The organism is Chloroflexota bacterium (genome assembly GCA_026710945.1).
Classification (GTDB): domain Bacteria; phylum Chloroflexota; class UBA11872; order VXOZ01; family VXOZ01; genus VXOZ01.
This window is the reverse complement of sequence record JAPOQA010000016.1, coordinates 57672-115342: the sequence shown is the minus strand read 5'-3', so window position 1 is coordinate 115342 and position 57671 is coordinate 57672. Positions and strand designations below refer to the sequence as shown.

Below are 57671 nucleotides of genomic sequence, written 5' to 3'. Positions count from 1 at the left end.
CGACGCTGCGTGGTGGGCTAGTGATGGCCGCCAGTTGTTTGTGCCACCTGGGAAACCGTAGTTTGCCATTGTCGCTTGACGATTTAGCGCCGGCCACGTTGCCACCAGTTCGAGGAAACCAAGTAAAGACGGGTCTGAGCCTGCACTCACTGCCCATTCGACATGAAGGGCAGTGAGTGCACTTCACTTTCTTGCCCTAAGTGCTGGATTTGCAATCAGACTTTCCGATCAGTCCAATCTTCGTTGCGGTTCCAGCTTGCCGATCCCTGCAGGCCAATGCAGGGAAGAGCCCGCGATGGTAGCATGAGAGTATGATCGTGTCACACGACTGTGTGACACAACTTTGACTCTTCCTCTGTTCGCTGCCTGCGCTCAAAGGGACACTTGCTTGAAGTGAATCCCATGTGCGGTGTAGCGTTAATCAAAGAAGCATAAACTTCAAGAAAGCAACGTAGCGCATGGCAACAGATAACCCAGGGGTTTCGGACGAAACTCAAGAGGTGCTGCCGGATGGAAGACATCCTGATGACGTAGCCGACCTCGATATGGAAATGACGCTCGGGGAGCACCTCACCGAGTTGAGGCGTCGCCTGCTCATTGCGGTGCTTTCCGTGCTCTTCTTTACCGTGATTGGCTTTATCTTCATCAGGCCAATCATGGACCTTCTCATTGCTCCGGCGCCGGATAACGTGACGACGCTCTACCAATTCTCCCCGACGGAGGGTATTTTCACGTTCATGCGCGTCGCAATCATGGTGGGCGTCGCATGTGCGATGCCGATGCTCATCTACCAGATCGGCGCCTACGTCTTGCCCGGTCTGACCCGACGCGAGCGCCGGTATCTTTATATGCTTGTTCCGACGTCATCATTTGCATTTCTGGTGGGACTGGCATTCTGCTACTTCGTGGTACTGCGGTTTGCGTTGGGATTCTTGCTTGGGACGAATAGCTGGATATCCGATCAGGTGGAAAGTTTCCCATCAGTCTCGCTGTATGTGAATTTCGTAACGCGCATGTTGCTTGCGCTGGGGATAGTCTTCCAGACACCTATATTCATCTACTTTCTGTCGGCAATAGGCATAGTCGATACACGGAAGCTCTCACGCTGGCGGCCATTTGTTGTCGTAATAGTTGCCATAGTAGCTGCCGTTATTACGCCGACGCCGGACCCCTTTAATCAAGCGCTCGTTGCCGTTCCAATGTATCTTCTGTACGAAGTTGGCATCCTTTTGTCCCGCATCACCGGTCCGGTGACCCGACGCCGCTCACAGAGTGAAGATTAGGCCGATTAGGGCGCAGCTCCAAGAGACTGTGTGAACGCAAGGATGTCCCGGACTTCCTGGTCTGTGATCTGTTCTGGTAGATAGGGCGGCATGACGTCTGATGGCTCACGCACTGCATTGAGAAACTCAGCAAAGTCGAGACGCGTGCCGGCGAGAGTCGGGCCGATGCCGCCATCAGCTTGGAGTCCGTGACAGAGAACGCACCCAGCGGTACGGTATACGGATTCTCCCTCCACCGGACTTCCGTATCCAAACGGAGGTACCGGAGCCTGCACCGGCGCTTGGGCGGGTGCAGGAATGAGATTCAGTTCTTTCGCCAAATCGCCCCCGTTGACGACTACCACTTCCCCTTCGCTCGCCCACGGTTGTTCGGTCTTCCAAAGTTGAAACGCCCGCCGTTGCGCGCGGAGGACTAGCACGAATCCATAGTCCCGGATGCTCATCGGTAATCCATTGAACGTGATTGGGTCCAGTCCCTGTTGGCGTACTGCGTAGTATGCGGCCTTGATGGCTGCGTTTTCATCAAGCAGGGCGAGGTGATTGGTAGCGATCACGGGCCAGGGTTGTCCAAAGTCCTCTGCCCAGGTGTTAGATCTCGGGATAAACCGGCGGGTCTCTAAGAACGTGTCTGCCCCGGCGGCAGATAGTTCGTCGAAGAGATTCATCAGGCTCACGCTCTGGGTAGTCTCATCCCAAAGCAGTATGCCTTTCTGAAATGCCTGTGCCACCAGGCCCTTGTAGGGGAATCGCTGTGAGACCGGGTAGCCAAGGGCCTGGAAGCCACCGAGTCTGCGATACGACAACCAGAAGGGCGCTTCTTCATCATCGATGACTGTGTAGCCGAGCTCTTGGCTGTCATCAGTGCCGTTGGTCTGAGTGTAGAAGTGACCCTTGGGAATCGCCCAATCGCGAACATCCTTCACGTCTGCTTGCACTCTTGCTGGAGCGGACATGGTAAACAGAGCTACGATTGCGAGATGTAAAAGCAGTTGGGTGAGTCTCTTGAGGATCATTGGGAACAAGGGGTGAGGTTAGGCTTGAGGTCGGGCGAGTAGATGCAGGTAGCGAGCGAGATACTTGTGCGGTGTGCGTGTTATAAGTGTTTGCTCCAAGGCAAAGGCGGCATCCCATCCCTCCTGCTGTTCGAGACAATCTTGAGATAGGTAGTCACAAGCTACGCGCACACCTCGAACTGCCACACTGTGAAGACCTGCCTTGTCGAGCATCGCCACCAGCTCTTGCAACGAGTACACGCGACGATAGCCGCCAAAGAGTGTCGCCGGGTGAACTGTCTTGTCGAGCATTTGCAGCGCCGCTTGTGGGTTCTGTTGGTTCACTACCGTGCGCAGCGGCTCTGCGTCACGGTTTGCTACAGCCACGGAAACAACCCCATCGTCTTGGATGAGTTGGCGAATGCGCAGCAGGATTTCTTGCGGCCCAACAGCGTATTCCAAAATATTGTGGCAAAGAACAGCGGAAAACTTGCTCTTTAGGTGTCGGGCCCGGAAATCCAAAACTGTGCCTTGCTGTACGCGCAGATTCTTGCGCATGTCCTTCGCGAGGTCACGCTTTGCCTTTGCAGTTGCCAGGTCTAGCATGCCCTGGGCCGGGTCTAGCAAGACCACGCGATGTCCTTGGGCAGCGAGACGAAGGGCGAATGCACCTGTGCCTCCACCTACGTCGAGCACGTAGTGGGGTGTGTCTGCCTGCTGCAAGAGATGTGAAAGCCCGGACCAGACCAGTTCGGTTCGCAGTCGTCCGAGGGGACTCTGCAGATATTCTTCGAAGTTGGCCGCGTCGCGATCGAAGTGTTCGACCTCTCGGGCCGGCGGGGCTTTCACCTAAGACGCCTTTCTCGCTTGAGCATCTGTCCTTACCAGCTTACCTACACCACGTAGATTCTGCTAGTGCACTACAGAGAGATTTCCTCCTGCATTTCAGGGCGAGTGGGGTAGCCCGCTTCGCCCCATCGAGCGGTAGGCACCTTTCGTTGCATGTAGACTTTCGCATCGTTTACCAGGCAATCCTGTAACCCTCTGTCACTGTTGAGACTTTGTGGCTTGGAATAGGACTTGCTAGACTGTGGACAAGACAAAGACCAGCTCGTATTTGAGATGAAGCGAAGGGAGCATTGGAGAGAGGAATGCTACCGATGGCAGTGTTTCAGCCGGTAATTGGGATCTTGGGGCTCATCGCGCTGGCGTGGGCAATCAGCGAAAACCGCCGGGTCTTTCCATGGCGAACGGCTGTGGCTGGGCTGGTCGTGCAATTCGGGCTCGCCCTATTACTTTTGAAGGTCCCTAACTCACAAATTGTATTTGTCTGGATTGGCAACGGTGTGAGCGCGCTGGTCAGGGCGACTGAGGCCGGCACATTGTTCGTGTTCGGATTCCTAGGCGGCGGGCCGCCGCCATTTGAGGAGACTTTTCCGGGCGCGTCGTTCGCGTTTGCCTTTCGCTCGCTGCCGCTCGTCGTTGTAATTGGCGCGCTTTCGGCGATCCTGTACCACTATCGGATTCTGCCCTGGGTGGTGAAAGGGTTTGCTTGGGTCCTCAGAAAGACATTGAACATTGGCGGGGCGACAAGCTTTGCCACCGCCGCCAATATCTTTATAGGCATGGTTGAAGCACCCTTGCTCGTGCGACCGTACCTTGAACGCATGAGCCGCTCGGAACTCTTCATCGTGATGACGGGTGGCATGGCCACCGTCGCGGGGACTGTGTTCGCCCTCTACGTTACCCTTTTGGATGGCATCATTCCCGATCCGGCAGGCCACGTACTCACTGCGTCCATCATCAGTGCCCCTGCAGCCATCATGATTGCGCTCATACTCGTTCCGCGGACGGGCGAGGAAGTTGACGACTCTAAGGTTGAGTTTGAACGCATCTACGAAAACGGCGCTGATGCCCTGACCCGCGGCACTATTGACGGCCTGCGGCTGTTCGCTTACATCATCGGCATGTTGATTGTGCTGGTGGCGTTTGTTGAATTGGCGAACATCATTTTGGAACTTGCGCCGCTGATCGCAGGCGAACCGCTGACTCTACAGAGAATTCTCGGCTGGACTCTCTCGCCGGTAGTGTGGGCGCTGGGCGTCCCCTGGGCAGAATCATTTACTGCCGGGCAACTGCTTGGCACGAAAGTGATCCTCAACGAGCTTTTAGCTTACGTCCAGATGTCGCAACTTCCCCCCGGCAGCTTGAGTGAGCGCAGCGCGTTGATCATGGCTTACAGCATCTGCGGTTTCGCAAACTTCGCCAGCCTGGGCATCATGATTGGCGGCATAGGCGCCATCGTCCCGGAGCGACGGCTGGAGATAGCAAACCTCGGTCTCAAGTCCATCCTGGCCGGCACAATGGCAACGTGCATGACGGGCGCAATTGCGGGACTGCTGTACTGGTAGAGTCCTGGGCTAGGGAAGAACGAGACGGCGAGGCAGCGATACCTGGAGCAAGAACGAACGCAAGTGCCCCGGGCGGTAGCGGCAAGACGCCAAGAACATTGAGGTCATCCGGCAGGGTTTGCTAGACTGAGTAAACGACCCGGTAGCTCAGTTGGCAGAGCACCTGACTTTTAATCAGGGTGTCCTGGGTTCGAGCCCCAGCCGGGTCACCAAGATCAGCGCTTGCTGTTGCCAGACCCCCATTGGATTTCCCACGCACACGCATGCCCTGCCGCGTAGTCGGCAGATAGGAGTACTTGGGGTCTGCCCTCCAGGGCGGATGCTTGTACTGGAACGTGCTCCCCATTTACCTTTGCGCTTTGCATTGGCGCGCCTCGATACGCGTAGGGCAACGCGAGAGAAAGGGCATGCGCCGGATGCGCCGCTTCTAGACTGAATCGCAGTGTAAGTGTCTCCGGCTGAAATTCATAGGCGGTAATCTGAAGCGAGCGCCTGGCATCGTTGAAATTCACCCAGTCCACCCCGCTAACAAAGTGAAATTCGCGATCGCGACAGTAGCCTAACACTGCCTCCAACCAGTGCTGGGACGAGGTTGGGCCCGCGCGGGTACGGAGCGGGTGGAAATACGGGTGGTAGACCGTGTGGAATTGATCGATGGCCGCGTCCGCCTGTTCCTTGGAGAGCGCGATACACTCCTCAGAACTTAGTGGCGTGCCGAAGATTTTATCCGCGGTCCAACCGTCGTCGGTGGACATCGTCGTTTGCTCATAGATGTCGAGCAGCCTGCCTTCTTCATCCATGAACTTGACCGGCAGACCGCTCCCATTGACGTATCCGGCAAAGTGAAAGCGGCCGGGGGCAAAGTTGGTATCGAGCCGCACATTGTTCTCGCGCAGGTACTTTGCCGTTTCGGTCCAGCCGGCCCAGATGACACTGTGTCCACGGTAGGTAACGGACTCATGGCCGTACCGGGTGCGGAAGGCGTCCATTTCCGCCCGCAGGCCGCTGCGCATTTCCTCCAGTGAAGGTCTGCCACCGGCAAACGCATGTTGACCGAAGTCGTGCCCCTGCTGACGCAGGGCACTCTCATGGGCCGGTGCAACTTTTGGATGGTCTTGCATCATGAGATACGTGGTGTACGGCACCTGGAAGCGGTCCGCGGTTGCGATCGTATTCATCAGGTCTTCTAATGCCATACTGTCGCCGTCGCCGTTGATGAATGCTGCGGCATGCGCCGCTTCGGGAAAGTGCCATAGACGCGGCAGCGGCTGGGCGAAGGCCGCCATCCACTCGAGGATTCGCACCAGAATGTCTTGCTGGAGATCAGCTTGGGGCAGAGGGCAAAGCGCGGGATCAAGGTAGCCGACGAAGAAATCATTGGGCTTGTACATGCGGTCACCGTCAAGATCGGGATTGGACCCGGTACTCGCCTGGTCGGCACGTCCCTGGTGGAGGAGTACTGTGCTCTCGGCAAGGTCATAGGCAAAAACCGCCCATGTGCCCCGGCCCCGGCTGCCAACCGCAATTGCGGGGTGATTAGTTACGTAGTCAGGATGTGCGGCAAAGTATGCCAGCACGTTTGAGGGATTACCATGCCAGGTATAGAGTTCGGCGCGGCCGTGAAACTGCATGGGAGGCAAGCTAATGCCGTCATTCAGGGTGCAGAGCTTATTTAGCGCGATGTAGCGATCCGCGAGGTCACGACCGAACGGAGCGAGACCCAGCGCGGACGCCAGTTGTTCAGGTGGTCGCAGCGCAATCAAAGCGCCGCCTTGCTCGACATAAGTCAGCAACGTGCCCGATGATTCAGCAGGTATATCGACATGGGTCTGCACCACAACAGGATGCTGAGCAAGCTGTTCGGGGGTGATGCTCGCGACAGCGAGATCGTGAACTGTAAACCAATTGAAGCCTTCAATATGCAGAATCTCTGTAATGTACCCTGCAAGACGCGCATTGGTCTGGCTATCCCAAATGACTAGAATTGGCGAGACGTTTTGTGACATAGTGCAGAAGCCTTCTGTGGTCGGTGCAAACGCTGACGGTAGACTGTCAGATCGGAAGCTCTGCTTGGCGGCAAGGCCTTTCGTCGATGAGTTCACGCTGCCGGCATGCTGGAAGGTCGCGCCAAGTCAAGCCCACTCACGCTTAGTTCGCTACAGCATACAGTGGCCGGCAGCGTGTGTCCACATGTGCTCCGTCTCATTGGAGATTGTAAAAAGGGTTTGCACCACCTGCTGCCCTTCCCAACGGAGGTAGGCACGCGAATTCCCCTACCGGTGAGTACAGACACAATCGTTGACGGCTCATTAGCCTTCCAGTAGCATAGAATTACGGTGCAATTGCGCCATTCGACGAAGGAGCGTAGCTCAGCTGGAAGAGCACTGGTCTCCAAAACCAGCGGTCGGGGGTTCGAATCCCTCCGCTCCTGCCAAGCGCCAGCCAGGGGCCCTCTGCGGCAGAATCATGGGCCTCATTTGGGTTGGCAAACTCTTACTACCTGAGCGGACTGTGATCAGCCTCGTCGCGCTTGCTTGGAATTGTCCTTGGCGATTCAAGCTAGGCGCATCACTCGGCAGTGCAGGTAGGGTCTTCTGCTCTGCAGACCGGCCTAGCTCCGGTCATTGGCGCACTCACTGGCTTTGGTTACAGGTGGAGCAAAGGCCGCCACGGGGCAAGCTCACATCCCAATTGGAGACTCTTGCGTAGCTTAGCCTGGCCTAGCTATTGGGATTTGAGTCTGGTCGGTGACCATTCCCCCTTTCCCGGCCCCCTCCCAGGGCAAGGAAGCTCCCTCGCCAGCCGGCTCGGACGGTGCAAAGTCTCAATCGTGTGTGAAATTGGGCTGGAAAGACAGAAGAAAGAGCAGACTTTAGGCTGTCACGTGTCATACACTCTTGAGTGGGTCTCTTCGGCTGGTTATAGCACGTTAGCCATGGGTCAATGTAGTGGATCTGAGGTTCACACGCGATGAAACTGGCACTCTATGGAGGTATTGGCTGGCAACACCCGTTTGGGCTGGCGAAAGTCCTCGCGTGGGCTGGGAAGTATGGATATCACGGCATAAGTCTGCGGGGCTATACACTCGACGTTCCACAGCGATTGGAACGCCACTACAACGCTGTGGGCTACGATATGATCAGTCCGCGGCTCGTAAATGAGGCAGGGAGAAACGAGTTTCGCCGCGTTCTCAAGGCCAAGAAGCTCGAAATCGCCTGTCTTTCCTGCTATTGCCCGTTGACCTATCCCCCGGGAGAACTCCGCGCGCAGAGTCTGTCACTCAACCGGGCCTACATCGACTTGGCCGCCGCTCTTGACGTGTATTGGCTCCGCAGCATCGGCAACGTCCTTGACCCCGTGCCGGGAGTAGCGCTTTCGTTCGAAGAAGCCCAGGACCATCACGTGGCTGCGCTCAGAGAGCTCATGCCGTATGCCAAAGAGCGTGGCATTCGTCTGATCGTAGAAACCAATGAGAATACGACCACGTCCAATGCCGATGAACTCTTGGCCGTGCGCGATGCAGTAGGGCCCGATCTTGATATCGTGATGGACGGCGCCAATCTTTACATGGAGGGCATGGACGTGCTGGGTGCAGCGCGTCAGTTAGCGCCGCACATTGCTATGCTCCATGTGAAGAACGTTCGCCGCCGCCGGCCGGGGGAGCTAGACTATCTGCCAAAGAACGTGTACGGCTACGAGTGGACGAAACTCCCGGATGGAGATGTCGATTGGAAGGCAGTGCTCGCTGAACTGCGACAGGGAGGCTTCGACGGCTACGTGCTGTATGAATACGTTAATCCGTTCAAAGGCATGCCGCGAGCCTATTGGCACCTCTTGCCTGACCCGGAAGAGGCTGCAAAGTCAGCAGCGGAATACTTGCGAGACATTGCCGGACTCTAACGGATCTGCGCTTGCGCAACCCTCGCACAACACAAGGACCAGCCTCAGCAAGACACCTGGAAGTCATGCCAACTACGCTCCACCAGCTAGCTTGGCAACAGGTCGTTTCTTGCCGTTCCTTGCGCTACCGCTTTCCTCTCTCCTATGCGATCGAGACGCCAGGCTTCTCCCGGTGTGAGATGAGAAGGGGGTGATTGACCGGGAAACCTAGTTCCAATACGCTAGAGGCACTCCCGATCATCTGGCAGAGGAAGCTCCCGTATGATGAAAGTGGGTTTCGGACCCATAGCCTCTTTGACGGTTGCGGGAGAAAGTCAATGGCGAAGAACTCTGACAAACAACATCGAGCCATTGGGAAGGTAATGTTGTTGCGCTTGCAGTCACGCTGGCGACCTGGACGCTTGCGCGCGTTCCAGGCAATAGCAGGCATTGTTATCAGTATAGTTCTCCTGTGGTTGGTGCTGCGGGGGCTTGACCTAAGGCAGACTTGGGCTGCGCTCAGCAACACCAACTATTGGTACCTGGCGCCCGCAGTGTTTGTCTACTTTCTTGGTGTGGCGATTCGGGGCCTCCGCTGGCAGCGACTCTTGTTGCCGGTTGAGCGCATTCCTGCCCGGCAGGCGATTGCACTCCTAATCGTCGGTTACACCGTGAACAACATTGTGCCGGCGCGTATGGGGGACGTCATGCGCGTCTTCTTGCTTGCACGGGAGACGGGGATTCGCAAGAGCGCTTCTCTGGCAACTGTTGTCCTGGAGCGCCTCTTGGACCTGTTGGCCATACTTGCCATAATTGTGGCGTGCACGCTTGTGCTCCCCTGGCCGTCGCCGATTCTTACGGCCCTACGTGTTGCCGCAGTACTGGCGATTGTAGCGGCTGGAGTTTTAATTCTTGTCGCCACCCACCAGTCTCAGCGCTTGCAGGATGGCGTCGGCCCGGCTCGAACAGTGTGGAGAGCCCTTGCGCTCTCGGCACTGCTGGCTGTCTTGCTCGGGACGGCCTTTGCTGAGCTTGGACAGTGGATCCCCGAAACACTTTTGCTGCCTTTAGCCGGCGCAGGCATTGTATTCTTACTCGCAACGTTCGTTGCCGCTACCGTCGCCCGCGGCTATTTGATTTCCCTGCCCTTGCGTCTCTCACTCTTACTGCCTGGCAGGCTGGGCTATCGGATAATCTCTATGGCGAGGTCATTTGTTGAAGGTCTTCAGAGCCTCCGTTCGCCCCAGCGACTGGCGGAAATGGCTGGACTGAGCATGGCGTCTTGGATTGTCGAAGGGCTATCGTATTATGTGATCGCGCGCAGCATGGGCATTGACGAATCGGTCCTGGTGTTTCTCTTGACGATGGGTGTCATCAATATCTTCTCCGCGATTCCGTCTTCTCCCGGGTATATTGGACCGTTCGAGTTTGCGGGAAAGCTCGTGCTAACGCAGTTTGGCATTGCGGCTGAAATGGCAGTTGCCTACCTTCTCCTGATGCACGTACTCCTCCTGCTGCCTGTGGTAGTGCTTGGTGGCGCGCTCGCTTGGAGGCGCCGCGAGCGCTGGTGGCCAACTTCGGTGGATTCGCCGCAGTCTCCGCTGGGCCAAACTACAACGTAAAGCCAACCTGGAAAATTATATGGATGCTATGCCGAAAAACGCCGATCCGGATGCTCCGTTGCGTATAGCCGTCGTTGGCGGTGGCTTTAGTGGTCTGGCTGCCGCCGAAGCTTTGCTGGCTCAAGGCGCCCAGGTCCACATCTTCGAGAAACAGTCGCAGCTTGGAGGCGAGGTCGCCACACGCGCGATTGGAAGCACATTTGTCGAGTATTACTACCACCATTGCTTTAGCAGCGACCATCACCTTCTCGCCTCGGCCGACCGCCTCGGCGTAAAAGACCAGCTAACCTGGGTCGATTCCACAATGGGATTCTATTGGAAGGGCCGGTTGCTCCCCTTTAATGGTCCGGCTGACGTCCTGAGATTTGAGCCGCTTAGTCCGCTGCAGCGCTTTCGGCTCGGTCTGTCAGTGCTCTACTTGCAAAGACGAAAACATTGGCAGCCATACCAGGACATAAGCGCTGCAGACTGGATGCGACGCTTCTGTGGCGACCGTGTATTTGACACGGTGTGGGGCGGCTTGCTCAAGGCAAAGTTTGGCGAAGACTGGCACCGTGTGAGCATGTCTTGGCTCTGGGCCCGCATCCACGTGCGGGCGGCCTCGCGTTCGAAGGGCATGGCAAAAGAGCAATTGGGCTACTTCAACAACTCGTTTCGCACACTGGTGGATGCTTTTGGGCGCCGCATTGAAGAACTGGGAGGTCACATTCACCTAGAAGCGGCCGCCGAGCGGATAGTCATTGAAGACGGACAGGCGCGCGGCATTGTGACTGGCGGTGAGCGGCACGATTTCGATCTTGTGCTGGCGGCTGTGCACACGCCCATCTTTCTCTTTCTCACGCCCGATCTTCCGGCAGAATATCGTGAAAGACTGGGCAGTATCGAGTATAAGGGAGCGTCTTGCCTGCTTCTGGAACTCGACCGCCGGATGTCGCCGTTCTATTGGCTCAATATCAGCGCGGCAGAGCTGCCGTTTACGGCTTTGGTGGAGCAAACGAATCTCGTGTCGCCGGAGGCCTATGGTGGGAGCCACTTACTTTACGTAGCGCGCTACATGTCGCCGGGAGACCCGTTGATGCGTATGGAAACCACGGCGCTATTTGAACACTACTTGCCGTTCCTGCAGCAAGTGTATCCAGATTTTTCTAGGGAGATGGTCAAGAATATGTGGTCGGGCGGCGATCCGTTCGCCCAGCCCCTCGTCGAAGTTGGCTACCAGCGCAAGAAGCCGGAATTACGCACACCGATCCCGCGGCTCTATCTGGCAAACACAACACTCATCTATCCCGAAGATCGGGGCATAAACTATAGCATCCGCCTGGGACAGGAAGTCGCTCAGCGGATCTTCGCCGATGCACCAAAACTCAAGCAGCAGCGGAATTGACATAAGTTTTGCCGCTTGACCGCTGCGATCACTATTCCCTAGAATCATTCTAGACTTGCCGAAGTGGCGGAACGGAAGACGCGCTGGTCTCAAAAACCAGTGGGGTAACACCCGTGCGGGTTCGAATCCCGCCTTCGGCACCAAGCCAACTGCGCCAGCATTTGCATTGGTGGGATTAGTACCTCCCGTCGCTCTTGATTCGCTCACTTTTCCTGCGCGCAAAGCGCAAGATCTGTCTGGGAGATCGCCATGACCAGATTGCATATTGCTGTGCTGGGTGGTTCTCATTCCCAATTGCAGGTAGGTCCCCACTTCTTGGCGTGAGTTGTCCGGCCCAAGCTGATGTCGTGGCCGTTGAGTCTGTGCGAAAGTCACGATTAAAATCCTGGGGGAGCTAATGACGAGCGTGCTATTTGTAGCCTTAGGCGGCGCCTTCGGCGCGACCCTGCGCTACTTGCTCTCAGGAGTCATCAATCGCTACTTCGAGACCTCATTCCCAGCGGGAACTCTGGGGGTCAATCTCATCGGCTGCTTCGCGGTGGGACTGTTGTGGGAACCACTCGCTAATACAGCACTTTCTCCACAGATTCGCACCTTTTTCCTGATTGGCGTACTCGGCGCATTTACGACGTTTTCAACCTACGGCATCGAAAGCGTGAATCTCGTGCGCGCCGGCGAACTGCGCTTGGCGCTCCTCAATCTCATCCTCAGCAATGTGCTGGGAATTGCATTCGTCCTGCTGGGCCTCGGTATCAGCCGACTCGCGAGTAGCGCTGTATAGCTGAGATCGTCTCGACTAGATTGAATGTAGAGAGCTCGGGCATAGCGCCAACGTGGCGATTGCATCTGAAGGTTCTTGAACCGCGATTAATAGGGTGTGGACTTGCCATTGCGGATCGATTGATCAGGTCGTCAGGCGTTGCAGTTGTCGAATACAATCCTCTAGCTCAGGCGCGTCCAATCGAATTGCACGCCTATGGCTTGGGAACGGTCTTGCGTGAGCATGGAATACGCATCGGGGGCTTCGCGTGGGTCATAGTGGTGCGTAATGAGGTCCTCAACCTGCATTTGGCCGCGTTCCACATAGGTGAAGAAGAGTTCCGTCATGTGCTTGTGGGTCCAGTGGGCGTAGTCGGTTGCGGTGGGAGGCGGGTTGGAGCTGTGGGCACCTACGAGCGTCACGCCGCGGCGGATGATGTCGCCGGTGAGCCGTTGATTTGAAGGCGTGCCGGTGTCACCGAGCAGCAGGACTTTCCCGAAGCGCCGCGCCAGTGGCAGTGCCGTGGGCAATACCGCCGCGTTGCCGGTAATGTCGTAGACGACGTCGGCCAGCTTCCCATGCGTAAGCGACGCGATTGTCTCCTCAGCATCAGCAGATGAGATCGGCAAAGTGTGGGTCGCACCGTGGGATGCTGCCAGTGCTAGACGCGCCGGTGCCGGATCGATGACTATCACCCGATTGGCTCCGAGCAAACGCACGAATTGCACCACTAGCTGACCCAATATGCCGGCGCCTATCACCACCACGTCGTCGCCCAGCCGGTGCTCCGCGCGCCGGACAGCATTCTGCGCAATGCACGCCAAGTAGAACCAGGCGGCAGCCTGATCAGTAACGCCCTCCGGAATCTTTATGGCGCGCCCCGCGTCGCTGATGGCGTACTGCCCGTGCTTCGCGGGCATTGCAACGCGGTCTCCTGAAACTACACTGGTAACCCCGGCGGCGGTCTCAAGCACCTCCCCAACCGCGCTGTACCCAGGCCGGAAGGGATACTTCACCCACTCGTCCCAGTGCGTGCCTGGCGCAAAGTTGCGTTGCAAGCAGATGCATTCTGTACCAGTGCTGATGAGGGAGCGCCGCAGACGCACCAGAATTTGACCCGACTGGACATCCGGTACGGGATGCCGCTGAACAGCAACAGAGTCTTTGGCAAGAAAGACAATATCTAGGGAGTCCATGGTTTTATCACCTATTGTAGTGGAAACGGTTTACTTCGCTACGGGGCGAATGCCAGCTCTCGCATACGATGGAATGTACCAGGCCTGAATACTATAAAGCACCCCATCGTTTCGCATTGCATCACCACGTGTCTCGGAAGAGACGGCAGATTGACTCTGTGAATAACTCGACCGCAAATACGTTGACTTGGTGATATTATGGCAGTCTTGGATTAGCAATTCGAATGCTTGCCGCCGCATGATGACAAGCGTACGATATCGCTAGTAGCGCAGACTGCCAAGACCGCCCTGGAAGGCGCACTTATCTTTACATAACAGAGGGAGTAGGCCGGTGACGCAAAGCCAATCCTATCCGTTCTTTGACGTACGTGGCGCGCCGTATGAGTTGGGTCGCCAGCACGGAGAGGCGTGCCGCGAGCAAATTCGCAGTTTCCTGGAGCATTCGTATCGGTCGATTGGAGAGTACAAACAGCAAGATCCCGCAACGTTGCGAGCGCGGGCGGAGTCGTTTGTGCCTTCCATCCAAGGGTTCATTCCCGATGCAATAGCAGAGATGCAAGGCATCGCGGCAGGCGCAAATGTCTCCCTGTCTGAGGTCGTGTTGTTGAATGTGCGCACTGAGCTCACATTGGGCGACGCCGGGTTGAGCGACGGATGCAGTTCGCTCGGCTTCCTGACGAGCCGTACGGACAACGAGAGTACAATCATTGCCCAAAATCAGGACGTAGGGGAGTGGATGAAGGAAGTGGGCGTGGTGTTGAAGGTGTCGCCAGACGAGAAACCGGCATTCATCATGTTTACGTGGGCGGGTGTGATTGGGTACCCGGGTTTCAATGAGCACGGTGTTGCATTCGTGCAAAACCAACTCTATACGGAAGGCTGGCGGGTCGGGGTCTCACACTACCCTCTCAAGCGGCGGATCTTGGAGTGCCGCAATCTTGCGGAGGTTCTTGACATAATGAGTAAGACGACATTCTCTTCTGCTGGCAATTACCTGATGGTGGACGGAGAGAACCGCTTGGTGGATGCTGAGATTGCCGCTCCGCACGGCGTTGGCGTACTCGAAGCCAGCGATGACACCCTGGCACACACGAACAACATTCGTTCGCCTGAACTTGAGCAGTTCGACACGTTTCGCAGCCAATTGCCCGACTCAGAGCCGCGCTGTGCCCGGGCAGACCAGTTGGTCTCAAGTGTAGACCGTGTGTCGGCAAACGACGTGATGCAGATGATGTCTGACCATGCCGGCCATCCTCACAGTATTTGTAGACATAACGATGGCACGCCGGAGAGCATCGAAACCGTGGCCTCTTACGTGATGGAGCCGCTCCAGGGACGACTCCACGTCAGCTACGGCAATCCGTGCGCGAACGGCTATACGGCTTACACGCTCTAGAACGATACAGAGACATTGAGTTCGGATTTCGTAGTCCCAGTTGCAAGGGGATTTTTGCGTAAGCCCGTTGGGCGCGGCTCTGGGCACAGTTTTCAGATTCATTGACTTGGTGGGCGCGGCCCCAATTGCACATGCCTTGTAGGCTGGAGTCACGTGCAAATCATGCTGAGGCTGATCGCAGCCATTGTGCTCCTTCAGTGACAGCCAATTTAAATGAGACAAGCGCTGCCCATCTCTGAGCCCATGAGTCGGCTGACGACCAGATATAGGCTACTGAAACATCAAACCAAGATTGGTTCCGAAATCCAAGATAAGTTCCGAGAATGTATCTTCTCGGAACTTATTTCCAGTTTTCATTCAGCAAGATAGCTCTGGCACACATTGACCGCCTGATCAATCGCTTGCCCGATGACAATCTCGCCACGCGCCAGGGGCAGCGTGACTTGGTAAAAGAGTTGATACGAGATTGCCGAGCTACTGGCCGCGTGGGAGGCTTTAGCATTGGGTAAACTCTGCAGCGCGGTTTCTCGCATCGATTCTGGGAGTATCAAGTCGAAGTGGCCGGTATCCGGTTTTTCAAGGTATTGCCAGCCGGCCGTCACGGCGGGCAATACCCGGCGTTCGCCAATCCAGTGAGCGAGAGGAATGAGCGCTTCATACGCGCTCTCCGCGTCCGCAGTGGCCGGCGCCGCCAGCACTTCCTCCAGCAACAGCGGCGTCGCTCTCTTTGGTCCCTGCGGCATTGGCGTGTAGCTTGGCCAGTAGCCCCATGGAGTCTTCATGAAACGCGAAAAGCGCATGGCGCTTGGAACAGTGTCCTCGTAACCCCGCAAATCAGAGTCTGCGATGTCGGGCCCATAGGGAAGGATGCCATGCACTCTCCCCAGTTCATCCCAGGCCGTGAGCGCGCGCTCGGCGGCCGGTCCTTCCAGATGTATGACGCCTGTATCCAAGTCTACGATTTCACCGCCCTCCTACAGCAGGAAGGGTAGCCAGTCCGGGAAGTCCCAGTTCGCCGAAAGGCCCCACTGTTCGGGCTTGCCGTCTTCATTGGCGTCCAGAGTCAGGTGCTGGCCTGCCTCGATGAAGTCCGACCAGGTCCATTCGGCATCCGGCGGGGCCACATTGGCACGCTGAAAGCGGTCTGCGGCGTAGCCGAGCACGCCTGGCGCCACCGCGATAGGCAAGCCGAGGGTCTGGCCTTTATACCGCACGAGGCGCATGGCCTCATCCGAAAACGCGTCCAGCGGACTCTGCGTATCCTCCTGCAACCAGCGATCAAGTGGAAGGAAAAACCTGGCTCTAAGGATATCCATGATTTGCGCATAGGAAGGAAGCCAAACTACATCCCCTGCGGAAACCCCGCCTGCCGCCGCCGTGTTCAGGTAGTCAAGTACTGACTCGGCACCCAGAAAACGGTTGTTATCGTCGGTCTTCCTCGGCATGGCGACGAACTCGAGCGTTGCGCCCTCAGGCGTGCCCGGCACCTCGCCACTATTCCACCCTGTGACTACTTCCCGGCCGAGAATGCTTGGCTTAGGCGGGTTTTGAATGAACTGATGTTCCAGGTACGCCAACGTATACTGCCGCGGCTCCTTGGCGGGCTTTTCAATGTCTGCCGCGCTGGAACTCGGTTCCATCCGCGACGATTGCTCGTCATCTTCATCACCACCACAACTTGCCAGCAGCGCTACTGCACCGCTGAACACTGCAATTCCCATCCAATCGCGTCGCGTCACGGTCCTTGCTCCTTCCATGCCTGCAAATGGAGGCTTCTTGTATTCGAGACCCCATAAGCGTCCCCTCAGTCGCTCGCGCAAGCGCGCTGCAGTGGCGAAAAGTGTCTCGACCGTCTGGCTGCGTAACCACAGTGAAATTATATGTCAAGAATGTCACTTCCAGTATAATCTGTAATTATGTACAGTGCAACTCAAGCTCGCGCATGCTCTCCTGAGTATCTCTCAAAGTACAATTGACGGGAATTGCACTGCCATTTAGAGTTGTTTGACCAAGCCGTATTCCTGTGGGATACTTGAGAAAGTGTCAAGTACGGTTGAAGGAGACCCCAGCGGTCACCGAACCGGAGGAGTGCGAATGGGAGCCTTTTCGCGGATGGGCGCTGTGCTCAGCGCCAAAATCAATGCGCTGTTAGACCGAAGCGAGGACCCGGCTGAGACGCTTGACTACGCTTACGAACGACAGCTTGAACAACTGCACAAGGTCAAGCGCGGTATTGTTGAAGTTGTAACATCCAAGCGGCGCCTCGAAATGCAGGCCGCAAAGTTGGAAGGCAACGAAGCAAAACTTTCAGACCAGGCTCAGCGTGCCATCCAGGCGGGCCGCGAAGACCTTGCCCGCATCGCGCTGCAACGCAAGCAACTCATAGTGACCCAGGCAGATGGGCTCCGACAGCAGATCCAAGCTCTGGAGCAGGATCAGGAGCGGCTGGCGCTCACCGAGCAAAAGCTTGTGGCGAAAGTAGAAAACTTCCGCACACGTAAGGAAGTTATCAAGGCCCAATACAGCGCGGCTGAGGCGCAGACACGAATTAGCGAATCGGTATCGGGACTTTCTGAGGAAATGGCGGACGTCTCGTTGCTCGTCGAGCGAGCTGAAGAACGCACGGAGTCCTTGCAGGCCCGGGCATTGGCGATTGATGAACTAGTGGATACCGGGGTGCTGGAGGATTCCACAGGATCACGCTCTGACTTTGTGGATAGAGAGTTGAATAAGCTCAGTACCGAAAGCGGCGTGGATGAAGAGTTGGAAATGCTCAAGCGACAGCTAGAGGACAAAGGCAAGAAGCAGTTGGAGGACCACGCATGATAGTTCGCATCGCCACTGTGGGTCAATACCGCCTTGACGACGCTATCATATCCGATTTGCAGCGCTTTGATGATGCCATCGAGCAGGCTGTAACAGGTACCGATGACGGGTCTTTTCGTGAGTTGCTCCAGCAGATGCACGACTTGATTACCCAAAAGGGCACGCCGCTGCCGGATGACGAGATAGTGCCCTCAGACGTAATTCTACCGCCGCCGGATGAGACACTGGAAGAAGCTCAGAAGCTACTTGGCGCTGAAGGGTTTGTTCCAGGCCGCTCGGAGTAAACCCGGTGGAGTAGATTGGCCTCAATTGGCAAAGCAAGGGAAAAGCGCCTGTCGCCTGAGCGACAGGCGCTTTTATGTAAAGTATAGTCACTTGCATTGCACGAGTGTGGCGGTGGGCGCGCTTCGAAGGGGGCTATACGTCCCAGTTGGACAACTGTAGAGGTGCAACCATCCGGACTCTCCCGAGTTCAGTACAACCGTACACTCGCACTTTGATGGCCTACCGCCTCTTCTCTATGTGGTGAACTGGGTGAACCGGGAAAAAAGTCAGGCTGGATAACTCTCACCTTTTTTCTGCAATTGCGCGTACGTTTAGTAGCGGTCTTCACGAGACGAAGCTATTCGTTGACGTAGTTGGTGAGCCAGTCTGTTGCCTGCGTGGCCGCTTGCTCGACTCCCACCTCATCCCGAGCCAGACGATACGTAATGATATTGAACAGGGCGTTGGTCATGGCTGGGCTGCTCGCAACGTGGGAAGCCTTGGCATTAGCCAGGGCTTGCAATACAGTGTCTTGCGTCGACTCAGAAAACACCAGGTCAAAGTGGTCACGATCGGGACGCTTGATGAATTGCCAGCCTGCCGTAACTGACGGCAAAACGCGGCGTTCGCCAAGCCAACTCGCTAATGGCACGAGTATCTCGTAGGCGCGCTCTCCCTGTGCTGCATCCGGAATAGCCAGCGCTTCCGTGAGAACGAGGGGGGTCGTATTACTGGCACCAGCGGGCATTGGAGTAACGAGCCGCCAATGCTCGGGCAAGTATTGAAAGAAAATTGAGAAAAACATCCCTCTTTGAAAGAGGTCGTGGTAGCCCTGAAGCGCTCTTGTGGTGACCTCAGGTCCATAGGGTAGTATGCCGTGCACTCTTCCCAGCTCATCCCAAGCGCTTAGCGCGCGTAGGCTCGCCGGTTCATCCATTCCAATCTTCCCCATGTCTAGGTCGGCAACCGTGCCGCCTTCCTGCAGCAGGAGCGGCAGCCAATCCGGAAAGTACGCCGCAGCGACAAAGCCCCAGCGGTCAGGAGAACCATCGCCGTCTAAATCCTCCGTTAAGCGTTTGGCCGCCTCTATGAAGTCTTCCCACGTCCACTCGTGCGTGGGTGCTGCCACAGCGGCGCGCTCAAATCGGAGTGAATTGTGAGCCAGCACACCCGGGGCGACTGCAATCGGCAACGCCAAGGTCTGCGCCCGAAATCGCACCAGACGGCGGGCTTCTTCGGCAAAGACCTCGAGGGGCCTCTGGTCGTCCGCTTGCAGCCAGCGGTCGAGCGGCGCGAGCAGCCCGGTCTTGTATATGTCCGGGACATCCTCCTGATGCGGCAGCCAAATGAAGTCTGCAGAGACTCCTCCTGCCGACTGCGTGGCAAGAAAATCTCTAGCCCCTCCCTCCGTTGGAACCAACACTAGTTGCAGCGACGTCCCCGGGGGTGCGCCGGGTACATTACCCCTTGTCCACTCCTGTATGGCTTTCTGACCGGGCGTAACCATGAGGGGATGGTCCAGGACAGCCAGCGCAAACTGCTGTACCTCCTTTGCCGCATCAACGCCGACTCCAACCCGGGAGCCAGGCTCATCTTGTGGCGGTCGATCTTCCTCGTCACCACCGCCACAACTCAGTAGCAATGAGACACTTGTTCCAAGCAGCGCGCCACCGAGAAGTTTGCGTCGGGTCATGCTGCAATGTCTCCTCTCGGTCTGGGGGCTTGGATCAATTAAAGCAGTACGCAAGATCGAAACGGCTACCGGCTAGTCTGGGCATTCTCAGTGTAGCGGGTAGGCAGTGCTGATGCCTCCACCTCTTTGACACCGATCACTCGTAGGCCAATATCCCGTACACGTCGCAGATGGTCCGGCGTGCGAAAGTCGCCTTGAACGTGGGCCACACCGGTCTCTGCATCTATGCGCACGGCATCCAGGCGGCATTCAAAGAGGTAGGAATCATCCTTCAACAAGCGAAAAAGCGCGGCCTCACGCATCAGCCACCGCATAGGTTCTGCGGCATTTGAGCGCAACATGGGTAAGACAAGGGCTTCCCACGCCGATTCGAACATCAATCCTGAGAGTAGCCAGGCGGGTGGGAAAACGATAAAGAATATCGGCGCAAAGCTTAGCCTATAGCCCGCAGCGACACCCACTGCGTGCAGGGTGGCTGCAGCCAGAATGGGTACTACCGCAAGAGCAATGACCGATTGCGGGCCCGGATGCGACGAAAAATAGGAGCCGACCAGCAAACTCCAGGAGATCCCTCGACGCACGCTCCAACGGCGTACCGCACCCATGACGGCGCCCAAAACTCCGCCGGCGAGGACAACAAGCAAGAGCGTGAATACGGCCAAAGGCGTAACGCTGCTTGCAAACGTAGTGACGGCTGTGAAGCCTATCGTGCCACGATTGAAGAGAAGAGTAGCGACTACGCCAACAGCACCAAGGAGCACCAGGGGAATGCACGGTAACAGCGCGCCGGCAGCAAAGCCGGCCGCCATTACGGTGCGCACGCTGACGACCGTGAGAACAGTGTCTGCGTCAAGCGCATCAGGCACATCGCTGGGCAATGTCTCCATCAGCGGAATCCTGTCCGGTTTATGAGGATCCGCGTTTATCACGGTCTATTGCTCCATGAGACTAAAGCTACCAAAGCGGGGTGCTTGGAAAGCGACAGAGACCAGCGCCGGCAAGGACACTCGTGCCGCCCATAGCACTCGGAAGTGCGAGAACTCACAATGACTTTCCGTTCTCCGTTTTCTGCTCTCCGCATATTCCATGCAAAGGAAGGTCACTACCGACAGCCTGGTTGTCCGGCATTGAGGTAGGTCTATCGACTTGCTTTTCAAGGATGGTCAGACCTTCTGCCTCAACTGCGCGTACACCGATTACGCGCATGCCGACTTCTCGTGCCCGGCGAAAGTGATCGGGCGTGCGAAAGTCGCCGCGAATGTGCGCCACACCGGTCTCGGAATCAATCCGGACCGCATGGAGGCGGCAACCGTACAACTCGGAATCATCTTTCAACAGGCGTACGAGCGCTGCTTCTCGTCTGAGCCAGGTCAATGGCTCGCCTACGGCGACGCGCAGGATGAGGAAGACAATTGGTTCCCACAACGCCTCGTATACAAAGCCGCTAAGTGACCAGAGAGGAAACATGAATACAAGCACGGGCGCAATGCTTACGAGAAAGCCAACTTCGAGGCTGATGTTGTGCAGAGCGGCAGCTATGAGCAAGGGCACCATAAAGGCTGCTATGGCCGTTTGCGGTCCCGGATGGGACGAAAAGTGGTGCCCCACGAGCAACGACCAGGAAATATACCGCCGGACGCACCAGCGCCGTACCGCTCCCATGACGGCTCCCAGGACAATGCTCCCGAGGAGCACCAGCACGTAGGTCTCTGCCGCAATCTGGAGGTTTGCCGGTGATATTGCAAGTGACATGGTCGTGTAGACCGTGCCACGATTGAAGAGTAACGTGCCAAATAGGCCGACCAGAACGAGAAGTGCAAGGGGAATTAACGGAACAAATGCACCGGCCGCCAGGCCGGTCACAGCCGCCGTGCGCAGGGTGACGACGGTGAAAACTGCGTCCGCGTAACTGGCATCCGGTAGTTCATCTGTCGGCGGTGGCATCCCCATCGAAGCTTCTCCGGAGCGAGCCACAGAATTGCCTCTACGGCCATCATACCCGACCAATAAGTACCGGTCAAGCCTTCAATTTCTGCCGACAGCGATTGCTAGCGTAAGGGAACCACCAAAAGCTGCAGCTAGTTCTCCGGCCAAGCGCCGAGTTTCGCGGTGAATTCCAAGTTCTCACCGTTGCGGTGTGTCGTAATCGTGATTTCGTCACCAACACTCTTTGATTGGATATAGGCGATGAGGTCGTCTACAGTTTTCATCGGAACGCCGTCGATGGCTGTGATGATATCCGCATTGCGGGGATTCCCCACCGCGCCACGCATACCTGCCTCTTGTGCCGGTCCGCCCGGCGTTACACCTCGAACCCAAACGCCGTTTAGGATGTCGAGATTTCTGTCGCGAGCGACCTGCGGCGTAATTGTGGCCATGCTTACGCCCAAGAATGCGCGACGGATCACCTCACCGCGTATCAGTCGTGGCAAGAGCTGCTGCACCAAATTCGACGGAATGCTCAAGCCGATTCCCTGAAAGCGCTCATTGTTCGTTTGAATGGCTGTCGTAATGCCGATCACCTCGCCATTGACATTGAGGAGCGGTCCGCCGGAATTGCCGGGGTTGATTTCAGTGTCGCTCTGTATGAGACCGCCGAGTTGGCGTCCCCTTTCGGGGTAGGTTCTTCCCACTGCGCTCACGATTCCCGCCGTGATGCTGTGGCCGAATCCATATGGCGCACCGATTGCGAAGACTGGGTCCCCCGGCTTTACCGCCCGTGAATCACCGAACCGTGCAATCGGCAGGGCTCCTGGCGGAAACTCTGCCTGAATGATGGCGAGGTCCGTCCCTGGATCACTGCCAACGACTTCTGCAAATAGGGTGCTCCCGTCGAGTAACTGCACCCGCACTCTATCGGCCTCGCTGATGACGTGATTGTTCGTGAGGATGTGGCCTTCTCCATCCACGATGATGCCGGTTCCTCCGCCAAACCTGCGGGATCCGTCTTCATTCTCATCCAAGATCAAAACGGTAACTACACTCGGAGCAACCGCCTGATAGACTGCGGCAGCGTTTGCCTCTGCCCCTTCTACGTAAGTGATTTGCGGTGTCTGTGAAACCGGTGCTAGGTCAGATTGCGCATTGCGCAAGATTAGCCAAGCCGTGAGACCTCCGGCAACTATTCCCGTTAGCATGGAGACTACCGCACAAAAGATGACAACGCCAGCCAGTCCTCTCGGACCCCGCGTGCCATCGTCATGAGCCTCGTCTCTCGAATCATCGGGGAACGAAGACATAGCCATCGCCGTGCCTCCTTGGCATAATGCATCTTCTCACTCAATTATATCGGAGCTAGTTAAGTATTTCCTGATAGGCTAACTGTTGAAAGTGGAATGCAAACAGCTCGCTGGGGAGTTACTTCGTTGGTTCGCGGCGTGGCGAATGCTCACTGTGCGCACCGTTCTTATCGTCTGCTTCCGTTTCAGCCTTCATCGGCGCGGATACTTCCCCACCCAAGACCGACATGTTGCGAGGCAATCTGACCGTTACGGTAGTTCCCTGATCCGGCGCACTCTTTATGTCAAGTCTAGCACCATGGGCCTCCACAATCCATTTTGCGATAGAGAGTCCCAGTCCAAACCCGCCTGAGTGGCGGGTACTGTCCGCCTGGAAAAAGCGGTCGAATGCGCTGGCGATGTCCGACTCTCGCATGCCGATGCCGGTGTCTTTCACAATTAGACGCACCGCGTGCAATTCGCTCGCTGTGTCGATGGTGACCGTGCCTCCTGCCGGTGTGTACTTTAGTGCATTATCAAGCAAGATGAGCACCAATTGGCGGAGCAAGTCCGGGTCACCCATTATGCAGACATCTTCACCGGTCGCGTTCAATCGAACTGCTACCATGGCGTTGAAGTACGGCGCCTGACGACAAACGTCCGCAGCAATCTCATTTATGTCCACCCGTTCGCGCCGCACGGTCTGTCCGGCATCGGCCCGTGCCAAGGCCAGCATGTCTGAAACCAGACGGCTCATGCGTTCCGACTCTACCGCTATGTCGTTGAGCGCGGCCGTGCGTTCCTCATCCGAGAGATCTGGTATATCCCGCAGCAGCGCCACATTGCCGCGAATCACCGTCAAAGGAGTCCGGAGTTCGTGCGAGGCGTCGGCCACGAGGCGCCGCTGGGCCGCAAGCGCCTCAGCTACCCGAGCGTAGCTGCTCTGAAGTCGGTCAAGCATGGTGTTGAAGGTTTCCGCAAGTCGGCCTACTTCATCACGTGCGCCGGCTTGCGGCACCCGTTTACTGAGGTCTTGCGTCTGCCCAATCACCTGGGCAGCCTGCGCGAGGCGTTCTAATGGCAGCAGGCCAGCGTGCGCAATGAGGTATGCCAAGCCCATTGCCGCGATAATGCTGGCGCCGCCACCAACGAGGATGATCAGGCGCAGTTCGCGCAAACTCGTTTCCACGTCGGTAAGCGAACGGGCGAGCTGGAGCATGCTGACCAGCCGCCCTTGGACGACATAGGGGTGGTGGTAAATGCGCAGGGGAGTCCCACGAATTGATGCAGTTTCGATGAAAGGCTGACCCTTGCGAGCTCGTTCCAAAACGTCGTTGCCACTTGGGAGCTGCTCATCGCTAAGGTTTGTGGACCGAGAGAGGACCTTGCCGTCGCTGCCAACCACCTGTAAGAATATGCCGGAATGAGCGAATGCGTCGCTGTATTCCGGCCGCAGCACGATTTGCAAACCTTGCTGGGTGGAGCGCGTTTGCGTAAAGAGTAGTGCCTCACGCGTCTGAGTTTCGAGGGCTTGATCGATCTCGCCATAGATCGCGCGAGAAATGAGAATGTACGTCAGGGCATAGTAAACAACGAGCGTAATTGCAAGTACGCTCCCTGCCAGGAACGTAAGGCGGAGACGCAATGACATGAGTTATGTCTCGCGTAGTACGTATCCGACACCGCGCACCGTATAGATAATGCGGGAGCCTCCGTCCGCCTCGAGCTTTTGCCGCAGGTAGCCGACATATACTTCCAAGACATTAGACTCTCCCTCAAAGTCGTAGCCCCATACTTTCTCCATGATGTAGTGCCGTGGCAGCACACGTCGCGGATTCTGCATGAAGAGGAGGAGGAGTTCATATTCTGTAGCAGTCAGGTCGAACGTCTTATTGCTGCGCTGCGCACGCCGGCCGGCGGTATCGAGCGTGAGGTCTGCGAAGTGAAGCACTTCGTCTTCCGCGGAAGTACTGCGGCGCAGCAGGGCGCGAATGCGGGCGAAGAGCTCTTCTAGCTCAAATGGCTTGACCAAGTAGTCATCCGCGCCGCTATCCAAACCCACGACACGGTCGGACAACTCATCCTTGGCAGTGAGCATGAGTATGGGCACGGCGCTTTCCTGGCGAATGCGTTTGCATACGCGCAAGCCGTCGAGGCCCGGCATAAGAATGTCAAGGACAATCAGATCAGGCTGATTCTGCGACACCAGTGAGAGTGCTTGAAAGCCATCGTGAGCAATCTCAACCTCGTATCCTTGGTGGGAAAGTGCTCGGTAAAGAAGTGCAGTGATCTTCTGGTCGTCGTCTACGACAAGGATTTGCATGCAACCTTATCCCAGTTCGTCAATTCTACTTGTGCCACTGGAACTCCGGATGCTACCAAGAGCCAACCGGATCTTGCTGTCTCTCTATCGTGCTCTCAATTCCCAATTGTACCGCAGGTAGATCGCTGCGGTCGCACGGCCTGAGCACAGCACCTATTGAATGCCCTATATTGTGTAAAGGATTTCAGGTTTCGCGCCTGGTCCTTCGCGAGAAGCTATCGAGTTCTTTTTCCTGTTCATTCAAAACCTGAATTGCGGAGCGACCGGACTTGGCTTAACGCGCCGGCACAGCGTGAGATTCGACGTAGGTTCGCGGCGCCCTGAGTAATTCAAGGAGGTCGTCAGCAGTCGCGCGTGCCGTTCTGGCCGGCACACCATTGTCAGGACGCGACACGCTGAGAAGCTCGTATGGCGGTTCCAGCCAGAACGGCTTGATCGCACTCCGATTTGCCAGCGCGCGCTGCACGCCTGCTTTGATGAGCTTGCGAGCCTTCGTTGGATGAAGGTGGATTGCCGCGCCGTTGAACTTTCTATTGTCATCGCTGGAAATTCCTGCCGCAGGACCCCGCTGCAGTCCCGCCTTCACAGCAGCGGTTTCAATGTTGGGCACAAGCGCTTTGGCTTCGTCAGCGGCCGCTTGATCTCCGCTCAAGAAGATAGACGGCACGCCAAAGTAAGAAGCAAAAAGAAAGTTGCACCCCATTTCGCCAACGGAAACCCCATTGATGGTGAGCTCTTCAACATTGAACGAGCCGGTATGGGCAAGATGACCGCCGTCGGTGTTTGACTTGGCATGTTGTCCAATGCTGAGCGCGGCGTCAAAGCTATCGTCGCACCCAAAGGGGTAGCCGATGGGTCGACCTGCGAGGAGCTTGGCCTCCGGGTGCAGCAGAATCGGGTCGATAGCTTCGTGACCGTGCCCGTCCACGACGAGGATTTCAGTAGCACCTGCTTCAAGACACGCCTCGATTGCGGCGTTGGTTTCAAGTGTTGTGAGTTCCCGGCCTCGCTCATAGTAGCGGGAACTCTTGTTGCAATAGTTGTCTGAATCGACAACACCTGCAACCGCTTCCATGTCTGTCATTATGTAAATTTTCATGTGCGTGCCTCCATACGTTGGCAACTGCTGGTTTGGGGACGGTTGCGGCTGTTTCAATAACCCATGCTATTGCAGTTAGCCTACCAAAGAACTTGCACGGAATCCAGGATAAGGTTGCACTTCCCGGCAGGGAAGGTCTTAGCATGTCTCCCCAGTCTCGATTAAACGAGAAACGCCTCTACGTGTAATCCTTGTAGCGGCGTTTCTCTGCCTGCACGTTTTGTAAGAGTAGCTATTCCTTGCTTTGGCGCAATGCCAAGTTAACCTCTACCAACTGAGCCTCGGATACAGGCGACGGCGCCTGCGTCATGAGATCTACCGCCTGCTGGTTCTTGGGGAAAGCAATCGTCTCACGAATGCTCTCCACATCACCGAATATTGCGATCGTGCGGTCGAGGCCCATGGCGATGCCGCCGTGGGGAGGCACGCCATATGAAAACGCTTCAAGCATGTGTCCGATCTGCTCGTGGATCTGCTCTTTGGTATATCCCATAGTCAGCCAGATCTGCTCCAGGAGGTCTCGCTTGTGCGCACGAACGCTGCCGCCGCCGACTTCCCACCCGTTGCACACCAGGTCATATTGCAGCGACCGGGCGCTACCGGGGTCGGCCGTGACGAGATCTTCATCCTCCGGGAACGGTCCACAGAAGGGATTGTGGACAAAGCTCCAGCGGCCTTCATCTTCATCCCATTCGAACAGAGGGAAGTCCACGATCCAGCAGAAGGCGAGCTTACTTGGATCGCGGAGGCCAAGACGGTCTCCAATTTCAAGTCGCAATCGGGCGAGCACGGCGTTCGCTACATCCGGCTGGTCCGCCACAATTAGCACCAGGTCGCCAGCTTCCGCGGCAAGCGCCGCGGCAATTTGTGCCGTTGCCTCCTCGCCAAGATGCTGCAGTACCGGCGAGCGCAGGCCGGAGTCTTCAACTGCTATGGTGACAAGCCCTTTGCCGCCCAGTGAGCGGACGATGTTCGTGAGCTCATCCACTTGCTTGCGCGAGTAGTGCGCGCAGCCGGGCGCGCGCACGCCCTTTACAATGCCGCCTTTTGCTAGCACGTCCTTGAACACACGGAAGTCCGTGTTTTTTGCGAGATTGGAGACATCGACGAGCTCCAGGCCAAAGCGCAGGTCGGGGCAGTCAGTGCCGTACTTCTCCATCGCCTCCGCGAAAGGAATGCGGGGAACGGGCCGCTGTTGAACCGTCTTTGCGCTGAGTGTGTCGGCGAGTTCCAAATAGAGACGCTCGATCAAACCCATCACGTCATCGCGATCAACAAATGACATCTCTATGTCAAGCTGAGTAAACTCAGGTTGGCGATCTGCCCGCGGGTCTTCATCCCGAAAGCAGCGCGCGATCTGAAAGTAGCGGTCCATCCCGGAAACCATAAGCAGTTGCTTGAGTTGCTGGGGTGATTGCGGCAATGCGTAGAACCTGCCTGGATGAACGCGACTAGGTACCAGGTAGTCGCGCGCGCCTTCCGGGGTGCTCTTGAGCAGAATTGGTGTCTCAATTTCCCAGAAGCCCTCGGCATCCATAAAGTCACGGATAGCCTTGATGAGTTGATGCCGCAGTTTCATTGTGCGCTGCATCTCTTCACGGCGCAGGTCCAGGTAGCGGTAGCGCAACCGAATTGCCTCATCCACCTCCAGGTCAGGGTTATTGAGGTCGAACGGGGGAGTCTGGGTTGCGGATAGGATTTGAACGTCGGTAGCGTGCACCTCGATGTCACCGGTCGGCAATGCAGGATTTCGCGTGCCATCGGGACGCATCTGCACCGCGCCATTGAGACTGAGCACGAACTCATTGCGGACTCTGGAGACGATCGATTGAACGTCAGCCGATGCTTGCGGGTCTATGACAACCTGGGTGATGCCGTAGCGATCACGAACGTCTATAAACACCACGCCGCCGTGATCCCGGCGCCGATGCACCCACCCGTTCAACGTAACCGTCTGCGCGACGTGTTCTTCCCGTAACTCGCCACACGTATGGGTGCGTTTCCATGGTTTACTCACGAAAGTATGCTCCTTGGTAAGGGTAAAGGGGCTGCCTCATTCAGAGACAACCCTGGTAGTTCTCAAAGTTGTATTTCCGCCCGGCCCAAGCGGGTAAGCAGTGCGAATGCAGAGACGGCCGGCAGGCTTGCACATCTAGCGGATGAAATCTCTGTCACCTAACCGGGTTTACGCCACATGCAGCCAAGCCGCACACGTATCCGTCCGGCGGAGGTACCGGCAGCGCATTACTGCCGCTGCCCCGGTAGCCACAGCTACGGGGCAGTGCTCGGTACACCTCGCTTTCACGTCTCATGCAAGCACCATGGCATTTGATGAAATGGTAGGCCTATTAAGAAACCACGGCTTCGACGGCATTCTCTGAATGAGCTAGTCGCGGCTGCGCTGCAAAATGGAGACTCTCTCCCTGTACATTCACGATTACAACAGAGCCTTCAACGAGCTCGCCGTTGAGTAGCATCTTGGCCAGCTTGTTTTCGATTTCGCGCTGCACATACCTGCGCAAGGGCCGGGCACCATAATCGTGATCGTACCCATTCTCAACCAGTAGGTCTTTGGCAGCCGGGCTCACGTCCAGTGTGACATCGCGTTCATCCAAGCGCTGGCGAATTTCAATGAGCATACGCTCGACTACTTCCCGCAACTGCAGCTTATTCAAGTAGTGGAAGACAATAATCTCATCGATACGATTGAGGAACTCGGGCCGGAACGTCTGCCTGAGCTCTCTGTGCAGCTTCGCCTTGATGGATGCAAAGTCTTCCCGTTCCTCGTCTTTGCCGCCGGGTTGGAAGCCCAGCACTCCGTTGGTGCTGAGCAAATTCGCACCGACGTTGGACGTCATAATGATAACGGTGTTGCGGAAGTCGACAACATGCCCGTGGCCGTCCGTCAAGCGCCCATCTTCCATAACTTGCAGCAAGGTATTGTAGACGTCGGTGTGGGCCTTCTCAATCTCATCGAAGAGCACCACCCGGTAGGGACGCCGTCGGACCGCTTCCGTCAGTTGCCCGCCCTCTTCAAAGCCAACATAGCCCGGAGGCGCGCCAATGAGGCGGCTCACACTGTGGCGCTCCCGATACTCCGACATGTCGATGCGCACCAAGGCGTCTTCATCATCAAACATGAATTCGGCGAGCGCGCGGGCGAGTTCGGTCTTGCCAACCCCCGTGGGGCCCACAAAGAGAAAGCTTCCGATAGGACGCTTGGGATTCGCCAAGCCGGAGCGAGAACGACGAATTGCTTCGGATACGGCCACGATCGCCTCTTCCTGATTGACGATGCGCGTGTGGAGCTCCTGTTCCATCTGCAGGAGTTTTTCTGTTTCCTCCTGAAAGAGCTGGGCCACCGGGATTCCCGTCCACTTTGCCAGCACCTCTGCGACGTCTTTTGCGCCAACGTCATCGCGTATTGCCCGGCTGCCGAGCCACTCTTTGCGAGCCGACTCGTATGCTTCTCGCTGCCGCAGGTGCTCAGTACGATAGTTGGCAGCCTTCTCGTAGTCCCGATTCTGCCAGGCCGTTTCCTCTTCCTGTTCACACTGCTTCAGTCTATTCTCCAGCTCCTTGATATCTGCCGGCATGCTGAAGATTTCCATGCGCACTTTTGCCGCCGCTTCGTCAATGAGGTCGATCGCTTTGTCCGGCAAGAAACGTTCAGTGAGGTACCGATGCGATAGCTTCGCCGCAGCGGTCAATGCGCTATCTTCCACTCTCAGCCCGTGGTGTTCTTCGTACTTGTCGCGTAGGCCCTGCAAGATCGCGATTGTGTCCTCAACAGAAGGTTCTTCAACATAGACCGGCTGGAAGCGCCGCTCGAGAGCGGAGTCTTTTTCGATATGGCGACGGTACTCATCCAAGGTCGTCGCGCCGACAACCTGCAGTTCACCCCGCGCTAAAGTGGGCTTGAGGATGTTTGCCGCGTCAATAGCGCCTTCAGCACTGCCCGCGCCGACCACGGTGTGAAGTTCGTCGATGAACAGGATGACCTCGCGCTTGGTCTTCTGCACTTCATCGACGACACCTTTGAGACGTTCTTCGAACTCGCCTCGAAACTTCGCGCCTGCGAGCAGCGCGGCCATGTCCAAAGCGATGACACGTTTATCCCGCAATTGCTCCGGGACGTCTCCGTTTACGATGCGTTGGGCCAGCCCTTCGACAATTGCCGTCTTGCCGACGCCGGGCTCCCCCATGAGAACGGGGTTATTCTTGGTGCGCCGCGAAAGGACCTGCATCACGCGACGAATCTCTTCATCCCTGCCAATGACGGGATCGAGGTTTTCATCCCGCGCAAATTGTGTCAGGTCCAAGCCATAGCGTTCGAGCATACGGTACTTAGACTCTGCCTCGGGATCTGTAACCCGATGAGAGCCGCGAACCTTCACCATTGCCTGATAGATTTTCTCGCGATCGATGCCGGCTTCCCGCAAGATGCGGTAGGCATCTCCCTCCTCAATGCCGGATATCGCGATCAAGAGATGCTCGGTCCCGACGTATTCATCTTTGAGGCGGACTGCTTCCTTCTCAGCCACCTCAAGCACGCGCTGGGCACGCGGCGTCAGATAGTACTGCGCTTGTCCACCCTGCCCGAATGACACGTGCGGCCGCGGCCGCAACGACATTTCCAAGCCTTGCTCAAGTTGCGCGACATCCACACCTAACGTGCCCAGCATCTGGGGTACGAGGCCGTCTTGTTGGCTGAGAAGCGCCAGCATGATGTGTTCAGTGTCAAGCTGATTGTGGTTATGCTGGAGCATTGTCTCTTGGGCTTTTGCAAGTGCTTCTTGCGCCTTTGTAGTGAAACGGCTATTCCACGCCATGATCCATCGTCCTTTTCGTTCCGCCTCCTCAATTGAATTGGGAAGCGATAGTTCTCTCCGAGGATTGCTTGCGCCTTTTTATAGGAAAACAGGCGCCGTCACAGGGGAGTTTAGCTCTTTGCCTCGTTGCTTCTAGTAGTTTTGCGTCACTCGTTGCAACAAACCCTTGAGCCGAGCAATCTCTGCTTCATACTGTTCTCGCTGTGCGGCGAGTTTCTCATCCATTTCTTGCTGGAGTCTTTCCATGCGCTCGGTGATATTGAGGATTACCTCTACCCCGGCGAGATTAACGCCAAGGTCATTTACGAGGCGCTGGATCTGCTCCATTCTCTCCAAGTCGGCGTGTGAGTACAGCCGTACATTGCCCTTCGAGCGACGAGGCTTGACCAATCCGAGACGCTCGTAGTGTCGCAGCGTTTGGGGATGGACACGCAGCACTTCAGCTACGACACCGATTGCATAGAATGGCCCCTCGCCTTCGAAGCGGATGTCCATGAAATCCCTCAATCTCTCAGAGCAGCCTTGCCGCCATTCCCACACGTACCATTTAGGCAGTTACCGGGCTACCCTTGCGAAGTTGCGCTAATTCTGCAAAGAGCTCTTTTTCGCGTGGAGTCAGTCCCTTTGGCAAGCGAACCTGAACCCGTACGTACAGACTGCCGCGCTCGCCGCTCTTTAGTCTTGGCATACCTTGGCCGGCAAGACGAAATACCTGACCGTTTTGAGTCTCAACCGGAATGCGCATAACAACGCTGTTGCCGTCTGGCATCGGCACCTTAACTTCAGCGCCCAGGACGGCGTCAACCAGGTCCACTTGTACATTCACGTGCAAGTCGTCCGATTTCAATTCAAAGCGAGGGTCCACGGCAATCTTCACAATCAAATACAGGTTGCCGCGTACTCCATTCTTTCCAGGATGTCCTTCTCCTGCGACTCGGATACGAGAGCCTTCACGCACACCGGCCGGGATCTTTACGTCGAGCCGGCGTTGCCTCATTCGAGTGCCACTACCCCGGCACTCCGTGCACACCATATTCTCCGTGCGCCCGAGACCGGAACACATGGGACATTGAACCGGGACTTGCAGGTTAAAAGTGCGGTTGGTGCCGGCGTAGGCTTCTGCGAGCGTGACCTCGATCTCTTGTTCTAAGTCTCGGCCTAGTTGATCACCTGAACGCTGTGCACGACCGAAGAGCGACTCGAAAAAGTCTGAGAAACCGCCGGGCCCAACGTTGCCGCGACCGAAGCGATCGAAGTCAATGCCGCCGAGCCCACCTAGGTCAAAGGGGAAACCGTCACCAGCGCCGGTCCGGGCATGCGTTTGCCAGGAACGACCAGACTGATGTGCTGCCCGCACCTGATCGTAGCGCGCCCGCTTCTTCTCATCCCGGAGCGCCTCATACGCTTCATTTATCTCTTTGAAGCGGTTCTCTGCGCCAACGTCACCAGGGTTCACGTCCGGATGATACTTGCGGGCAAGCCGCCGATAGGTCTCCTTAATTTCCTTCGTCGAGGACTTTGGCGTAACGCCCAGTACCTTGTAGTAGTCCTTGAACTCCATTGCACTCTCTTTACAGCGCAGGGTGTAACGCTAAGCTACAAAACCTGGCGCCGTCTATGGTGTCTCCATCAAGTCCTCATCCGCTTGGCGAGTCTGCGCCACCCGGACTCTCGCGGGACGCAGTACCGTGTCGCCAAACAGATAGCCGGTCTGAATTTCGCCAACGACCGTATCTGCAACCTCGTCGCCCTGTACCGGCTGCACTTCTACAGCTTCGTGAAAACGTGGATCGAAGAACTCTCCCACGGCCGAAATACGCTTTACTTCCAGACTTTCCAACGCATCGTGAAGCTGCACCAGGGTCATGCGAACTCCGGTGAGTAAGTCTTCAACAGTGTTCACCTGATGCTGCTCCTGATATGCAACTGCTCTCTCAAGGTTGTCGACAACAGGCAGGATAGCGTAGAAAATCTGCTTCTGGCCGTCGCGGACACCCTCTGCGATGAATTGGACTGATCTCCTGCGGTAATTCTCTAAATCGGCCCGCGCACGCAGGAATCTATCCTTGTACATCTCGGCTTCCTGCGTCGCAGCAGCAAGTTGCTCTTTCAACGTTGTCTCTGAGCTGGGTTCTTCTGTTGGTACATCTTCATCGGCTTCACAGGCTGGCGAGCCCTGAACTTCCTCATCCCACCCCGGAGAAGCAGCGCTGACTTCCGGGTTTCCCCTACCTGACTGTTCGCTTTGTTGAGACTGTGCCACGAGATTCCTACCTCCCACAGAGCGGTGGCTGATTAAGGCGCCGTTGTGCTACCGCTTCTCACTGTCTGACGATTCCGCCTTATCGTCAGTTTCCGATTCATCTGTGGCACGGAATTCAGCATCGACGACACTGTCATCCGTAGTTTCGGTGCTGCTTTCTTGCGGGCTTGCGGCAGCGCCAACCGGATCGCCGTCTTCACCTTGCGCGGCGCCGGCCTTGGCATACATGGCCTCACCAATCTTCAAAGACGCTTGCTCCACCTCTTCCACCGCCGCGTTGATGCTCGTTGCATCCTCGCCCTTCAGTGCCTCGCGCAGTCTTTCCAGCGCTTCCTCAACAGCCGTGCGGTCTTCCTCCGGCACCTCGTCGCCGAGGTCCTTGAGTGTTCGTTCCGTTTGGTACAGGAGCGTGTCCGCGCGGTTTCGCAATTCCACTTCCTCTGCCCGGGCGCGGTCGTCGTCGGCATGCTCTTCGGCTTCCTTGACCATCTGGTCCACCTGCTCCTTGCTGAGCGTGGTGGAGGCGTGGATAGTCACATTTTGCTCTTTGCCGCTGCCCAAGTCCTTGGCCGTTACGTTCAAAATGCCATTGGCGTCGATATCAAACGTGACTTCAACCTGTGGTACGCCGCGCGGTGCAGGCGGGATGCCCTCCAGACGGAACTGGCCTAACAGCATGTTGTCTTTTGCCATTGGGCGTTCGCCCTGGAAGACCATGATGTCTACGGCATTCTGACCGTCTTGCGCGGTCGAGAAAATCTCGCCCTTCCGGGTCGGCACAGTAGTGTTGCGCTCGATCATCTTCGTAAAGACTCCGCCGAGCGTCTCGACACCAAGACTTAACGGTGTTACGTCAAGTAAGACGACGTCCTGCACCTCGCCACCAAGCACGCCAGCCTGGATAGCCGCGCCAACGGCCACAACTTCATCCGGATTGACGCCTTGGTGGGGGTCTTTGCCGATAAGCTTCTTGACCAGTTCTTGAATCACCGGCATGCGGGTTGCGCCACCCACGAGCACCACTTCATCAATGTCATTGGGGCCAAGCGCGGCATCACTCAAGGCCTGCTGGAAGGGTCTCTGGGTACGCTCAGTTAGCGTGGCGGTCAGGTCTTCGAACCGGGCGCGCGTCAGGGTGTGGGACAAGTGCTTTGGACCGTTCTGGTCGGCGGTGATGTATGGCAGATTGATCTCTGTCTGGACCATTGTGGAAAGCTCAACCTTGGCTTTCTCCGCAGCTTCGATCAAACGTTGCAGTGCCTGCCGGTCCTTGCGCAGGTCAATTCCTTCATCGCTCTGAAACTGCTCTGCGAGATGGCTGACGATCTTGTCGTCGTAGTCGTCTCCGCCGAGATGGGTATCCCCCGCCGTAGACTTGACCTCAAACACGCCATCGCCAACTTCAAGAATTGAGACGTCAAACGTTCCTCCGCCCAAGTCCCAGACCAGAATAGTCTCTGTAGTCTTCTTCTCCAGACCATACGCGAGAGATGCGGCGGTGGGCTCATTGATAATGCGCAGCACCTCCAGGCCGGCAATCTGGCCCGCATTTTTCGTGGCCTGCCGCTGGCTGTCATTGAAGTACGCCGGCACGGTGATTACGGCCTGCGTGACCTCCTCACCGAGATATTTCTCAGCGTCGCCCTTGAGCTTCTGCAGGATCATCGCGGCGATTTCTTCCGGGGTAAAGTCTTTGCCCAGAGCCGGAACCGCAACTCGCGCTTCCCCTTTTGGGCCCTTCGTAATCGAGTAAGCAACCAGTCGGTTTTCGTTCTGCACTTCATCTTGGCGATGGCCCATGAAACGCTTGATAGAAGATACCGTATTTTCCGGATTCAGCACGGCTTGGCGTCTCGCCAATTGGCCTACCAGGCGCTCTTCACCCTTGGTGAAAGCCACCACAGAAGGGCAGAGGTCTCCACCTTCCGAAGTTGGGATGACTACCGGGTCACCGCCTTCCATCACTGCGACCACGGAGTTGGTCGTGCCTAGGTCTATACCAATGATTTTGCCCATACTCGCTATGCCTCCTCAGCTATCGTTGGACTGATCGGTGTTACAACCGGGTGACTCTCTGGCGGTGGCGCCGGGAGTCTCCGCTTTCTTGTCGGGAAATTCGTCTTGCTCTTGTTACTCGAATCGGCCTTCAATAATGCGGCGTCAAGCACCTCATCCATGGTGTCGGCCCAAATGATCTTCAACTGATCGAGCGCTTCCTTGGGAACATCCTCCAGGCTATGCTTGTTCTTGCTGGGAAGAACCACGGACTGCATGCCCGCTCGGTGGGCCGCGAGCAGCTTCTCTTTGAGCCCGCTCACCGGCAGCACCCGGCCGCGCAAGGTGACCTCACCGGTCATCGCAATGTCTTTGCTCACGGGACGTTGGGTGAAGATGGAGACAATCGACGTTGCCATCGCCACCCCCGCGGAAGGTCCTTCCTTTGGCACGGCGCCAGCGGGCACGTGCACATGGAGGTCGTTCTTTTCAATGACGTCCGCCGCGATGTTGAATGCCCGTGCCTTAGCGCGCGCAAAGGAAAGTGCCGTCACTGCGGACTCTTGCATGACTTCTCCCAGTCGGCCTGTCAAGATCAGATTGCCCTTGCCTTTCATGAGTGCAGCTTCTACCGTGCTGATCTCGCCGCCTGCGGCGGTCCAAGCTAGACCGGTAACCACGCCGACCTCATTCTGCCGCTTGTCGGGCTTCGTGTTGAGCTTCTCCGGTCCCAGCAATTCCTGCACGCGGCGGGGACCGATGCGAACCGACTTCTGTTCGCCTGCGGCTACCAAGCGCGCGACTTTCCGGTCGATGGTGGCGATCTGCCGTTCCAAGTTCCGCACACCGGCTTCTGCCGTGTAGCCGCGGACTATTCTGCGCAAACCGTCGTCCGTCATTTTGCATTGCGACCGTGTGAGCCCATGCTGCTTGAGTTGCCTCGGTACCAAGTACCCCCGAGCAATGTGGAGTTTCTCTTCCTCCGTATAGCCCGATATGTTGATGACTGCCATGCGATCGAGAAGGGCGGGCGGGATAGTCTCCATCAAGTTCCCCGTCGCTACAAAGAGGACGTTGGAGAGATCGTAGGGAACTTCTAGGTAGTGATCGGAAAAGCTAAAGTTCTGTTCCGGGTCGAGCACTTCGAGCATGGCGCTTGAAGGATCGCCGCGGAAGTCGTAGCCGAGCTTATCAATCTCATCCAGCACGAAGACCGGATTATTTACTCCACCTTGTCGCATTCCCTGTATTATCCTGCCGGGTAGTGCGCCAATGTACGTGCGGCGATGACCTCTGATCTCCCCTTCATCACGTACGCCGCCCAAACTAATGCGAACGAACTTGCGGTCCAAGGCTCGTGCTATCGAACGGCCGAGAGACGTCTTGCCTACCCCTGGTGGACCTATGAGACAGAGTATGGGGGTCCGCGCATGCTTGGCGAGGCTGCGCACGGCCAGATACTCGAGAATGCGATCTTTAACTTTGTCGAGACCATAGTGATCTTGATCCAGGATTGTCTTGACTTGGCTTATGTCAATTTCTTCATCTGAGCTACTTGCCCACGGCAGCCCGAGGAGCCACTCAAGGTAGGTGCGCACAATGCCGACTTCAGGTGACGCCGATGGCATGTTGCCCAAACGTCCGGCCTCGTGCCGCGCCTTGTCCTTTACCTCGTCCGGCATGTTCGATTCTTCGATGGCCTTTTTGATTTCTTCGATCTCAGCCAGTTGTGGGTTGGCCTCTCCCAGTTCACGGTGGATCGCCTTTAGCTGTTCTCGGAGGTAATACTCGCGCTGGGCTTTCTCCATGCCCTGCTGGATCTCGCCTTGGATGCGCGACTTGACCTCAGAGATTTGCAGTTGACGGGCCATAATGCGGTAGACGCGCTGCAGCCGTTCCACGGGGTCGATGATGCCGAGCAGTACACGCCGTTCATCCAAGGTCAGCTCCGGGGCGTAGCCAAACAGGTCAGCAAGGCGACCGGGATCATCCATGCCCCGCGCCACCGCTACCGCGTCGCGCGGCACCTGGGGCTCTTTTTCAACGTATGCTTCAATTTGGTTGATTACGCTCCGCACCAAGGCTTCAGTTTCCAAAGTAGACTCGACCACCTCATCAACAGCTTCGACCTCAGCGATCAAGTGCTTCTTCTTCCAAATGTCGTTCAAGCGGCCCCGTTGTTGGCCTTGGAAGAGCGCCTGATGTTTGCCGTCTGGGAGTCGAATGAGCTGACCTACGCCGGCAATGGTGCCCACTGTGCCGGCATGCTCACGCTTCGGTCGCTTAAGGTTGAATTCCTTGTCTGGCGTGAGAAGCAGCACTTTATGATCGCCCTCAGTCGCCGCCGATACTGCTCGGAATGCAGCCTCATCTTCCAGGCGCAAAGGCACCGTCATATGTGGAAACACAACGGAATCCGTAAGTACTACCACTGGCAGGCGCACAAGTTTTTGCTGTGCTGAGTCCTCGTTCAACTGTTGTCCTTCTTCAGGCAGCTTGGCCATGCCAATGTGTCCTCATCTATTCCCACAGGAATGCTTCACTAAACTCATCTTACAGCTTGAGTGTCTCCGTGTCAACTAAACTGCATCAACGCACATACCCTTATCATACACAGCCATATGAGATATGGCAAAAATATCCGCGTTTTTCGTGTGTTCCCAAAAGAAGCCGTCGGACTTCACAATGCTCACTTCCCCACCAAATACTTGCTAAGTTTGCGCCATTGAAACCAATGGTGGCTCTGCTGGATGACAGCGTTTGATCACAGCATGAATTGTACGCCTTAAGCCTGTATCCGTTAAATGACAAGCCGCCCGGGCGTACGAGCGGCTTGTCATCAGGAAAAATGGAGGAAGGATCGGTGCGTATATGTTTGTGGGCAACATATACGTACATTCAATTTGATGAATACACGAAGGCAGGGATCTCAGTCGAAGAGCAATGCCCTTTGGCGAAGAATTGCGTCGCCCAAGAGTCCTAGCTGCACTTCGTAACGTGTACCGGCATGTTGTGGATGGTATTCGAAGCGAGCACGTTGGAAATACTGCACGATTCGACCATCCTCAACAATTTCTTGTGAAATGGGATAACCAAAGATGTAGATGCCGCCATTCTCGCGGAAAAACTTTAGGAAGGCGAAGTGAACTGAGTGTCCTGTCTCGGGGAAGTACTGTTGGGTCTCTGTAGTCGGCATCGGCGCCACCGTTTCGGCAGCAGGTTCACCTCTGCGGATTTCATTGCCGAGCAGTGTCAGCTGAACTTCATAGGGGGTACCGGCGAATTTCGGATGATACTCAAACCGTGCCCGCTGGAAATACTGGACCGTCATGCCTTCTTCCGTCATTTCTTCGGTGCGGGGAAAGCCAAAGACATCAACTCCACCGAACGCCTCAAAGAACCTGCGAAACCCACCAAAGATGTTGTGCCCTGTTTGATTGAAGTACGTCACATCCGGACCTTCAATTCTTGGCACTGGGTCAGTGGGAAGCTTGTCTCGCAAGCCGATGCTCACCCAAAGATCGTCACCAAGGTTCATTCCACCGGGACCTTGCATGGACCAAACTCCCATGCAGTCGCCGCATACCGTTGGGGCCCGAAGCTCAACACTCACTGCGCCGGTCTGTCCTGGCATGAGGTAGGGCAATGGCACGCTCACAGGCCCTCCCAACCGATTTCTGCCTTTGAAAACCAACCGAAAGTCTCCGTCCCACGGCACGCCGCCGGTGTTCATTACTTTCCAGGTCTTGATAAAATTGCTGCCTGGGAGCACTGCCGTGCCGTCCGGAATTGTCAAGTCTTCTACAAATCGTCCGTCCGGGTCGCTAAAGTATGAGAGAATGCCACTGTAGAGCGAACTTGCAACCTTCTGTTGGTAGCTCGGGTCATTGAGCTTGATTGCTTCTGCGTAGTTGGTCAACGTACCAACCTCCGCGATCACTGCCGGCAGGTTTATCTTGCCAAGGATGTAGTACGGAACGGACCGTACGCCGCGGTCATCTGCTCGGGTGATCTGCTGAAGATTGTCTCGAATTCTACGTGCAAGGTTTCTACTTTGGGCGATTAGTTCTGGCGGTCGTGTGTGGGGGTAGAGGTAGCCACTCTCCGGCCCAAAGAAAACCACCACTCCCGTTCGTGAGGCATCCGCCAGTGAGTCCGCATGAATTGAAACGAAGATGTCTCCATTTGACTCGTTCGCAATCTGCAAGCGGGATTCCAAGTCTGATCTGCGATGGTTCGCGCTGGTTCCCAAAGTTGAGTCATCAACTCGGGTATAGATTGTGGTTGCGCCAGCCGACTCCAAGAGCGACTTGAGCTTGAGGGCAATCTGGATATTAACGTCTTTTTCTCTAAAGCCATTGACTACTGCTCCCGGGTCTTCGCCGCCATGTCCAGGGTCGATAACTATGGCTTTACCGGCGAGTGGACCCGCCGCTTGTACAAAGCTGCTGGGAATTCCTAACGCGGTAAAAACGAAGATCAGCAGGGTTGAGAAAATGGAGACGCAAATAGACCGCATACGTCTTTCGCCGAGGTAAAATACGGCAAAGGCAAGATTGAATGGGAACAAACGAACGTAGAGAGGTCTTACGGGCCTAGTATAGCACGGCGAGATTTAGCTTGCAAGCTCTTGGCTAGATTTCTGCAAAGAAACGATGGGGAGCAGGATCCTGTCCGTGGAAATGGGTCTCAGCGGCGATTTGGGATGGCGAGACCGCCGGCTCTCAATTCGGGACCTCCAACGTCCGTGCCCTGCTTGAGAGCGCAATGGCATCGACCTGTTGGTAGGTTGTCGTGTCGATTACGTGAATGGTTGGGTTGCTCTCTTCAGCGATGTAGAGGTATTGCCCATTGCTGGAGAGCGCCATTGTCCGGGGCCGCTGTCCCACCGGAAAAGTATCCATTACCTGAAGGGTCTCCGGATCGAGCACCTGACAGTATCCCAGCACTCCATTAAGCACGTAGAGGTATTCTGCACTGGGATGCAGTGCAAGCGCGACGGAGCCGGCGCTCGTTGTCGCGCCTTGCTCCACTGTTCCTTCGCGAATATTGACGATTGCCAGGACTCCGGAATCGATCAGTGTCGTGAATAACCGCGCGCCGTCCGGGGCCATGACACTCCGTCCCGGATTCTCCTTAACGTCAATTGTGCGCAGCACGGCTAGCGGGTCCGTGCTCAAGACGGTAATTGATTTACTCAAGTGTCCGACGTGAATGAGGCGAGATCCGTCCGGAGTTAGGATGAGCTGCCCGTAGGAGGGGATATCAGTCGCACTCGACGTAACCCGCTTGGATTCCATGTCGATTGCCACAATACGATAGATCCGATCATCATTGTCTCCCTGGAACCGCATGAGGCCGTACATCGTATTCTCGTCCCGAGGGCGCAGCACTAAGAATGTCGGTTGAACGTAGTCGCTCTTTATCTCGAAGCTTTCATCTTCAGTGCCCGTGGCAGCGTCAAAGCGAACTATCGCCCCCCCGTAGCGGCCGCTGTAGAGATAACGTCCGTCCACGCTACGGACGAGGCTGTAAGTGCGTGAAACATCCTCGAGGCGCGCGATAGGCAAGTTGCTGGCAGTATCAATGAGTGTAAGTGAGTTGTCTATGCCGCCGACAAACAGACGGCCTCCGACACTTGGGCGCAAGGTGACCGGGAGCTCCGTTTCACGCCGCGACACTTCTACTTCGGCGCGCACCAATGCAAAGTCGATCTTACGAACGCCAACGATGTAAGAACCCAACGGCACCTCTGGAATAGTCGCCTTGCCGTCATCCCGCGTGAACGCCTCGGCGAGAAGCTGACCGACGGCATCGTAGAGGGTAACGTGTGCGCCGGTGAGCGGCTCGTCATTGCCGGCCGTTACTGCCACTACCAGCGGCCAACCGGTTCGTGTTACCTGCAGTGGGAGTGCAAGATCGATCTCGCGGCCGCGGGGGGTTTCACCGCGGGCCTGCAACACCAATGCGTTTTCACCAAGCAGCGGGAGGTCTACCGGAAGTACGAACGGGACCCGAAACGTACCGAAGGCATCCGCCCACGTGTGGCCGACCGTAACCGCCGAATCTCCGTTGGGATAGGTAAGTTGGAGCCGGATGAGGGCACCCTCCGGCCAGTGCGCTCCGGTGATGAAAACGGTCCCGCCAAGCTCGGCGCGACTCGGGAGCACGCTAACAACCGGGTCTCCTTCTTCACTCATTTCAATTTCGGGCGACGGATAGTCCGGGACACCGCGAATCCGGTCGTAGAGCACTCCGGCAAAGCCTAATACCAATATTAGGCCCACAACGGTGAGCAAGCTGAGAACTAAGGCACGAGTTCGGTTTGCAGAGAGTGCCATCAGTACTCCTTTGCGAGTCTATCGCTCATCCCAATGGTACTCCGCCCGGTGGCGTGTGGGCAACGGCAAAAGCAACAATTCAATTCGGCGGGGATTGAGAAAAGACTAATTGCCATTGCCCATATGCTAAGAGCTAGAGTTGGACTCTCACACCCGAAGAGGGCTCTGCAACTGTACTACGAGGCAACGCCGAATTTGTCTTGTCTGTTTCGATCTACGAATGAGGCTTTGTGTATAGGCAGGTCAGTAGCGTATAGTCACACTAAATCCAAAGAGCGGTAAATGGGCCGGAATACTTGCCAAGATTGCAAAGTGTGAAGAAGACTGAGACTCTTCCCAGGGCCAACGTTGCATGTGAAGTTTATGGGGTTTGACGGATGAAGTACCTAGTATTCTCAAAGCGACTTGAACACCTTTCATTAGAAGAGATGGCCGCTACCATAACCGACTTGGGCCTGGACGGTGTTGAACTCACCGTGCGCAGTGCCGGCCACAACCTGCCGGAGGCGGCCGCGGGCACGGCCGGCCATGTTACTCCCGATCGTGTGCGCTTTGATCTGCCAAAGGCGGTCGAGGCTTGCCGAGCGCACGGGCTTGAAGTCGGCTGGATTGCGACGGATGTCACCAGTGCCGAGTCACCTTTTGCCCGTGACGTCTTCGCAGTCGCGAGCGATTGCGGCATTAGCCAACTCAAGCTTGGCTACCATCACTACCGGGGCTTCGGTCATCTGCGGCAGCAACTCGACGAAATGCGGCGCGATCTGGAGAGCATTGAGCAACTCTGCCTCGAATACGGAATGCAAGCAGGCGTCCATGTTCATGCCGGCTACTGCTTGTCCGCGGAAGCGATGCAAGTGGAGCGCCTGCTGACCGACTTCAATCCGGCTGCGTTGGGCATCTACGCCGACTTTGGGCACATGGGACTGGAAGGCGCCTATGGTGGCTGGGTGCAAAGCCTGGACCTCATTGCTGATCGCCTTATCATGCTCTCCCTTAAGAACGTGGGTCTCTTTGGCCAGACGGACCCGGCAAGCGGCATCGTCACCTGGGAAAGCAAGTTTGTACCTTTAAAGGAAGGGATCACCCCGTACCGCGAGGCATTACAGTACCTCAAGCAGATAGGCTACAGCGGCTTTGCTTCGTTTCACACCGAATATCAAGGCGCGTGGAGTTGGCGTGAACTCTCGTATGCTGAACTAATCGCGCAGCTTCAGGAGGACATTGCCTACGTCCGACAAATAGCCGCCGAATTCGACTTGTAGCAGGAAGCCGATCCTCCGGGGACTAGGGCGACTTCAGCACTTGCAGCCGAACCTGTCTGAACCCGCCTTATGTGGAGATGTTTTCTTGCTGTGTCTGTGCGCACAATTAGGGGAAAACAGGAGGCCGCCATGACGTATCGTGTGGGTTTGATCGGACTTGAACAGCACGTCGAACGAGTGTTTGGCGCCGTGGACAATGATCCCGAGATTGTGCTTGCAGCGGTTGCCAACGCTGGTGAGCAGGCCGCAGCACTTGCGGGCAAGTACAGTGCCGACATGCATGATGACTATCACGCTCTGTTGGCGCGAGACGATATAGACGTGGTCGCGAGCTTCCAGTTGCCGGTGCACCAAGGTGAGACGGTAATTGCTGCGTTGGAAGCCGGTTTCCCGGTGCTTGCGGAGAAGCCGATGGTGACCAGCCAGCAAGAACTGGACCGGGTTATCGCAATCCTGCAGCAGAACTCCTCGCTCCACATGGGCCAACTCTTTAGCCGGCGGGGAAATCCCGTGTACCGCGCAGTCCGTGACGTGGTGCAAAGCGGCCAAATCGGCGAGGTGGCGCTGGCATACGCCCTCATAGCCGCCACCGAGCGGCGCGGCGTGCGGCCGGAGTGGTTCTTCGACCGGCGGCTCTCCGCCGGCCCGGTGCTCGACTTGCTCATCCACGACATCGACATCGTGCGCTGGATCACCGGCCGAGAGTATCAGAGCGTCATCGGCACGGAAGCCAATATCGGCCGCCCGGACGATGCCCACTACCATAACGTCGGGCAGGTGCTCTTCCGCATGGACGGCGGCGTAAGCGCCGTTATGGAGCACCACCGCCTGGTGCCGCCGAGCCTGGGTCGCATGGACAACCGACTCAAAATCCTCGGCACCGAGGGGCAGGCGGAAGTCACGCATGACGGCAGAGTATGGCTGTATCGCTGGGACGACTCTCAGGAGCTCACCGAGCTACCGGAGCAACAAGACATCTTTGCAAACTTTGTGCGAACCGCCTGCGCGGGCCAAAAACCAATCGTGAGTACCCAGGATGCGGTGCAGAGCATGCAGGCCACCCTCTGCGCCACCGAGGCCGGGTTCACCGGAACCCAGCAGCAGGTACCGCCGGTGCCGGTTCTGCCGGGGCGAACTACGCGCCCAGTATAGAATGGCAATCGCCAGCTACTATGTTGACTAACGAATAGTTGGGCTGTAGCCTAAAGCATTGAAAGCGCTGGTTTAGGAAAAGAAGCCGTAGAGAGCACTCCCAGATAATATGAACAGAAAAGCCACATGGCAGTTTCCGCCAAACAACGGCGGAAGCGATGTTGTTCAGGATCCGTCAAGCCCATACTTTAGTGATGCGCCTGTTCCGAAGCTAGTTCGAGAGGTCATCCAGAATTCTCTTGATGCCCAGAAGAGGCCCCCTGTGGAGGTCACATTCGCCGAAACTAGGATTAGCGGAGACCTTATTGATACTACGGGTCTCAAGAAGCATTTGACAGCCTGTCTTGATAGAACGAAGCGTGAGGATCGAACGAGGGTACGGAAGGTTTACGAGAGAGCGTTGAAGGCTCTCAAGTCGAAACAGATCCAATGTCTCCAGATCGTTGACTCTGGCACTACAGGATTGGAGGGAGAGTATTGGGATGAACTCGTAAACCGCGAGGGTGGAGTCAAGAAATCAGGTGGCGCTCCTGGTGGCTCATACGGCATTGGAAAGAATGCGGTCTTCAATGTGAGTGATCTACGCACCGTGTTTTATTCTACCCGCTACGTAAGCGGGAAAGAAGGCAGGGTGGATAAACTCCAGGGCAAAGCGACACTGATGGCTCATCCCGACCCAAGCAAAGCGAGCCGGGTGCTTCGCCATATCGGTTTCTATAGGGATAATAGAGGAGACCCAATTCACGGCACGGACATCCCAGGCTTCTTCAAACTTGACCGCACCGGAACAGGCGTTTTCATCATGGGCTTCAACCCCAGGTCTACAGATTGGGTTAACGAGGTAAGGTCAGCAGTAATTGAGAATTTCTTCTATGCAATTCACCACAAGCGGCTTGTAGTGCATGTTTCACCAGCAGGGTCTGACAAGGTAGTTGTGTCTCACGAGACGCTGGATCATCTCTTTCCCAGAGAACGGCCATCACACTACTATTACCGAGCTATTAGGGACAAAGCAGCAATACAGACGCCGAATTTAGGGCAGGTGGGCATTCTCAATGTTCACCTCATCATGGGTTCAGGTCCAAGGCGAACGGCTTATGTTAACCGAAACGGTATGCTCGTAACTGACAGTAGGGAGCAGAAGTCCAATCCAATAGCTCCAAGAGGCAGGAGTCTGTGGCCTGATTACGCAGCAGTGATAGTGCCGGCAACCGACGACGGCGACGCATGGATCAGGGAAATGGAAAATCCTAGCCATGATTCGGTGTCACCAGGTGAACTATGGGAACCCAAAGAACAACGACGTGCCGAAGAGAGCTTAAGAATTACCCGGGATTCCATCCGCAACATCATTGACAAGGAAGCGCAAATCGCACAATACGGTGACACTACTAACTTGCAGGAGTTGGCGGAAATCTTCCCTGACGAGATGGACCCAACTGCTCCAGGCAATGAGGCACTCATAACCCAAACCATTAGGACTAGAGGGCCACAGGCACAGGCGCAGCTGGAGGATGAGTCGGACTCCGATGATACCGGACTAGGTGATACGGACGAAGGCGAAACAGAAATCGACCGCAGAAAGGAACGTAAGGGAGGCAAGAGAGGAAAGCGTAAGAGGAAGAAACAGGGCGAAGAATCAGCGCGACCCCCCAGAGTACGCAACGCGCGTATTATACCAGTTGGCAAGCGTGAAGTCGTTGTAGCGTTTACGACCACCGCAGACGCTCCCATTCGCCTAGCCCTTAGGCTGGCGGGCAGCGAGCGGAAGCAGGAAGAAAAGATCTCCATTACAGACGTGACAGTAGTTAGTCCAACTAATCAGGGTGCAAGTCTCGACGACGGCTGCGTTGTACTTGCTCCAAACACGAACGAGCGCATCATGGTCAGAATTGTGGCTGACCGTGACGTTGAAGGCAAGGCCTTCACCTTAGGATAGGGACGATGATCACATGGAACGACCGGCTATTGCCGCATCCTCTGCTCGCTTCTTGGACGGAAGACTACGGCGATGCAACATTCGTCGCCACTGTACCGGATGCCGTGCTCAATAATGGGAAGCATATTAACCTTACAATCAAATATCACCTTACGAGTCCGTACCTGCGCGAGTTTATTTCTTGTGAGAAAGCACAGTATGTTGCCCTGATAGCCTGCACCAAGACTTCTAACCGTAACACCTATGTGTCCAACCAAGACGACGACATTCTACTCTTGGAAGCTGGTGACTATGCTCAAGAGTTGATCTTCACACCATACGTCGTTGCTACACGGCAGATTGAAGGATTTGTTTCTAAGGAACTTGCTGAGGAGTTTAGGGATATTAGGCCCTCTGGCTTTACCATTCTCCCTGCTTCAATTCTTGCTGTTGGAGAATCGACTCGGATAACTCTGGAAAAGGGTGGTAGTCCGTATTCAGTTATGGACCTGGTCAAGGACCCCAATATCGAGAGCGGCTCCTTCGAGGTGGACCTGGACCACGACAGAATCAAAATCCACGTAGCCCCTGGAGACAAGGAGCGTGTTGAGGCGCTTAGGCAGCACGCTTCCGAGAGCACAGAGGTGGCGGTGCTATTTCCTTCTATCTACCTACACGCGGTGACAGAGGCACTGCGAAACCTTTCCGATTACCCTAACACACGGTGGGCTTACACTATGAGACAAGCTCTAGAATTGCACAACATTACCGCGGATGATGAAGATGTTCAAGACAACGCTCTCAAATACGCTCAGACTTTGATGGAGCGGCCAGTTGGACGTCTTCTTACAGCATTCACCAACCGAGACGCTGAGGAGTAGCCCGAACATGGCCAACTCATTTCCAGTGCTCAGGCTGACGCAGGAAGCCTATGACACACTGCGACAGGAAGCAGAAAACAACCCGGATACGTGGCTGGATCCGCAGGCAGATTTTGATGCGCTGCTGAACAATCGGGGCGTCACTCAGCCTACAGAAGAAACGGGTGTTTTCTCAGACCACCCAATAAGCCTCAGACCTGTGGCAGATGGCCCCCCGAACAGAGCAGACAGGCAAGCATTGGACTTCTACAACTCTCTGTTTGGCATGACTCCAAACACAGCCACAGACGAGCGAATCTGGGCCTGGATGACTCACTTCAGATTGCACTCGTATGGCCTGCAGCGATGGCGCAGACAGAAGAACACTAAACTAACCAACTACATCAGAGATCATTGGTTTGTTTCTACGCAGTCCAGCGCTCTGTGGGAAAGCAACACCGCGTCGCGTACGTGGTGGATAGCGTACACCGCAGTCAAGGCTGCTGAGGCTTCAGGAGGGGCGTTCACCGCACAAGAAGCGCTGGATGATTTTGCGGAGTATGCGGGGCACTATCACAGACTCATGGACTATAATTTTACGCGGCATCCTCTGGTGCTTGCTGAAATAGTGCGTGCGCTTCTGAAAGAAGCGCAGGGGATTCAAGCTGATAAGGGAGTATATGCCCTCACCAGGCGGCTAAACCTGCTTGCAGGCACCCAACTTCTCGATACATTACCCCGAGAACTACTTCGGAAACATATCGTTGAGCATGTTGAAGAAGTCATGACCGACCCTGAACTAGTGAGTGACCGGACCAAACTGCGCAATCGTAAGCCGTTTCGTTCACTAAGTCTGGGGGCAGGCGTTCAATCTACTGTTTTAGCTTTGATGGCCGAGAGGGGTGAATACGGACTCCCTCGCCCCGACGTTGCTATTTTCGCGGACACTGGATGGGAACCACCAGCAGTATACGAGCATCTTGAATGGTTAAAGTCACAACTGTCCTTCGAGGTAATAACAGTTAGATCAGGCAACATCAAGGACAATATCCTGAATGGGACTAGTCCCGATGGAAACAACTATCTAGGAATTCCGGCTTTCCTTGTCAACCCTGACGGGAGTTCGGCTATTGCACGGCGACAGTGCACTTCTAAGTACAAGATAAAGCCAATCAACCGCTATCTACGGGAGAGACTTCAGATTCCACCTAATCGCCGTGCTCCCAAGAATGTCCAGGTTGAGTTGTGGATGGGTATAAGCGCCGACGAGGCACTGCGACAGAAACCCAGCAGAGAAGAATGGGCCACCAACCGCTTCCCATTGGTCGAGCTTGGATTTAGTCGTGCCCAACTCCTCAATTGGTTCAAGCAAAATTATCCTGATCGCTACTTACCGCGTAGCTCCTGCATCGGCTGTCCATATCATAGCAACGCAGAATGGAAGTTGCTGAAAGAAAACGATCCCGATTCTTTTCAGGAAGCTGTTTTTGTTGACAGAGCGCTTAGAGAAGTCCCCGTAGTTCGCAACGCAATTACTAAGAAGGGCCAAGCCTATCTGCATAGATCAAGGAAACCTCTGTCCGATATTGACTTCAGCACGACCGAAGACTACGACAACCTGATGGTGCAAGAGTGCGAAGGGCTTTGCGGCATCTGAAGCGATGCCCGTTAGTCGGTTGGTGGGGAGGACGCTCGCGTGATCATTGACGTACATTCCCACGTCAAGAACGACCACGAGATCACGGTCTCGTTGCGCAAGGCGCGGCGGCTGGGCGTCATCCTGTGCATCAACGTCCTCAACGCCTACGACAATTATCCGCCGACACTGCCCACGCCAGAGTATATTGCCGCCTGCAACGACCTTACCTTAAAGGTAGCCTCCGCTAATCCCGACTGCGTGATACCCATGTGGTATCTCAACCCCTACCACCCGCAGGAAGTGCAGGCCGAATTGCTGCGACGTGTCAAGGCCTGGGACGGTCATCAGGGCGCGAAGCTCTGGACTGGCGTGAAAGCCAACGACTCGCGTTTAGAATGCATCTATCAAGTTCTTGCTGAACACAATCTGCCGGTTCTTCAGCACACCTATATGGCGGTGACCGGCAACATGCCCGGCGAGACTAATCCCTTCGACATGCGCGAGGCCGGGCTGCGCCATCCGGACGTTCCCTTCTTCTTCGGCCACTCCGGCAGTGACATGGAGTACGGCGCCAAGGCCGCCCAAGGCGTGCCAAACCTCTTCATGGATATCGGCGGCGGCGACGCCACCAACGGCTACACGGAAACCCTCGTTGAGCACGCCGGAGCAGACCGCGTGGTCTACGGCAGCGATCTCAACGCGCCCCGCTCGTTCATGTCACAACTGGCGAAAGTCTACGGCGCGGCTATTTCCGAGGAAGAGAAAGACCTGATACTTTGGCGCAATGCCTACGGCATCTTTTCGCGGCAGAGCGTAGCTTGGAGCCAGTTTGACCGGCATAGGGAGGCGGCCGGTCACTAGGAGCCAGAGCAAGGGCATCCGTCACTCCGGCTTTCGCCGGAGTCCAGGAGGCCCCAAGAAAAGATGGATTCCCGCTTTCGCGGGAATGACGGACAGTTTTCTCTTGTCATTCATGAGACTAGAGCCCACCAAAGCAGTTGGAGCAAAGTCAGTGATAGACGCAAACGCATACATCGGAGAGTGGCCCTTCCGCCGCCTGAATCATGCGGCGCCGGACGCCCTGCTGCGCAAGATGGACGCGCTTGGCATTGAGAAAACCGTGGTCTCACGGCTGGAAAACGTCTTTTACAAAGACGTGATGGTCGGCAACCGCGAGTTGCACCAAATCGTGCAGCAGCAACCGGACCGCCTGGTGCCGGCGTATACCATCAATTCCGCCATGCCGTGTTGGGAGCTGGACTTCAAGCGGTGCGTAGAGGAATATGGCATGCGCAACCTGCGCATCCACCCCAACTACCATCAATTCACGCTGCTGGAACCCCATACCACACGCGTCATGGATGCCAGCCTGGAAGCGTATGCCCAATATCACATGCTCACCGGCAACGCCCTGGCACTACTCGAGTGCGCCAAGACCCACGATCTCGTAGTGCTCCTCACGCTCACTCTTGAAGACTCCCGCTGGCACCACTGGCACGTGAAGGTGCCGCCCGTCACCACTACCGATGCCGTAGAAGCTATCTGCACGTTCCCTGACGTGCGCTTTCTCGTGTGCACCGGCCGCTATGTCCATATAGCGGATATCTGGAGGCGCGCCTACAAAAATGAAAACGTGTACTTTGACGTTTCCCGCGTGCAGGGGCCGGTGGACGACATCGAGCAACTCTGCGCCCAAGTGGGAGCCGACCACCTGCTCTTCGGTACGAATTGCCCCATCTTCTATCCCGAATCTGCCAAGCTCAGCATCGAACACGCGGAGATTTCCGACCAAGAAAAAGAACTGATGCTCTCCGCTAACGCGACACGACTGTTTGCACTGTAAAGGGAGTGCTCTATGGCCAGCGCAACCAAGCTTGACGTTACTCGTTCGGTTGAACTGTACGAAGAGGCCGTGCGCCTCATGCCGGGCGGCTCGCAGACGAAGGGCAAGCGCCCCAATCCCGCTTCCTACGGCGCAATGCCCATCTTCATGTCCCACGGCAGGGGTTCCCGTCTTTGGGACGTGAACGGGAACAGCTACATTGACTACTATGGCGCGTCCGGCGGCGTCTTGCTGGGGTACTGTCATCCGGATGTCGACCGGGCCGTAGCGGAGCAACTTGAGAAGGGCATGCTCTTTAGCACGCCCTCGGAGCCGGAGATCGAGTGCGCCAAGCTCGTGAACGAGGTCGTGCCCTGCTCCGAGATGGTGCGCTTCCTCAAAGGCGGGGTGGACGTGAATCTCTGCGCGACGCGCATTGCGCGCGCGTACACCAAACGCGAGATCATTTTGAACAACGGCTATCGCGGCTGGGCGGACGAATGGAACTACTGGCGTAACGACGGCGGCATGCCGGCGGCCTTTCACACGCTAAACCAGCAGTTCCGCTTCAACGACCTCAACCACCTGGAGGAACTCTTCAAGCTCAACGACGGCAAAGTCGCCGCCGTCTCCTTCGATTGCGCGGAACCGGCCAAGGAGCCGGAGCCGGGTTTCCTAGAAGACCTAAAGGACTTAGCGCACCGACATGAGGCCCTTGTCATCTACGACGAGTGCATGACGGGATTTCGGTTCGCCCTGGGCGGCGCGCAGGAGTACTACGGCGTGGAGCCGGACATTGCCACCTACGCCAAGGGCATGGCCAACGGCATGTCACTGGGCGCGGTGACCGGCAGCCGCGACATCATGGAAAAGACCGCCGACTGTTTGATCAGTCTGACGTTTGGCGGGGAGACGCTTTCCCTTGTCGCGAGCATCGCCACGCTCCAAATCTGCCGCGACGAGGACGTGGCGGGGCACATCAACCGAATTTCGCAGGCGGTAATGGACGGCGTGGAAGAGGTCTCGCACCGCGTGGGCATCCCCATGGAGTCCTTCGGCCCGCCGGCGCTTTTTGGGATCCGCTTCATTGGCGGCGATGAGCCCCTGCCCGCTGAGGCTGGAACATTCTTCTACACCGGCCTCGCCAAGCGTGGCGTAATGCTCAAGGGCAGTTGGAACAACGTGCTTTACGCCCACAGCGACGAGGACGTGGCGGAGACCTTGGAGGCGGTGGAAGATGCCCTGCTGGATCTGCGCCGCGCGCGAGATGCCGGACGGGTTGCCGATGAAGTTGCCGCCGCCACGATATCGTTCAACCGGCCCTATTAATGAAAGGCTCGTATCCCGCTCAGCAAGCCAAGAGGTGCTTCGACAGGCTCAGCACGAACGGACATCAAGCTCAGAATTGGCAGAGATCAGGCTCAGCTCGACCGGGATTCTTGAAATGGGAACAAGTGCATTGCTAATCCGTTCGCCCTGAGCCTGTCGAAGGGTGCACGGGCACGTACCGAAGCGTTCGCACAAGAGCTAATTGCGAAGAATCGTCCCAAAACAAGCCTATGTTCGGTGAGTCAACTATGGCCACATTTCAATTGCCGGTGCGCTCCTATCGGGTCTACCCGCTGCCCGGGCAGGCGTATGACGACCGCAATTACGGCCACGTGCACAAGTCGGTAGAGCTCGATACCGCCAACACGGCCGTCATTGCCATAGACATGTGGAACCTCGGCGGCGACGGCGAACCCATCATACCCGGCGTGGACAAGTACTGGGAGTACAACTACATGGGCGGGCACGGCGTGGCCAAGCGGGCTGGCAAGATCATGGCAGAGGAGATTGTGCCCGCGCTGGAGGCGGCGCGTGAAGCCAGCGTCCCGGTCATCCACAATGAACCGCCCCAGGTTCTCGCGCGCTATCCCTGGGCGGAGCCGCCTGAGCCTACGCCCAAAACCAATAGCAGCACGCCCGATTGGCCGCCGCCCGAATTCCGCAAAGAACTGCTGGCTGAATACCACAGCACAGTCTTTGGCCCAGGCTATAGAGAACCCTGGAGCAAAATCCAGGCCAACTACGACTTTGCCGACTCTGTCAAACCGGACCCGCGCGACCATCTCTTTTCCCAACCCCAACAGATCGAGCGTTTCTTAGCGGAGCGGAAGATTCTCAATCTCGTCTACGTGGGCTTCCTCTTGAACTTCTGCCTGCTCATGAAACCCGGCGGCATCCTGCAGACCCGCAACCGCTACCGCGCCATTGTGCTGCGGGACTGCACCGCAGCCTCGGAGACGGCATGGTCTACCGATGAAAACCTAATTACCAAGGCATTCATCCACTGGCTGGAGATAGGCGGTACGCTCACCGCCAAGGGCAAAGACTTAAGAGAGGCACTCTCCCAAGATCAATCAGATTAAGTGCAGAAGGAGGTAGTAGCTTAGAGCGACTTTGCGAGTGCCAAGCGAAAGAGTAGATGTCAATTCCACGTTCATTTGGAGGTCCGGTATGAGTACTTCAAACATCGGTCTGAGTCGGCGACGATTCCTCGGCGTATCGGCAGGCCTGAGCGCCGCGGCGCTTATAGCAGCGTGCGGCCAAGCCCAGGCTCCGGCCGCAGCGCCGGAAGCCGATGAGGCGCCGCAAGCTGAAGAAGCCCCCACGATGGAGCCCGCAACTGTCAACGTGCGCTGGATCGTAAACGTCGCGGAGAACGCGCAAGCCTTTGAGGACGGGGTGATTAACCGGTTCAGGGAAATGCACCCCGACATTGACCTCAATTACGAGGCCTCACCATACGGAGCGCATTACGAGAAAATGCTGGCCGAACTGGCCGCCAATGAGGCGATTGACATTCTCACCCCCGACCCCACCCGGTGGATTGAGTGGACGGACAAAGGGTTTGTGCGGGAAGTCACCGACCTCTACAAGCGCGACCAGAGTCAACTCGGAGACACCGTGGCGCTTGATTGGATCGTTGACCCGCAGGGGCGCTTCTGGTCCATGCCCTATACGGCGCTCGGCACCATTCACATCTACAATACGTCCATCTTCGACAAGTATGGAATCAGCGGGCCGCCAAGGCAGTGGAATCCCTCCGGCGGCGGCGAGTATCTGGACGTCGCTCGGGAGATAACGAGTAGGTCCAGCAGCGAACCAGACCCGATTTGGGGGATTTACACTGGCGCTGACTACACAACCGAAATGAGTACCTACATCGTTCAGAACGGCGCCAACTTCCTCTCCGACGACCTGACGCGGGCCACCATGCACGAGCCCGAGTTCATCGAGGCCATACAGTTCATGTATGACCTGGAGTTCAAGTACCGTGTGGCCCCGACCGCTGAAGCGAAGGCTGCGTTCCAAGAGACCTTGGGCGAGGGCCGGCACCGCGACGCGCTGTTCGTGCACGGGCGCGCGGCGATGAACAATACCTGGTTCAACGCCGAGAGCGGGTGGACCCACCCGGACGTGGATAACTTGCCCATGAAGGCGGTGCCCATGCTGGAGAACAGCAAGGGAGGGCCAACTTCCGATAAGGTTGCCGGTTGGACGGCGGTCCAGTACATGTGGTCCGGCGCTAAGCACCCGGATGCAGTGTGGGAGTTCATGAAGTTCGCCATGTCGGACATCGAGTTCGGTGTGGCGGTGACGACGCTGCTCAACTACGGTCTGTCGGCGAATGCAAATGCGTGGGACGATCCCCGTCTGGTGGCGACTAAGACCCGTCCGCCCCGCGAGATAGACTCCATTGCCACGCCGCTCCGTGAAGGCCGCGGCTTTATCACCCAAATCTTCCCCGGTTGGCGGGAACACCTGGGCTTCTTCAATGAACAGAAAAGCCTGGTGTGGAAGCAGGAGCTCACCGTTGAGGAAGCCATGCAGAACGCCAGCAAACATACGCAGGCGGTGATTGACGAGTATTGGGCCAATAAGTAGGAGAGAATTGTCAAGAGGACGATTGGCATCAGCCTTCGCTTGTATTACAATGCAATCGGGGATGTCAATCGTCAGCCTTGGCCGGCGGACGCCGGGTTTGAGAGGAGGTAAGAGGAGCCGTGAGGTAATTTACGCCCATAGTTGTCGAGGGTTGCGCTATGGGCACACGAATATTGTGTTGATTAGAGGACGGAGGCAGCAGAAAATGACTGAACAACGAACTCTAATGACGCGTCGAGGGCTCTTGGCAACGACAGGGGGCATGGGCTCCCTTGCAGTACTGGCGGCTTGCGGTCAGGTGCAGGCGCCGGCGGCGATGCCCGAAGCAAGCGACGATGCTCCGCAGTCCGACGACATGCCCCAGATGGAAGAGGCGACCGTCAACGTTAACTGGGTCGTGAATATCGCCGAGAACGCCGGGGCTTTCGAGGACCTCGTGCTCGGCCCGTTCAAGGAACTGCACCCCAACATCACGGTCAATTGGCAGTCCTTGGGCTATCGTAACCTCATGGAAAAACAGGTTGTCGAACTTGCTGCCGGATCGTCACCGGACATCTTGGGTCCCGAACCTACCCGCTACCCTCAGTATCGGGACGCAGGTTACGTGACTGACCTCACACCCTTTGTCCAGCGCGATGCGGCAGTGCTCGCAGACGTAGTAGGTATTGACTGGCTACAAGACCCAGAGGGCAAGCTGTGGACGTTCCCCTACGGCGTGCTGGCAACCATTCAGATTTACAACACGGCCATTCTCGATAAGTTCGGCATCAATGAACCGCCGAAAACCTGGAATCCAAGCGATGGCGGCGAGCTGCTGGAGACGGCGCAGGAAATCACGCAGCGCTCCAGTGCCGATCAGGATCCGATCTGGGGTTTCTGGAGCCGCAACGACTCCACGACCGAAGTGCCAACGATGCTGATCCAGAACGGCACAAACTTCGTGACCGACGACTATGCCCGCTTCCGGCTGCACGAACCTGAATTCATCGATGTCATTCAGTTTCTCTATGACCTCGAGTTCAAGTACCGCGTGAAGCCGACCTCGGATGACATTGGTGCCCTTAATGAAACTATTCCGGAAGGGCAGCGGCGTGATTCGCCGTTCACACAGCAGCGGGCGGCGGTGTACCATACCTGGTTCAATGCCGAGTCTGCCTGGAACGTGCCGGGCGTTGAGGAACTGCCGGTCAAGGCGCGGCGCTTCCCGGCCCACACCGTGCAGAGCGAAAACTCGGACGCCGTGGGCAGCTACACGCCGGTGCAGTACATGTGGTCCGGCACCAAGCATCCGGACGCCACCTGGGAACTGATGAAGTTCCTCAGCACCGATCTTGAGGTGCAGGTAGGCGTCACCACGCTGCTGAACTACGGCATGCCCGTGGTCAGAGCGGCGTGGGACGACCCGCGCCTGGCGGAACAGAAGGCGCGTCCGCCGCGCGAATTGACCCCGATAACGGAGCCGATTGGCGAGGGAAACGGCTTCATGACACAGCTCTACCCCAACTATGGGGAGATCCGTGGTGTCTACTTGGACCACATGCGCATGGTGTGGAATCAGGAGATGACTGTCGCAGACGCCATGCAGAGCGCCGGCAAGATCATGCAAGCCATGATCGACGAGTATTACGCCAATAAGAGTTGAGCATACCTTCTTTTGGTGTAGTCTTGGTCAGACATTCGCCCCCTCCAAAACGAGGGGGCGAATGCTCATTGCAGCGACAAACGCGCACTTGCAGTTATCCCCAATTCAATTGGGCTTCCTCACCTTATGTCACTTGCGCTTTCTCACCTAATGTAATTTGCGCTTCCTCACTTGATGTCATTCGCGCTTCCTCACTTAATGTCATTTCGAGCGTAGCGAGAAATCTAGAGTCAGACCACAAGCAATCCAAGGAGCAGTTCATTGAAAAAAGAAACAGTTCTCGGCGCGGGCGTGTGCCCGCCCTTCAGCAACTTTTCCCAGGGCCTCATGATCGATGGAATAAGGCGCGTCCTCTTCATCGCCGGACAGTTTCCGCTCGACGAAAACGGAGAACTCATAGGCAAGGGTGACATCGAGGCGCAGGCGCGCAAGGTCTATGCCAACATCAAGGCGCTGTGCGAAGCGGCGGGCGGATCACTCGCCAACGTGGCGCACCTCAACATGTACGTAACCGACATCCGCTTCCGCGCCGTCGTCACCGGCATCCGCAATGAGATCTTCGAGCCCCCATATCCCACCGCCACCATGGTGCAGATCGGCTCGCTTTCAGGTGAGGACTGGCTAGTGGAGATAGACGCGATCGCGGTGTTTGACTGACATCGTGAGGCTCAGAATTGCGGGATAGGAGCCGCCAGCGCCTCTCACAGGCTTGTATCGCGAGCATAGGAATTACGCGGTCTGGGTCGCACTTTGCGGCTCAACTCGCGCCGCCTCGAAAAGGCGGAGGCATGCAGTACACTACTGATTCTGGCGAATGAACCTACATGTGTCATTGACGGCGGTGGTCACGTCGTCTCCTCGCACCAGTGACTCTAGCGTCCTATCCAGCGCGCTATGCGCAGTCTGGCTGTACCGTGGCACGCCGCGTCCATGTTCCATGGATTGTTGGATGATAGTAATGTCCTTCTCTTCAAGACCAACTTTGAAATCTCCAAGGCGGGCAACCGCATCTCGTTTTGCCGGTATGGCGACAAGCTCCTGCATCACATCCACGAGCCCCCGCAAAGCGATATATGCTAACTCGGGTGGAGGAGTCTCTGCTACAATAGCCATCCCCATATCAGCTTGAACCGGCACCACCTGGGCTTTGCCGCGGGGGAGTTCCCCCAAGCGAATTCCTGTGGGCGGCCTAGGAAACAGTGTATGCATCATGGCTGGCGCAACCCTATTGATGTAGATGTTGTCCCACATTTCCCTGCCTACGGCTGCAGGAGAGACGCGCTGCGTGTGGAAGAGACCGCGCATGAATTCCAGTGCCTCGAGAGCGGCTGCATCCCCAAGGCGGCACTCGCCGGTGGCCGGATCGACCACCTCCGCGTTGTTTTGCCATAGCGCCCACCAGATTCCAAAATTGTGCGCGACTAGGCCCCAACGTCTAACGGCGCCGTCTTCTCTCTTTTGTGTCAATTGCTCTGCAACCCTTATCAAGTCCACCCAGGTCCAACTACTATCCACCGGCGGCACGCCCTCCGACGCAAACAGTGCTTCATCGTATTCCACCATCAGCGGCATCGCATTCAGAGGCAATGCATAGAGCGAACCCCTAAAGCGAAATTGGTCGAGCACGCTCGGATGGTACTCTTGGTTCAAGGTTGCCTCGTCGGCGCCA

General features: G+C 56.5%; 44 protein-coding genes and 3 tRNA genes (1 of these 47 only partly in view). 24 read left to right on the top strand and 23 right to left on the bottom strand.

Annotated elements, in window-relative coordinates:
• Window positions 1-458: 458 nt before the first annotated feature.
• On the top strand, window positions 459-1283 hold the full coding sequence (gene tatC / locus OXE05_03115) for a twin-arginine translocase subunit TatC (protein MCY4436306.1): 825 nt from the start codon (window positions 459-461) through the stop codon (window positions 1281-1283).
• A gap of 5 nt (window positions 1284-1288) precedes the next feature.
• Here the strand turns inward: tatC and OXE05_03110 are convergent, their stop codons facing one another.
• Both OXE05_03110 and OXE05_03105 read right to left on the bottom strand, forming a co-directional pair.
• Window positions 1289-2206 (bottom strand): cytochrome c, encoded by a 918-nt coding sequence (locus OXE05_03110; GenBank protein MCY4436305.1) that lies wholly within the window; start codon window positions 2204-2206, stop codon window positions 1289-1291.
• 108 nt (window positions 2207-2314) lie between these two features.
• A complete protein-coding gene (locus tag OXE05_03105; GenBank protein MCY4436304.1) occupies window positions 2315-3124 on the bottom strand; it encodes a methyltransferase domain-containing protein in 810 nt (269 codons plus the stop codon).
• A gap of 311 nt (window positions 3125-3435) precedes the next feature.
• On the opposite strand from OXE05_03105, the gene OXE05_03100 reads away from it, so the two are divergent.
• Both OXE05_03100 and OXE05_03095 read left to right on the top strand, forming a co-directional pair.
• Complete coding sequence (locus OXE05_03100) at window positions 3436-4686, top strand: nucleoside:proton symporter (protein MCY4436303.1); 1251 nt, start codon at window positions 3436-3438, stop codon at window positions 4684-4686.
• A gap of 136 nt (window positions 4687-4822) precedes the next feature.
• Window positions 4823-4898 (top strand) — tRNA-Lys (locus OXE05_03095).
• A gap of 3 nt (window positions 4899-4901) precedes the next feature.
• Here the strand turns inward: OXE05_03095 and OXE05_03090 are convergent.
• Window positions 4902-6692, bottom strand: a complete 1791-nt coding sequence (locus tag OXE05_03090; protein ID MCY4436302.1) for a hypothetical protein — start codon at window positions 6690-6692, stop codon at window positions 4902-4904.
• 352 nt (window positions 6693-7044) lie between these two features.
• Here OXE05_03090 and OXE05_03085 point away from each other — a divergent pair.
• From OXE05_03085 to crcB, 6 genes are all read left to right on the top strand, one after another.
• Window positions 7045-7120 (top strand) — tRNA-Trp (locus OXE05_03085).
• Between the two features lie 536 nt (window positions 7121-7656).
• Window positions 7657-8586, top strand: coding sequence for a sugar phosphate isomerase/epimerase (locus tag OXE05_03080; GenBank protein MCY4436301.1), 930 nt, complete (start codon window positions 7657-7659; stop codon window positions 8584-8586).
• Between the two features lie 317 nt (window positions 8587-8903).
• Window positions 8904-10187, top strand: a complete 1284-nt coding sequence (locus tag OXE05_03075) for a lysylphosphatidylglycerol synthase transmembrane domain-containing protein (GenBank protein ID MCY4436300.1) — start codon at window positions 8904-8906, stop codon at window positions 10185-10187.
• Window positions 10188-10206: 19 nt separating this feature from the next.
• Window positions 10207-11571 carry an NAD(P)/FAD-dependent oxidoreductase gene (locus tag OXE05_03070; protein MCY4436299.1) on the top strand — a complete coding sequence of 455 codons (1365 nt, stop codon included), beginning with the start codon at window positions 10207-10209 and terminating at the stop codon, window positions 11569-11571.
• 57 nt (window positions 11572-11628) lie between these two features.
• Window positions 11629-11714: transfer RNA gene (locus OXE05_03065), tRNA-Leu, on the top strand.
• Between the two features lie 254 nt (window positions 11715-11968).
• A complete protein-coding gene (gene crcB, locus OXE05_03060; protein MCY4436298.1) occupies window positions 11969-12352 on the top strand; it encodes a fluoride efflux transporter CrcB in 384 nt (127 codons plus the stop codon).
• Window positions 12353-12513: 161 nt separating this feature from the next.
• On the opposite strand, the gene OXE05_03055 is transcribed toward crcB, so the two are convergent.
• Window positions 12514-13527 (bottom strand): zinc-binding dehydrogenase, encoded by a 1014-nt coding sequence (locus OXE05_03055; protein ID MCY4436297.1) that lies wholly within the window; start codon window positions 13525-13527, stop codon window positions 12514-12516.
• A 331-nt stretch (window positions 13528-13858) separates the two neighbouring features.
• Here OXE05_03055 and OXE05_03050 point away from each other — a divergent pair, with 331 nt between their 5' ends.
• Complete coding sequence (locus tag OXE05_03050) at window positions 13859-14923, top strand: C45 family autoproteolytic acyltransferase/hydrolase (protein ID MCY4436296.1); 1065 nt, start codon at window positions 13859-13861, stop codon at window positions 14921-14923.
• Window positions 14924-15276: 353 nt separating this feature from the next.
• On the opposite strand, the gene OXE05_03045 is transcribed toward OXE05_03050, so the two are convergent.
• Window positions 15277-15876 carry a hypothetical protein gene (locus OXE05_03045; protein MCY4436295.1) on the bottom strand — a complete coding sequence of 200 codons (600 nt, stop codon included), beginning with the start codon at window positions 15874-15876 and terminating at the stop codon, window positions 15277-15279.
• A gap of 21 nt (window positions 15877-15897) precedes the next feature.
• Window positions 15898-16662 carry an extracellular solute-binding protein gene (locus OXE05_03040; GenBank protein MCY4436294.1) on the bottom strand — a complete coding sequence of 255 codons (765 nt, stop codon included), beginning with the start codon at window positions 16660-16662 and terminating at the stop codon, window positions 15898-15900.
• Between the two features lie 355 nt (window positions 16663-17017).
• Between OXE05_03040 and OXE05_03035 the strand changes: the two genes are divergently transcribed.
• Together OXE05_03035 and OXE05_03030 are read left to right on the top strand one after the other, a co-directional pair.
• Complete coding sequence (locus OXE05_03035; GenBank protein MCY4436293.1) at window positions 17018-17749, top strand: PspA/IM30 family protein; 732 nt, start codon at window positions 17018-17020, stop codon at window positions 17747-17749.
• Window positions 17746-18033 carry a hypothetical protein gene (locus OXE05_03030; GenBank protein MCY4436292.1) on the top strand — a complete coding sequence of 96 codons (288 nt, stop codon included), beginning with the start codon at window positions 17746-17748 and terminating at the stop codon, window positions 18031-18033. Before OXE05_03035 ends, OXE05_03030 begins: the two co-directional genes overlap by 4 nt.
• A gap of 338 nt (window positions 18034-18371) precedes the next feature.
• Here the strand turns inward: OXE05_03030 and OXE05_03025 are convergent, their stop codons facing one another.
• The 16 genes from OXE05_03025 to OXE05_02950 form a co-directional block, all read right to left on the bottom strand.
• On the bottom strand, window positions 18372-19706 hold the full coding sequence (locus OXE05_03025) for an extracellular solute-binding protein (protein ID MCY4436291.1): 1335 nt from the start codon (window positions 19704-19706) through the stop codon (window positions 18372-18374).
• 65 nt (window positions 19707-19771) lie between these two features.
• Window positions 19772-20635 carry a hypothetical protein gene (locus tag OXE05_03020; protein ID MCY4436290.1) on the bottom strand — a complete coding sequence of 288 codons (864 nt, stop codon included), beginning with the start codon at window positions 20633-20635 and terminating at the stop codon, window positions 19772-19774.
• A 112-nt stretch (window positions 20636-20747) separates the two neighbouring features.
• The gene (locus tag OXE05_03015) at window positions 20748-21650 is read right to left on the bottom strand and encodes a hypothetical protein (protein ID MCY4436289.1); all 903 of its coding nucleotides are present in this window, start codon (window positions 21648-21650) and stop codon (window positions 20748-20750) included.
• A 134-nt stretch (window positions 21651-21784) separates the two neighbouring features.
• Window positions 21785-22951, bottom strand: coding sequence for a trypsin-like peptidase domain-containing protein (locus tag OXE05_03010; protein MCY4436288.1), 1167 nt, complete (start codon window positions 22949-22951; stop codon window positions 21785-21787).
• Window positions 22952-23063: 112 nt separating this feature from the next.
• Window positions 23064-24575, bottom strand: a complete 1512-nt coding sequence (locus tag OXE05_03005) for a HAMP domain-containing sensor histidine kinase (protein ID MCY4436287.1) — start codon at window positions 24573-24575, stop codon at window positions 23064-23066.
• Window positions 24576-24578: 3 nt separating this feature from the next.
• Window positions 24579-25247, bottom strand: a complete 669-nt coding sequence (locus OXE05_03000; GenBank protein MCY4436286.1) for a response regulator transcription factor — start codon at window positions 25245-25247, stop codon at window positions 24579-24581.
• A 274-nt stretch (window positions 25248-25521) separates the two neighbouring features.
• Window positions 25522-26346 carry a M55 family metallopeptidase gene (locus OXE05_02995; protein ID MCY4436285.1) on the bottom strand — a complete coding sequence of 275 codons (825 nt, stop codon included), beginning with the start codon at window positions 26344-26346 and terminating at the stop codon, window positions 25522-25524.
• Window positions 26347-26578: 232 nt separating this feature from the next.
• Window positions 26579-28363 carry an aspartate--tRNA ligase gene (gene aspS, locus OXE05_02990; protein MCY4436284.1) on the bottom strand — a complete coding sequence of 595 codons (1785 nt, stop codon included), beginning with the start codon at window positions 28361-28363 and terminating at the stop codon, window positions 26579-26581.
• A gap of 331 nt (window positions 28364-28694) precedes the next feature.
• A complete protein-coding gene (locus tag OXE05_02985; GenBank protein ID MCY4436283.1) occupies window positions 28695-31178 on the bottom strand; it encodes an AAA family ATPase in 2484 nt (827 codons plus the stop codon).
• A 132-nt stretch (window positions 31179-31310) separates the two neighbouring features.
• The gene (locus OXE05_02980; protein MCY4436282.1) at window positions 31311-31673 is read right to left on the bottom strand and encodes a MerR family transcriptional regulator; all 363 of its coding nucleotides are present in this window, start codon (window positions 31671-31673) and stop codon (window positions 31311-31313) included.
• Window positions 31674-31725: 52 nt separating this feature from the next.
• A complete protein-coding gene (locus OXE05_02975; protein ID MCY4436281.1) occupies window positions 31726-32739 on the bottom strand; it encodes a DnaJ domain-containing protein in 1014 nt (337 codons plus the stop codon).
• Between the two features lie 54 nt (window positions 32740-32793).
• Complete coding sequence (locus OXE05_02970) at window positions 32794-33441, bottom strand: nucleotide exchange factor GrpE (protein MCY4436280.1); 648 nt, start codon at window positions 33439-33441, stop codon at window positions 32794-32796.
• Window positions 33442-33489: 48 nt separating this feature from the next.
• Window positions 33490-35457, bottom strand: a complete 1968-nt coding sequence (dnaK, locus tag OXE05_02965) for a molecular chaperone DnaK (GenBank protein ID MCY4436279.1) — start codon at window positions 35455-35457, stop codon at window positions 33490-33492.
• 5 nt (window positions 35458-35462) lie between these two features.
• Complete coding sequence (gene lon / locus OXE05_02960) at window positions 35463-37940, bottom strand: endopeptidase La (GenBank protein MCY4436278.1); 2478 nt, start codon at window positions 37938-37940, stop codon at window positions 35463-35465.
• Between the two features lie 425 nt (window positions 37941-38365).
• On the bottom strand, window positions 38366-39955 hold the full coding sequence (locus OXE05_02955) for an N-acetylmuramoyl-L-alanine amidase (GenBank protein MCY4436277.1): 1590 nt from the start codon (window positions 39953-39955) through the stop codon (window positions 38366-38368).
• A gap of 205 nt (window positions 39956-40160) precedes the next feature.
• Window positions 40161-41777 (bottom strand): carboxypeptidase regulatory-like domain-containing protein, encoded by a 1617-nt coding sequence (locus OXE05_02950; GenBank protein ID MCY4436276.1) that lies wholly within the window; start codon window positions 41775-41777, stop codon window positions 40161-40163.
• A gap of 377 nt (window positions 41778-42154) precedes the next feature.
• Here OXE05_02950 and OXE05_02945 point away from each other — a divergent pair, with 377 nt between their 5' ends.
• The 12 genes from OXE05_02945 (at window position 42155) to OXE05_02890 (ending at window position 56659) form a co-directional block, all read left to right on the top strand.
• Window positions 42155-43039, top strand: a complete 885-nt coding sequence (locus tag OXE05_02945) for a sugar phosphate isomerase/epimerase (GenBank protein MCY4436275.1) — start codon at window positions 42155-42157, stop codon at window positions 43037-43039.
• A gap of 129 nt (window positions 43040-43168) precedes the next feature.
• The gene (locus OXE05_02940; GenBank protein ID MCY4436274.1) at window positions 43169-44191 is read left to right on the top strand and encodes a Gfo/Idh/MocA family oxidoreductase; all 1023 of its coding nucleotides are present in this window, start codon (window positions 43169-43171) and stop codon (window positions 44189-44191) included.
• 109 nt (window positions 44192-44300) lie between these two features.
• Window positions 44301-46130 carry a hypothetical protein gene (locus OXE05_02935; GenBank protein ID MCY4436273.1) on the top strand — a complete coding sequence of 610 codons (1830 nt, stop codon included), beginning with the start codon at window positions 44301-44303 and terminating at the stop codon, window positions 46128-46130.
• 5 nt (window positions 46131-46135) lie between these two features.
• Window positions 46136-46990, top strand: a complete 855-nt coding sequence (locus OXE05_02930; protein ID MCY4436272.1) for a hypothetical protein — start codon at window positions 46136-46138, stop codon at window positions 46988-46990.
• Between the two features lie 7 nt (window positions 46991-46997).
• A complete protein-coding gene (locus OXE05_02925) occupies window positions 46998-48626 on the top strand; it encodes a DUF6339 family protein (protein MCY4436271.1) in 1629 nt (542 codons plus the stop codon).
• Window positions 48627-48665: 39 nt separating this feature from the next.
• Complete coding sequence (locus tag OXE05_02920) at window positions 48666-49469, top strand: amidohydrolase family protein (protein ID MCY4436270.1); 804 nt, start codon at window positions 48666-48668, stop codon at window positions 49467-49469.
• 151 nt (window positions 49470-49620) lie between these two features.
• A complete protein-coding gene (locus tag OXE05_02915; protein MCY4436269.1) occupies window positions 49621-50451 on the top strand; it encodes an amidohydrolase family protein in 831 nt (276 codons plus the stop codon).
• Between the two features lie 12 nt (window positions 50452-50463).
• Entirely contained in the window at window positions 50464-51759 is a 1296-nt protein-coding gene (locus OXE05_02910; GenBank protein MCY4436268.1) for an aminotransferase class III-fold pyridoxal phosphate-dependent enzyme, read from the top strand.
• A 248-nt stretch (window positions 51760-52007) separates the two neighbouring features.
• Window positions 52008-52841, top strand: a complete 834-nt coding sequence (locus OXE05_02905) for a hypothetical protein (protein MCY4436267.1) — start codon at window positions 52008-52010, stop codon at window positions 52839-52841.
• Between the two features lie 88 nt (window positions 52842-52929).
• Window positions 52930-54360 (top strand): extracellular solute-binding protein, encoded by a 1431-nt coding sequence (locus tag OXE05_02900; protein ID MCY4436266.1) that lies wholly within the window; start codon window positions 52930-52932, stop codon window positions 54358-54360.
• Between the two features lie 205 nt (window positions 54361-54565).
• The gene (locus tag OXE05_02895; GenBank protein ID MCY4436265.1) at window positions 54566-56002 is read left to right on the top strand and encodes an extracellular solute-binding protein; all 1437 of its coding nucleotides are present in this window, start codon (window positions 54566-54568) and stop codon (window positions 56000-56002) included.
• A 261-nt stretch (window positions 56003-56263) separates the two neighbouring features.
• The gene (locus tag OXE05_02890; protein ID MCY4436264.1) at window positions 56264-56659 is read left to right on the top strand and encodes a RidA family protein; all 396 of its coding nucleotides are present in this window, start codon (window positions 56264-56266) and stop codon (window positions 56657-56659) included.
• Between the two features lie 141 nt (window positions 56660-56800).
• On the opposite strand, the gene OXE05_02885 is transcribed toward OXE05_02890, so the two are convergent.
• Window positions 56801-57671, bottom strand: the 3' portion of a protein-coding gene (locus OXE05_02885) for an extracellular solute-binding protein (protein ID MCY4436263.1). Its footprint extends 365 nt past the window's final position; only the last 871 of its 1236 coding nucleotides appear in the window; its start codon lies off the right edge, out of view; it ends in the stop codon at window positions 56801-56803.

Coding starts and splice junctions, on each gene's coding strand:
- tatC (MCY4436306.1), top strand. CDS start 459: ATGGCAACAGATAACCCAGGGGTTTCGGACGAAACTCAAGAGGTGCTG.
- OXE05_03100 (MCY4436303.1), top strand. CDS start 3,436: ATGGCAGTGTTTCAGCCGGTAATTGGGATCTTGGGGCTCATCGCGCTG.
- OXE05_03090 (MCY4436302.1), bottom strand. CDS start 6,692: ATGTCACAAAACGTCTCGCCAATTCTAGTCATTTGGGATAGCCAGACC.
- OXE05_03080 (MCY4436301.1), top strand. CDS start 7,657: ATGAAACTGGCACTCTATGGAGGTATTGGCTGGCAACACCCGTTTGGG.
- OXE05_03075 (MCY4436300.1), top strand. CDS start 8,904: ATGGCGAAGAACTCTGACAAACAACATCGAGCCATTGGGAAGGTAATG.
- OXE05_03070 (MCY4436299.1), top strand. CDS start 10,207: ATGGATGCTATGCCGAAAAACGCCGATCCGGATGCTCCGTTGCGTATA.
- crcB (MCY4436298.1), top strand. CDS start 11,969: ATGACGAGCGTGCTATTTGTAGCCTTAGGCGGCGCCTTCGGCGCGACC.
- OXE05_03055 (MCY4436297.1), bottom strand. CDS start 13,527: ATGGACTCCCTAGATATTGTCTTTCTTGCCAAAGACTCTGTTGCTGTT.
- OXE05_03035 (MCY4436293.1), top strand. CDS start 17,018: ATGGGAGCCTTTTCGCGGATGGGCGCTGTGCTCAGCGCCAAAATCAAT.
- OXE05_03030 (MCY4436292.1), top strand. CDS start 17,746: ATGATAGTTCGCATCGCCACTGTGGGTCAATACCGCCTTGACGACGCT.
- OXE05_03025 (MCY4436291.1), bottom strand. CDS start 19,706: ATGACCCGACGCAAACTTCTCGGTGGCGCGCTGCTTGGAACAAGTGTC.
- OXE05_03015 (MCY4436289.1), bottom strand. CDS start 21,650: ATGCCACCGCCGACAGATGAACTACCGGATGCCAGTTACGCGGACGCA.
- OXE05_03010 (MCY4436288.1), bottom strand. CDS start 22,951: ATGGCTATGTCTTCGTTCCCCGATGATTCGAGAGACGAGGCTCATGAC.
- OXE05_03005 (MCY4436287.1), bottom strand. CDS start 24,575: ATGTCATTGCGTCTCCGCCTTACGTTCCTGGCAGGGAGCGTACTTGCA.
- OXE05_03000 (MCY4436286.1), bottom strand. CDS start 25,247: ATGCAAATCCTTGTCGTAGACGACGACCAGAAGATCACTGCACTTCTT.
- OXE05_02995 (MCY4436285.1), bottom strand. CDS start 26,346: ATGAAAATTTACATAATGACAGACATGGAAGCGGTTGCAGGTGTTGTC.
- OXE05_02985 (MCY4436283.1), bottom strand. CDS start 31,178: ATGGCGTGGAATAGCCGTTTCACTACAAAGGCGCAAGAAGCACTTGCA.
- OXE05_02980 (MCY4436282.1), bottom strand. CDS start 31,673: ATGGACATCCGCTTCGAAGGCGAGGGGCCATTCTATGCAATCGGTGTC.
- OXE05_02975 (MCY4436281.1), bottom strand. CDS start 32,739: ATGGAGTTCAAGGACTACTACAAGGTACTGGGCGTTACGCCAAAGTCC.
- dnaK (MCY4436279.1), bottom strand. CDS start 35,457: ATGGGCAAAATCATTGGTATAGACCTAGGCACGACCAACTCCGTGGTC.
- lon (MCY4436278.1), bottom strand. CDS start 37,940: ATGGCCAAGCTGCCTGAAGAAGGACAACAGTTGAACGAGGACTCAGCA.
- OXE05_02955 (MCY4436277.1), bottom strand. CDS start 39,955: ATGCGGTCTATTTGCGTCTCCATTTTCTCAACCCTGCTGATCTTCGTT.
- OXE05_02950 (MCY4436276.1), bottom strand. CDS start 41,777: ATGGCACTCTCTGCAAACCGAACTCGTGCCTTAGTTCTCAGCTTGCTC.
- OXE05_02945 (MCY4436275.1), top strand. CDS start 42,155: ATGAAGTACCTAGTATTCTCAAAGCGACTTGAACACCTTTCATTAGAA.
- OXE05_02940 (MCY4436274.1), top strand. CDS start 43,169: ATGACGTATCGTGTGGGTTTGATCGGACTTGAACAGCACGTCGAACGA.
- OXE05_02935 (MCY4436273.1), top strand. CDS start 44,301: ATGAACAGAAAAGCCACATGGCAGTTTCCGCCAAACAACGGCGGAAGC.
- OXE05_02930 (MCY4436272.1), top strand. CDS start 46,136: ATGATCACATGGAACGACCGGCTATTGCCGCATCCTCTGCTCGCTTCT.
- OXE05_02925 (MCY4436271.1), top strand. CDS start 46,998: ATGGCCAACTCATTTCCAGTGCTCAGGCTGACGCAGGAAGCCTATGAC.
- OXE05_02910 (MCY4436268.1), top strand. CDS start 50,464: ATGGCCAGCGCAACCAAGCTTGACGTTACTCGTTCGGTTGAACTGTAC.
- OXE05_02905 (MCY4436267.1), top strand. CDS start 52,008: ATGGCCACATTTCAATTGCCGGTGCGCTCCTATCGGGTCTACCCGCTG.
- OXE05_02900 (MCY4436266.1), top strand. CDS start 52,930: ATGAGTACTTCAAACATCGGTCTGAGTCGGCGACGATTCCTCGGCGTA.
- OXE05_02895 (MCY4436265.1), top strand. CDS start 54,566: ATGACTGAACAACGAACTCTAATGACGCGTCGAGGGCTCTTGGCAACG.